Source organism: Armatimonadota bacterium (assembly GCA_035527535.1).
Taxonomy (GTDB): domain Bacteria; phylum Armatimonadota; class Hebobacteria.
Map to the genome: position 1 here is coordinate 1 of DATLAK010000139.1, position 57671 is coordinate 57671.

The 57671-nt window shown below is 68.7% G+C and carries 49 protein-coding genes and 1 tRNA gene (1 of these 50 running past the window's edge); 25 read left to right on the plus strand and 25 right to left on the minus strand.

Features of this window, described 5'->3' with window-relative positions; all coding sequences use genetic code 11:
• The 5 genes from VM221_09740 to VM221_09760 form a co-directional block, all read left to right on the plus strand.
• Positions 1 to 241, plus strand: a 241-nt coding sequence (locus VM221_09740) for a MotA/TolQ/ExbB proton channel family protein (protein ID HUT75096.1), incomplete at its 5' end; no start/stop codon positions are given.
• Between the two features lie 19 nt (positions 242 to 260).
• On the plus strand, positions 261 to 662 hold the full coding sequence (locus VM221_09745; protein ID HUT75097.1) for a biopolymer transporter ExbD: 402 nt from the start codon (positions 261 to 263) through the stop codon (positions 660 to 662).
• Between the two features lie 554 nt (positions 663 to 1216).
• Entirely contained in the window at positions 1217 to 1717 is a 501-nt protein-coding gene (locus VM221_09750) for an energy transducer TonB (protein ID HUT75098.1), read from the plus strand.
• Between the two features lie 116 nt (positions 1718 to 1833).
• The gene (locus VM221_09755; protein ID HUT75099.1) at positions 1834 to 4374 is read left to right on the plus strand and encodes a TonB-dependent receptor; all 2541 of its coding nucleotides are present in this window, start codon (positions 1834 to 1836) and stop codon (positions 4372 to 4374) included.
• A gap of 542 nt (positions 4375 to 4916) precedes the next feature.
• A complete protein-coding gene (locus tag VM221_09760; protein ID HUT75100.1) occupies positions 4917 to 5741 on the plus strand; it encodes an AAC(3) family N-acetyltransferase in 825 nt (274 codons plus the stop codon).
• Between the two features lie 87 nt (positions 5742 to 5828).
• Here the strand turns inward: VM221_09760 and VM221_09765 are convergent, their stop codons facing one another.
• Positions 5829 to 6395, minus strand: coding sequence for a GNAT family N-acetyltransferase (locus tag VM221_09765; GenBank protein ID HUT75101.1), 567 nt, complete (start codon positions 6393 to 6395; stop codon positions 5829 to 5831).
• 356 nt (positions 6396 to 6751) lie between these two features.
• Between VM221_09765 and VM221_09770 the strand changes: the two genes are divergently transcribed.
• The 4 genes from VM221_09770 (at position 6752) to VM221_09785 (ending at position 11143) form a co-directional block, all read left to right on the plus strand.
• A complete protein-coding gene (locus VM221_09770) occupies positions 6752 to 7858 on the plus strand; it encodes a sigma-70 family RNA polymerase sigma factor (protein HUT75102.1) in 1107 nt (368 codons plus the stop codon).
• A gap of 657 nt (positions 7859 to 8515) precedes the next feature.
• Positions 8516 to 9505 carry an NADH:flavin oxidoreductase gene (locus tag VM221_09775; GenBank protein HUT75103.1) on the plus strand — a complete coding sequence of 330 codons (990 nt, stop codon included), beginning with the start codon at positions 8516 to 8518 and terminating at the stop codon, positions 9503 to 9505.
• 7 nt (positions 9506 to 9512) lie between these two features.
• Complete coding sequence (locus tag VM221_09780; protein HUT75104.1) at positions 9513 to 10583, plus strand: uroporphyrinogen decarboxylase family protein; 1071 nt, start codon at positions 9513 to 9515, stop codon at positions 10581 to 10583.
• Positions 10584 to 10711: 128 nt separating this feature from the next.
• Entirely contained in the window at positions 10712 to 11143 is a 432-nt protein-coding gene (locus tag VM221_09785; GenBank protein HUT75105.1) for a twin-arginine translocase subunit TatC, read from the plus strand.
• A 255-nt stretch (positions 11144 to 11398) separates the two neighbouring features.
• On the opposite strand, the gene VM221_09790 is transcribed toward VM221_09785, so the two are convergent.
• Both VM221_09790 and VM221_09795 read right to left on the minus strand, forming a co-directional pair.
• Positions 11399 to 12253 carry a TIM barrel protein gene (locus VM221_09790; GenBank protein ID HUT75106.1) on the minus strand — a complete coding sequence of 285 codons (855 nt, stop codon included), beginning with the start codon at positions 12251 to 12253 and terminating at the stop codon, positions 11399 to 11401.
• On the minus strand, positions 12250 to 13158 hold the full coding sequence (locus tag VM221_09795; protein ID HUT75107.1) for an MBL fold metallo-hydrolase: 909 nt from the start codon (positions 13156 to 13158) through the stop codon (positions 12250 to 12252). Before VM221_09795 ends, VM221_09790 begins: the two co-directional genes overlap by 4 nt.
• A 521-nt stretch (positions 13159 to 13679) precedes the next feature.
• Here VM221_09795 and VM221_09800 point away from each other — a divergent pair.
• From VM221_09800 to VM221_09810, 3 genes are all read left to right on the plus strand, one after another.
• Complete coding sequence (locus VM221_09800) at positions 13680 to 14021, plus strand: hypothetical protein (protein HUT75108.1); 342 nt, start codon at positions 13680 to 13682, stop codon at positions 14019 to 14021.
• A gap of 415 nt (positions 14022 to 14436) precedes the next feature.
• Positions 14437 to 16029, plus strand: coding sequence for a sialidase family protein (locus tag VM221_09805; GenBank protein HUT75109.1), 1593 nt, complete (start codon positions 14437 to 14439; stop codon positions 16027 to 16029).
• A gap of 216 nt (positions 16030 to 16245) precedes the next feature.
• Positions 16246 to 20127, plus strand: a complete 3882-nt coding sequence (locus tag VM221_09810) for a glycoside hydrolase family 38 C-terminal domain-containing protein (protein HUT75110.1) — start codon at positions 16246 to 16248, stop codon at positions 20125 to 20127.
• Between the two features lie 29 nt (positions 20128 to 20156).
• Here the strand turns inward: VM221_09810 and VM221_09815 are convergent, their stop codons facing one another.
• From VM221_09815 to VM221_09840, 6 genes are all read right to left on the minus strand, one after another.
• The gene (locus VM221_09815) at positions 20157 to 23630 is read right to left on the minus strand and encodes a HEAT repeat domain-containing protein (protein HUT75111.1); all 3474 of its coding nucleotides are present in this window, start codon (positions 23628 to 23630) and stop codon (positions 20157 to 20159) included.
• A gap of 187 nt (positions 23631 to 23817) precedes the next feature.
• Positions 23818 to 24720, minus strand: a complete 903-nt coding sequence (locus tag VM221_09820; protein HUT75112.1) for a PHP domain-containing protein — start codon at positions 24718 to 24720, stop codon at positions 23818 to 23820.
• 129 nt (positions 24721 to 24849) lie between these two features.
• Positions 24850 to 25551, minus strand: coding sequence for a hypothetical protein (locus VM221_09825; GenBank protein ID HUT75113.1), 702 nt, complete (start codon positions 25549 to 25551; stop codon positions 24850 to 24852).
• A gap of 28 nt (positions 25552 to 25579) precedes the next feature.
• Positions 25580 to 26332, minus strand: a complete 753-nt coding sequence (locus VM221_09830; protein ID HUT75114.1) for a nucleotidyltransferase family protein — start codon at positions 26330 to 26332, stop codon at positions 25580 to 25582.
• An 11-nt stretch (positions 26333 to 26343) separates the two neighbouring features.
• Positions 26344 to 27264, minus strand: a complete 921-nt coding sequence (gene ispE / locus VM221_09835) for a 4-(cytidine 5'-diphospho)-2-C-methyl-D-erythritol kinase (GenBank protein ID HUT75115.1) — start codon at positions 27262 to 27264, stop codon at positions 26344 to 26346.
• A 9-nt stretch (positions 27265 to 27273) separates the two neighbouring features.
• Positions 27274 to 28026 carry a hypothetical protein gene (locus tag VM221_09840; protein ID HUT75116.1) on the minus strand — a complete coding sequence of 251 codons (753 nt, stop codon included), beginning with the start codon at positions 28024 to 28026 and terminating at the stop codon, positions 27274 to 27276.
• A gap of 177 nt (positions 28027 to 28203) precedes the next feature.
• Between VM221_09840 and VM221_09845 the strand changes: the two genes are divergently transcribed.
• From VM221_09845 to VM221_09870, 6 genes are read left to right on the plus strand one after another with little or no spacing between them, the layout of a single operon-like run.
• Positions 28204 to 29559 carry a replication-associated recombination protein A gene (locus tag VM221_09845; protein ID HUT75117.1) on the plus strand — a complete coding sequence of 452 codons (1356 nt, stop codon included), beginning with the start codon at positions 28204 to 28206 and terminating at the stop codon, positions 29557 to 29559.
• Entirely contained in the window at positions 29556 to 30707 is a 1152-nt protein-coding gene (mnmA, locus tag VM221_09850; GenBank protein HUT75118.1) for a tRNA 2-thiouridine(34) synthase MnmA, read from the plus strand. The genes VM221_09845 and mnmA overlap by 4 nt, the downstream gene beginning before the upstream one ends.
• A 36-nt stretch (positions 30708 to 30743) precedes the next feature.
• Positions 30744 to 31049, plus strand: a complete 306-nt coding sequence (locus tag VM221_09855) for a YtxH domain-containing protein (protein ID HUT75119.1) — start codon at positions 30744 to 30746, stop codon at positions 31047 to 31049.
• Positions 31050 to 31054: 5 nt separating this feature from the next.
• Positions 31055 to 31429 (plus strand): STAS domain-containing protein, encoded by a 375-nt coding sequence (locus VM221_09860; GenBank protein ID HUT75120.1) that lies wholly within the window; start codon positions 31055 to 31057, stop codon positions 31427 to 31429.
• Positions 31402 to 31863: an ATP-binding protein gene (locus tag VM221_09865; protein ID HUT75121.1), complete on the plus strand. Its 462-nt coding sequence runs from the start codon at positions 31402 to 31404 to the stop codon at positions 31861 to 31863. Before VM221_09860 ends, VM221_09865 begins: the two co-directional genes overlap by 28 nt.
• Before the next feature lies 1 nt (position 31864).
• Positions 31865 to 32674: a SigB/SigF/SigG family RNA polymerase sigma factor gene (locus VM221_09870; GenBank protein ID HUT75122.1), complete on the plus strand. Its 810-nt coding sequence runs from the start codon at positions 31865 to 31867 to the stop codon at positions 32672 to 32674.
• Positions 32675 to 32794: 120 nt separating this feature from the next.
• On the opposite strand, the gene VM221_09875 is transcribed toward VM221_09870, so the two are convergent.
• Genes VM221_09875 through VM221_09885 form a run of 3 tightly spaced genes read right to left on the minus strand, consistent with a single transcriptional unit; the run spans position 32795 to position 35523 of the window.
• A complete protein-coding gene (locus VM221_09875; GenBank protein HUT75123.1) occupies positions 32795 to 34024 on the minus strand; it encodes an alpha-L-fucosidase in 1230 nt (409 codons plus the stop codon).
• Positions 34009 to 34266 (minus strand): hypothetical protein, encoded by a 258-nt coding sequence (locus VM221_09880; protein ID HUT75124.1) that lies wholly within the window; start codon positions 34264 to 34266, stop codon positions 34009 to 34011. Before VM221_09880 ends, VM221_09875 begins: the two co-directional genes overlap by 16 nt.
• Positions 34267 to 34293: 27 nt before the next feature.
• Positions 34294 to 35523: an alpha-L-fucosidase gene (locus VM221_09885; GenBank protein HUT75125.1), complete on the minus strand. Its 1230-nt coding sequence runs from the start codon at positions 35521 to 35523 to the stop codon at positions 34294 to 34296.
• A gap of 307 nt (positions 35524 to 35830) precedes the next feature.
• Between VM221_09885 and VM221_09890 the strand changes: the two genes are divergently transcribed.
• A complete protein-coding gene (locus tag VM221_09890) occupies positions 35831 to 36901 on the plus strand; it encodes a DUF4349 domain-containing protein (GenBank protein ID HUT75126.1) in 1071 nt (356 codons plus the stop codon).
• 81 nt (positions 36902 to 36982) lie between these two features.
• On the opposite strand, the gene VM221_09895 is transcribed toward VM221_09890, so the two are convergent.
• From VM221_09895 to VM221_09950, 12 genes are all read right to left on the minus strand, one after another.
• Complete coding sequence (locus VM221_09895; GenBank protein HUT75127.1) at positions 36983 to 38071, minus strand: uroporphyrinogen decarboxylase family protein; 1089 nt, start codon at positions 38069 to 38071, stop codon at positions 36983 to 36985.
• A 168-nt stretch (positions 38072 to 38239) separates the two neighbouring features.
• Entirely contained in the window at positions 38240 to 38446 is a 207-nt protein-coding gene (locus VM221_09900) for a hypothetical protein (GenBank protein ID HUT75128.1), read from the minus strand.
• 153 nt (positions 38447 to 38599) lie between these two features.
• Complete coding sequence (locus VM221_09905) at positions 38600 to 39763, minus strand: DUF4097 family beta strand repeat-containing protein (GenBank protein HUT75129.1); 1164 nt, start codon at positions 39761 to 39763, stop codon at positions 38600 to 38602.
• Positions 39760 to 40029 (minus strand): hypothetical protein, encoded by a 270-nt coding sequence (locus tag VM221_09910; protein HUT75130.1) that lies wholly within the window; start codon positions 40027 to 40029, stop codon positions 39760 to 39762. The genes VM221_09905 and VM221_09910 overlap by 4 nt, the downstream gene beginning before the upstream one ends.
• The gene (locus VM221_09915; GenBank protein ID HUT75131.1) at positions 40022 to 40768 is read right to left on the minus strand and encodes a DUF5668 domain-containing protein; all 747 of its coding nucleotides are present in this window, start codon (positions 40766 to 40768) and stop codon (positions 40022 to 40024) included. Before VM221_09915 ends, VM221_09910 begins: the two co-directional genes overlap by 8 nt.
• Complete coding sequence (locus tag VM221_09920) at positions 40755 to 41354, minus strand: zf-HC2 domain-containing protein (protein ID HUT75132.1); 600 nt, start codon at positions 41352 to 41354, stop codon at positions 40755 to 40757. The genes VM221_09915 and VM221_09920 overlap by 14 nt, the downstream gene beginning before the upstream one ends.
• Positions 41351 to 41986, minus strand: coding sequence for a sigma-70 family RNA polymerase sigma factor (locus VM221_09925; protein HUT75133.1), 636 nt, complete (start codon positions 41984 to 41986; stop codon positions 41351 to 41353). The genes VM221_09920 and VM221_09925 overlap by 4 nt, the downstream gene beginning before the upstream one ends.
• 339 nt (positions 41987 to 42325) lie before the next feature.
• Positions 42326 to 44929 (minus strand): heparinase II/III family protein, encoded by a 2604-nt coding sequence (locus VM221_09930; protein HUT75134.1) that lies wholly within the window; start codon positions 44927 to 44929, stop codon positions 42326 to 42328.
• A 366-nt stretch (positions 44930 to 45295) separates the two neighbouring features.
• The gene (gene hisF, locus VM221_09935) at positions 45296 to 46063 is read right to left on the minus strand and encodes an imidazole glycerol phosphate synthase subunit HisF (protein ID HUT75135.1); all 768 of its coding nucleotides are present in this window, start codon (positions 46061 to 46063) and stop codon (positions 45296 to 45298) included.
• Between the two features lie 147 nt (positions 46064 to 46210).
• On the minus strand, positions 46211 to 47008 hold the full coding sequence (locus tag VM221_09940; protein ID HUT75136.1) for a sugar phosphate isomerase/epimerase family protein: 798 nt from the start codon (positions 47006 to 47008) through the stop codon (positions 46211 to 46213).
• Position 47009: 1 nt separating this feature from the next.
• On the minus strand, positions 47010 to 47816 hold the full coding sequence (locus VM221_09945) for an RNA methyltransferase (GenBank protein ID HUT75137.1): 807 nt from the start codon (positions 47814 to 47816) through the stop codon (positions 47010 to 47012).
• 695 nt (positions 47817 to 48511) lie between these two features.
• Positions 48512 to 48778 (minus strand): FmdB family zinc ribbon protein, encoded by a 267-nt coding sequence (locus tag VM221_09950; protein ID HUT75138.1) that lies wholly within the window; start codon positions 48776 to 48778, stop codon positions 48512 to 48514.
• 246 nt (positions 48779 to 49024) lie between these two features.
• Here VM221_09950 and VM221_09955 point away from each other — a divergent pair.
• The 3 genes from VM221_09955 (at position 49025) to VM221_09965 (ending at position 52121) form a co-directional block, all read left to right on the plus strand.
• Positions 49025 to 49099 (plus strand) — tRNA-Arg (locus tag VM221_09955).
• 306 nt (positions 49100 to 49405) lie between these two features.
• Positions 49406 to 50659: a transglutaminase domain-containing protein gene (locus VM221_09960; protein ID HUT75139.1), complete on the plus strand. Its 1254-nt coding sequence runs from the start codon at positions 49406 to 49408 to the stop codon at positions 50657 to 50659.
• A 208-nt stretch (positions 50660 to 50867) separates the two neighbouring features.
• On the plus strand, positions 50868 to 52121 hold the full coding sequence (locus VM221_09965; GenBank protein ID HUT75140.1) for a hypothetical protein: 1254 nt from the start codon (positions 50868 to 50870) through the stop codon (positions 52119 to 52121).
• Positions 52122 to 52168: 47 nt separating this feature from the next.
• Here the strand turns inward: VM221_09965 and VM221_09970 are convergent, their stop codons facing one another.
• Positions 52169 to 52723 carry an FKBP-type peptidyl-prolyl cis-trans isomerase gene (locus VM221_09970; GenBank protein ID HUT75141.1) on the minus strand — a complete coding sequence of 185 codons (555 nt, stop codon included), beginning with the start codon at positions 52721 to 52723 and terminating at the stop codon, positions 52169 to 52171.
• Between the two features lie 272 nt (positions 52724 to 52995).
• Between VM221_09970 and VM221_09975 the strand changes: the two genes are divergently transcribed.
• The 3 genes from VM221_09975 to rpoD form a co-directional block, all read left to right on the plus strand.
• Positions 52996 to 53997: a Gfo/Idh/MocA family oxidoreductase gene (locus tag VM221_09975; protein ID HUT75142.1), complete on the plus strand. Its 1002-nt coding sequence runs from the start codon at positions 52996 to 52998 to the stop codon at positions 53995 to 53997.
• Positions 53998 to 54208: 211 nt separating this feature from the next.
• Positions 54209 to 55996 carry a DNA primase gene (gene dnaG, locus VM221_09980; protein ID HUT75143.1) on the plus strand — a complete coding sequence of 596 codons (1788 nt, stop codon included), beginning with the start codon at positions 54209 to 54211 and terminating at the stop codon, positions 55994 to 55996.
• Positions 55997 to 56074: 78 nt separating this feature from the next.
• A protein-coding gene (gene rpoD, locus VM221_09985; GenBank protein HUT75144.1) for an RNA polymerase sigma factor RpoD crosses the window boundary here: on the plus strand, positions 56075 to 57671 show its 5' portion. The gene runs 212 nt beyond the window's last position; the window shows 1597 of its 1809 coding nt (coding positions 1–1597); the start codon lies at positions 56075 to 56077; the stop codon falls past the right edge of the window.

Here is a 57671-nt window from a genome sequence, read left to right on the forward strand (position 1 = left end):
CCCCACCGGCATCACCGCGGGCATCGCCGAGGCCCTGATCGCCACCGCCACCGGCCTCGTGATCGCGATCTACAGCCTGGTCGCGTACAACTACTTCCTCGACCGCGTGAAGCACCTGGTCTCGGAGATGGAGGTGCGGGCAACCCAGCTCGCCAACACGCTCGCGGAACGTCGAGGGACGGTGGCACAGGCGGCGCGCGATCTCAGCGACGCCGAGAAGCTGGCGGCCATCGTTTCGTGAATGACCGCGGAGGACGGTTATGCGACTGCCTCGCCAAGACTATAGGCGCGCGCGCCTCGAGATCATCCCCATGATCGACACCGTCTTCTTCCTGCTGGTGTTCTTCATGGTGGCAAGCTTGAGCATGACCCTCGAGCGGGGCATGCGCGTGAACCTGCCGCGCGCGCGGGCGGCGCAACGAGAGGCCCTGACCAAGGTGACCGTCAGCCTCACCCGCGACGGCAAGTTCTACGTTGACCAGCAGCCGACGAGCCCCGGGGCGCTGGCGCCGGCACTGCGCCGGCGCATCGCGGACAACCCGCAAGTCGTGGTCGTCATCAACGCCGACGAGCGCGTCGAGCATGGCCGCGTGATAGCGGTGATGGACGCGGCAAAGCAGGCCGGCGCGGCGCGGATGGCTATCGCCACGCGCGGCGGCTGACAGCGGCTCCTGCCATGGCGGCGATCACCCTCGATAGTCCGGAGGCACGGACGACGCGCGAAGCGGCGGTCAGCCGGCGCGTGATGCGTTGGGCTCTCGGCGCCTCGCTGGTCGTTCATGCGGCAGCATTGTTCGTGATCTCGTTCATGCATTTCGCCCCACCGCTGCCGGCTGGCGGCCCCCGCCTGATCGAGGTCAAGCTCGTGCAGGCTGCGCCGGTGGTTGCACCACCGGCGACCGCGCGAGCGCCGGCGCGGGTAGTCGAACCGTCGCCGGCACCTTCGGCGTCACCCGAGCCGGAACCGGTATCGCGTCGTCCCCCTCGGGTTGCCGGCAGACCTGCGGTCACGGCAGGCACTGCGGGATCCGCGGCTCGCGCGGACCAGCCCCCGCGTAGGACGTCTCCTAGGGCGGCGGCAGGAACAGGCGCCGTTTCCCGCGCGCCGACAACTGCGGCGCGCGAGCCGGTCGCTGCCGCTGCCGTCGTCGCAGCGCCGCGGCCGCTCCCGTCGAGCGGCAGTGACGGACAGCCTGCTACCGCGGGCGGTGGAGACGTGGGGCTCGGCTCCGGCAGCCGGCAGGGAGACCTGCCGGGAGCGGGCGGCGGCGGGTCGGGAGAGGTCGCGGGTGCAGGGAGCGGCTCCGGAGCAGGCCCCGGGCCCGGTTCCGGCAGCGGCGGCGCCTCCGGCGGGGGCGATGGCGGAGCAGGGGCAACCGGGTCGAGCGCGAGCGGCGGCGGGGCGGCAAGCGGCGGCGGCGGCAGCCACGTGTCGCGCCTGGCGGATCGTACGCTGCCGGCGCTGGTGCGGCGCGTCAACCCGCTGTATCCGGTGGCGGCCCAGGTGGAGGGGGTACAGGGTTCGGTCAAGCTGCGAGTCACGGTCACCAAGGAGGGCAAGGTCAGTGCGGTGAAGGTCGTCACCTCGTCGGGGGACGCAAGGCTCGACGGCGCCGCGATAAGTGCGGTGAAGCAGTGGCGCTACCGGCCGGCGGTGCAGGATGGAATGCCGCGGGAGGTGGCTACCTACGCGACTCTCACCTTCTCCCTCGAGTAGGCATCGTGGTCGAGTTTGCGCCCATGGCGGCGCCATTTGCATATCACAAAGCAGCCCAAATGCGGTAGATACCTACGCTAACAACAAGTCCCATATCCAGCAATGAGGAGGCAGCTATGCTCCGCAGTCCATGGCCGACAGTGTTACTGGCGGCCTTCATCGTCGTCGGGTTGGCAGTAAGCGCAGGCGCGGTCGTCACCACCGGGATACTCGAGGGCCGCGTCAGCGACGGCGCTACGGGATCGCCGCTGGTCGGCGTCAACATCAGCATCGAGGGCAGCAGCCTGACCACCGTCACCGGCGCCGACGGCAAGTTTATCATCACCAACATCCCGCCGGGCACCTATGACGTGCGCGCCAGCCTGGTGGGCTATGTGGACGCCGTCAGCACCGGAGTGCTGATCCTGCAGGAGCAGACCGCGGGCTGCGATTTCGCCCTCGAAGCGACAGTGCTGGAGGTGCCTGGGGCCGAAGCCAAGGTCACCGCGGCGCAATTGCAGGTGCGCCCGGCGGTGACGGCAACCGCGTACACCGTATCGGCCGAGGACGAGCAATCAACCCGCGGGCAGCCCATGGATCTCTATCAGTTCCCGGGCCTGGTGTTCGGGCAGCCGGGCGCGGTGCCGGACGCCATCGGCTACCCGCGCATTCGCGGCGCGCGCGAGGACCAGATCGGATACATGCTGGAGGGCATCCCCATCGTCGAGCCCAACAACAACGTCTTCGCCACCAACATCGTCACCGTCGGCCTCGACCGCATGGAGCTGTTCACCGGCGGCTACCCGGCCTCCTATCCCGGCTATGTCGGCGGCGTCATCAACCAGGTTATCAAGCGCGGCGACCAGGTGCGGGGCGGATTTGTGGATACCAGTTTCGGCAGCCCGTGGGATTACCGCAACCTGATCCTGGAGAAAGGCCGCGTGGACGGGCCCTGGAACTGGTATTTCCAGAGCGTGATGTGGCGCAGTGAGTTCCCCGACAACAACTTCGTCAAGTCGTGCGAGGGCTCGTCCGACGCCATCCTCAAGGCCATCTACACCATCGGCGCCGACGACCAGTTGACGCTGGTGGCCAACCACGGCTACGCCCTTTACCGGTTCCCCTTCTCGCACACCGAGACGTTCAATCCCGACACCGGCCTCTTCGTCCCGGTGGCCGAAACCAGTGACTTCGGCCGCCAGGGGTACGGTCTGGAAGCGGTGACCTGGAGCCACACCCTCAGCCCCAAGGCATTCTACACCGTGCGCGGCTACCGGCTGGAGAACTGGCTGCGGGTTGATCTCAGCTCGCCCGAGCAGGGGTTCTGGCAGGACCGCCGGCAGCGCGCCTACGGCCTGCAGTTGAACTACACCGGCCAGGTCGCGCGCAACCACTTGCTCTACGGCGGCGCGTGGCACATCTGGGGCGACAACAACATGCTGGCCGCGGGCTTCATGCCGCCGATCTTCCCGCCGGTGCTGGAGTACGAGGCGCGCAACGACACGCGCAACCTCCAGGCCTACATCGGCGACCGCTGGCGGGCGAACGACAAGCTGACGCTGGACCTGGGCGTGCGTCACGATCGCATGACCTATGACCGCACCCCGGTCGCGCAGCTCGATCTCAGCCAGACCAGCCCGCGCGCGGGCCTGACCTACGCGCTGGCAGACTCGCTGCTGGTGCGGGGGTCGTGGGGCAAGTACGCGCAGATGCCTCCCGCCAAGTACACCCACTGGACCTTCATTGACCGCGGCCTGACCGCGCCCATACCCGACTACTTCGGCGATATGACCCAGGGGCAGATCTTCCCGCTGCTCTTGGCCGAGGCCAGCCCCCTGCGCCCGCAGGTTGACACCTCGTTCGATCTCGGCCTCGAGGCGCGGCTGTCCCCGAACGTGCTGCTCGACGCTACCTACTTCGAGCGCGACAGTGGGGATATGGTGCAGCGCTGGAATGGCGCGAGCGACGCCGCCTTCGATCCGCGCGAGCCCAAGCGCTACGCCTCCAACGGGCACGGCGTCGCCCGCGGCGTGGAGGCCAAGCTGCAGCGGCGCCTGGCTCATGATTGGGAGGGCTGGCTGAGCTATACCTACATGCGCGCGCGCGCGACCTCGCCCCAAGCCAACGCTTATCCGCTCGGCCTCGATTTCGGCGATCTCGACGCCGAGTACTACATGCCCTGGGATCAGCGCCATACCGCCGCGTTGGTGCTCAATCACAAGCGCGGCCGGTGGGAATTCAACCCGTGGCTGAGCTACGGCAGCGGCTACGCCTACGGGCAGAGCGGGCTCGACCTCGGAGGGCCGGACTACCAGCACGTGACCATGTTCACGTCGCAAGGCGTGCCCTACGACGTGCCTATTCTCGTCAGCGGCCAACTGCAGCCGGCCGACCCCGACGCCCTGCGTACCGGCAGCCATTGGCTGTTCAGCCTCAACCTGCGGTATCAGGTAACGGAGGACCAGGAGGTCTATGTGGCGCTGCAGAACCTGCTGGGCACGCACACCGCGACCAATCTGGCGTGGTACGACAAGAACACCGGCGAGGTACTGCCGGGCGCCTACGTCCCGCCCGCGGCGGGCGATCCGGGGCCGGGCAACACCGGCAACATCCAGTACGTGCCCTACACCACCACGCCGCCCTTCTTCGCCGCCATCGGCATCAGGCAGAAGTTCTGAGCCGCCGCGCACGCGGCGCGAATAAGACAGGACGAACTACGCGGCCCGCTTCTCCGAGCGGGCCGCGCGGCACCCCGGTCGCGCTTCACCGGCTTCAGGTCAGCCACAGGGCCTCGCGCATCACGGCAGTGGCGGCGCGAAGCACCGACCTGTGTAGCACAGCCGCCCCCGGCTGTGTCAGCGCCGCCGTCGCCGCGCCGAGGGAACAGGCGAGGCTGACTGAATTCTCCCCCTCATCAAGGGCTTGTGATTACCCACATCTTCTTTGCGGAAGGGGCCAGTGACGGCCAGGGTGGCCGTCCTCCAACGGTGGAGGCCGGCTCCACTGAGCCGGCTAGTGACCCGTCATGCCGGAGGCGAACCGGTCTGCATCTGGTCGCGCCCTGACAGGTCGGGACGCGAGGAACTCGCGACCCCGTGGGACTTATGGGGCCGCGCGCCCGAGGGCGATCCCTACTCTGCGCGAACACACCCGCTGCAGCCTGCCATTTGACGTCCGGCGCGGCTGGCCGTAAACTGCCCTCTGCGTGAGGAGGGAAGCCGTGGTGACCGTGCAGGACATCACCAGTGCCGTGCAGCGGATGGGCCTCTCTGGGCTCCCGCTCTGCGTGCACGCGTCTCTGCGCTCGTTCGGCCGGGTAGATGGAGGCGCGTCGGCTGTCGTCGCCGGTCTCCTCGGCAAGGGCTGCACCGTCCTGGTCCCCACCTTCTCGTGGACTTTCGCTGTGCCGCCTCCCGCCAGGTTCCGGCGACCGCGGAATGCGTGGGACTATGATGACAAGTTCGAACCCTCCTCTGCGGGAGAGGGACGCATCTTCACGCCTGACTCCAATGAGATCGACGTTGAGGACATGGGTGCGATACCCGCGAGTGTCATCGCCATGCCGGAGCGCGTCCGTGGGTGCCATCCTCTCTGCTCCTTCTCGGCCATCGGCCCGCTGGCGGCGCGGTTGGTGTCGGGACAAACACCGCTGCACGTCTGGGCGCCCCTGGAGGCCTTGGCAGAAGCTGGAGGTTCTGTCGTGCTCATGGGGGTGGGCTTGGAGAAGATGACTCTCCTGCACCTTGCCGAACAGACGGCGGGGCGCAATCCATTCCGCCGGTGGGCCAACGGTACCGACGGCGACCCAATTGAGGTCGAGGCAGGCGGCTGTTCTGACGGGTTCGGAAACTTGCTCCCGGTGCTCCGACCTCTGCAGAGTGAATGCAAAGTGGGCACCAGCCGCTGGCTGATCTTCCCTGTCTCGGCGACATTGGAGGCGGTCACCGCAGCGATTCGCGCCGATCCGATGATCACCCACTGTCCCAAGCCGGACTGCGGGCGCTGCAACGACGCTGCGCAGGGCGGCCCGGTACTCGATGATTGAGCACCCTGGGCGAAGGGCGGCGCAGACCCCGCCGCGGCTGAGCGGGGCCTGTCACGCAGATGCTATCCGAGCGAGCGCGATGCCCGACTACTCGCTGCCCAGATTCTTTCGCAGATACACGGCCTCCTCTGCGTGGCGCGTACCGTGCTGGTCAGGCAGAAGCCAATACGCCTCCACGACGCCATGTCCCCAGTCTCGGTAGCCCAGCCGCTTGTAGAGGGAGCGCGCCCGCGTATTTTCGGGGTCCACCCCCACGCACACTTCCCGGAACCCGCGCTCGCGAGCCTTCTGCTCGGCGGCAGCGATCAGTCGCGTCCCAATGCCCCGGGATTGGTACTGGGGCAGGACGGCAATGCCGTTCAACTCAGGACACCCGGCGAGGTGCTGCTGCGCGCTCGGAGAATCCTCCGCCGCCTGCCACCAGAGATCCAGGTGTCCCACAGGAGCTTCTGCCAGCCAGGCGATTAGATAGACGCTGTGCCCATCCTGCTGCCTCGCGTAGCGAAAGGCGTGAACGTGAGAGTCGCCTGATGAGAATTGGCGAGCCAGTGGGACTATATCCCGTTCGCGACAAGTCCGAATGCGTAGGTCATCGTGCATGGTGCGACTCCGGTCAAGTGATTCGTCTCGTTTGCGCTCTCGACCTGCCGCCATGCCGTGGCGCAGGCCCCGCCGCGGCTGAGCGGGGGGTGTCCTCCTGATTCTGCCGCGGCTGCCCTACTTGGTGAGCGCGTCCAGCCACCAGGCGAACACGGGCCCCGATGGAATCGGGGCTCCTTTGGTGAGAGCTGACCCGAGGGTCTCTGTCCACAGCGACCTCTCGTTCAGCTGTCTCAGCCCCAGTGACCCCGGCCTCGACTCCTTGCCTCCGTCTCGCCGCAAATGGACGTCACATCTGCGTAGTGCTACCCTGGATGGGGTTCTCCCCCGCCTTGCGGGGGCTGCCCACAATTTTCGGCTCCGTGTCGAGTGCGGAATGTAACCTTTCATGGCAGATCTTCGGCTATCTAATGGAGAATGAGATCGTGCCAGCCCAGCGATCAGACGGCGAACTAGTGGACGCAACCCTGTCGGGCGATCACGACGCTTTCGGCGAACTGGTCGCCCGCTACCAGGACGCTGTCTTTGGGGTTGCCTTCCACCTAGTGGGGGACTTCGAGGAGGCAAGAGACATCGCCCAGGAGGCGTTTATCAATGCCTACGTGCAGCTTCCCACGCTACGGAGCCCGGACCGGTTCGGGCGCTGGCTTTTCCGGATTGCCAGCGCGAGAGCTATCGATACCTTGCGCCGACGTGAGCATGAACTGGTCGTCGCCGACGTTCAGCCCCGAACGGACCAGCGACTCACCCAGGAAGCCCCAGTTCAGCTCGATCTTGCGTGTCAGCTACGCCAAGCGTTGGCAGTTCTGAGCAAGCCGACCCGGCTGGCGGTCATTCTCCACTACGTCGATGGCTACTCGCACAACGAGGTTGCGCAGTTTATCGGCATCTCGGCAGGTGCAGTCAAGGTGCGCCTGAGCAGAGCGAGAGCTCGCATGCGAAAGGAGATCACAGAGATGGTTGCAGAAGGACTGCAGGGCGGCTCACCAGGACCTGAGTTCGCGAAGATGACTGTGGAGCGGCTCAGGACGAAAGCATGGGGTCTCTTCAAAGGGAGCGACCGGGAGAGCAAGGATTACCGGCGAGCGTACGCGGCATACACCCAACTTCGGTCGAAGGCCTCCGACCCGCAGACTGCTGCGGAAGCCCAGATGATGGCAGGTATCTGCCTGCTGAACTCCGGACGCTTCCAAGAGGCAATCGACGCGTTCTGGGACGCGATTCGCTCATACCCGGAGCACGTGGATTCGCCCTTGCTGGCTTACCTGGCGGACGCCTATGAGCAAGCCGGCGAGCACGAGAAATCGCTCTGCTGGCGCGGCACGATTCTGGCCCACGAGGAAGGCGATCCCTATCGTTGGCCTGCGGAGAGTGCGCACTTCTGGATGGCCCGCTGCCTGGAAGAACTGAAGCTGCGGTCACTGGCACAGAAAGGGTACGAGGGTTACCTCTCGCGGTACCCAGACGGCCGGTGGGCGGCTGAGTCTCACGCTGGTTTGCAGCGCACTGCCGAATGAGCTGGTGCCAAGTCGACCGCGGAGATTGAGTGAGAGCGTGGCGGCTTCGCGTTCATGGCGCTCACTTGGTGCGAACACGTTCTTGCGAGGCCGCCACGCGCGCTCATACGGGCGACAGTTGGTCTGGAAATCACTCCGTCAGCGCGTCCAGCCCCCAGACGAAGACTGGCCCCGATGGAATCGGGGCTCCTCCGCGGAGAGCCGGCTCAGTTTCACCCGCTCGCCAGAGGCGAGCAACCCTCAGGCGGGCAAGCTTCTGCACTCCGAGATCGCCCAGGACCGTGGCTGCCACCGGCTGGTAGGACTCGCTGGTGGTCGAAGCATCCCTCGCGCAAACAGGTGTGAACGCAAGAAGTGGGGAGCACCCTTGGGCGCGCCCCGACTCGTCGGGGCGCGAATCGCGACTTCAATAGGAAGTCGCGCCCGGTGCGTCGCCCAACCATCCCCACTAGAGTCGATCACACCCACGCCAACGGGTGTCAGGTTGTCCGACAGAGTGTCGGACGGGATGGTCAGATCGTGGAGCAATACGCTCACCGCTCGCCGGGGGTGAGCAAGTCTCCAGCGGGGAAGCGCCGCCACCGAGCGCAGCAAGGGTTTCCGGGTCCACGCCTCGAATTCAGTCCCAGCGTGTTGCAGCTCCGGGAGGTCCGTGCCATGGCGAGGCTGTTCGACCCGATTGACCTGCACCCGTCCCTGCGCTTGAAAAACCGCGTCGTCATGCCGCCCATGCTGCGCAACCACGCCGGCGCGGACGGCGTGGTGACCCAGGAGGTTATCCAGCACTATGTTGCGCGCGCGGACGGCGGCGTCGGCCTCATCATCGTCGAGGCCACTTACGTACGCGAGGACGGCAAGCTATCACCCAGGCAGCTTGGCATATCGAAGGACACGCATATCGAGCCGTTGTCGCGGCTGGCGGGGGCGATCAGGGAGCACGGGGCGGCGGCGGCCATTCAGATTCACCACGCGGGTGGGGTCGCCGATCCCAAGACCATCGGCGGCCACGGGGTAGCGCCCTCCGCCGACGCATTCCCCGGTCCTGATGGGCCGCGGGAGCTGACCACGGCCGAGGCGCACCAGCTGGCCGCGCTCTTCGGGGCGGCGGCAGGGCGCGCGAGGGCCGCCGGCTTCGACGCGGTGGAGCTCCACGGCGCGCACGGTTTCCTGGTCAACCAGTTCCTCTCGCCCGCGACCAACCATCGCCACGACCAATACGGCGGAGGCCCCGACGGGCGGCTGCGCTTCGCGTTGGAGTGCGTGCAGGCGATGCGCGAGGCTGCGGGCAACGACTATCCCATTATCGTCCGCATCAGCGCCATCGAGGAGCGCCCCAACGGCCTGACGCTCGAGGATAGCTGTCAGATCGCGCGCGCCTTGGAGTCGGCCGGCGCGTGTGCGATTCACGTTTCGGCGAGCTTGAGCAGCCCCCGGGACTACGAGCCCGGCCACCTGGTGCCGCTGGCCGCGGGCATCAAGCAGGCGGTCTCGGTGCCCATCATCGCGGTGGGCAAGCTGCACGACCCGGAGCTGGCCAACCGCGTAATCGAGGAGGGCCGCGCCGACCTCGTCGCCGTGGGATCGCAACTGCTCAAGCAGCCCGACTGGCCGCAGCGCGCCGCGGCGGTCCTGGACCAGGAGGTGTGATAGCCCGATGACTTCACCGGACCGCGTGCTGGCGGCTTGCGCGTTCAGGCGCCCCGATCGTATCCCGCGCTGGGAGGGCAGCTTCCTCGAGTACCCTGACTCGTGGTTCCAGCGCCTGGGGCCGCTCCAGGACCTCTCGGACATCTCCATCTGGGCGCCGGACGAGACGCCCTTCCCCACCCGCGCGCGTCGCCTCAAGGAGGAGAGCGGCTGGATCTACGAGATGAACGGCTGGGGCACCACCATCCGTCGCCGCGCTGACGCCTATTTCAACCAGACGCTCGAGGTCGCCATGCCGGAGGGCGCCGACCCCGACGCGGTCGAGTTCGAGCCGCCTCAGCTCGACTTGCGTTACGATCCTGAGCGCATGTGGCCGCCCGAGTACGAGCGCGACATCGAGCGCGCCAAGCGCAAGCACTGCGTCTTCGCCAAGACCGGAGGCCCCTACCTGCGGACGACGCTGGTGCGCGGCGAGGCCCAGTTCCTGCTGGACATCGCCGGCGATCCCGGGCTGGCCAAGGCCCTGGCCGACAAGGTTGGCGATCACCTGACCGCGGTCGGGGTGGAGGCCGTTCGGCGCTGGTCGCTCCAGGACAGCGGCATCTGGATCTTCGACGACATGGCCTGTAACAGCGGCCCCATGTTCAGCCCCGCCGCGTTCGAGCGCATCTTCCTGCCCGCCTACCGGCGCATGATCGGGGCCTACAAGCAAGCGGGGGCGAAGTATGTGGGGCTGCACTGCGACGGCGATCCGCGCGCGCTGCTGGACATGCTGATTGACGCCGGGATTCAGGCGCTCAACCCGGTGGAGCCGCGGGCCAACATGGACGTCGTGCGCCTGCGGGAGCTCTATCCCAGGCTCATCCTGACCGGGGGCATGTGCAACACCGCCACCATGGTCAAGGGGCCCATCGAGAAGATCGAGGCCGAGGCGCGCCGCATCATTGATGTCGGGCGCGACGGGGGTGTCATCATCGGCCACCATTCGATCAGCCCCGAGGTGCCGCTGGAGCACTTCCTCGCCTACCAGCAGACGTGCCTGACCTACGGCGATTTCACCGCGACGGACGCGGGCTGACCCGAATGGCGCGCTGGCGGAACAGGACTGTGACGCGGCGGGACGAATCACCGCGGTGCGAAACCCGAAGTCCGACCTGTCGGTGATCTCGGCCTGGGCACATCATAGAAGCGAAGAGGAGTGCTCGAATGGCGAACGGTGAGCTGAAGGCCGTGCAACGCAGGCCTGCGAATAGGACCCGCAGGGAGTGGCTTCTGGACGCGATCGCCTTCGCCTCGATGTTCGCCTCTGTTATCGGCCTCATGTCCGTGACCTATGTGATGTCAGTCAATACCGCGTACACCTTTCTCGCGGACCCTGCCGGAAGAGAGAGGTTCTCGTCGATGTACCGGTCCTTCTTGCCAGCACTCGCGGCATACATGGGCATCGCCGTAGTCCTCGCCGTCGTACTGTGGATAACCATGTTGTTGGACTGCGTGCGGGCAATCTCGCTGGGCAAAGGGCGTCGCTACGTCATATGGATGGTGATTCTGGTCCTGCTGCACGTCAGCGCGGCATGGCTTTACTACCTGATCGAACGCAGGCCGCGCCGTCTCGCGCGCGCCGACTTCGCATCGTAACAGGAGTTCCCGGAGGAGGCGAAAGCGAGAAGCGCGCCGCCAAGACCAGGAAACAAGGCCATTTCCATTTCGGGGGACATATGACTTAATCAAGGAAGAGCTGCCTGCTGGTTAGGAGATTATGGTGTGTGTCCCCCGAATCCCCCCGAATTCCCCCTTCGGTCTCGAACCGTCTCTCTCCGGTGTTCCACGGCCGTACGGGGAGATTTCCGCGCAGCCAGCGACGGGAGGCGAAATAGCGACTGTGACAGTGGCTCACAGCGGGGTGTGTTTCAGCGTCGTCAACACGTCAACGAGGCAGGCGATACTGGCAAAGAGTCCGGTGCGCACACCCGCGGGACGGTCCTGGCGGCGTCCGCCCAGTTCCAGGTTGAGGATGCCGCCATAGCCGGCGGAGCGTAGCGCCCGCAGCACAGACGCGAGCGGCACCCGTCCCTCAGTCAGCGGGGCATGAGTCGCGCCGTCGGCGTCCAGGTCGTGGATATGCGTGTGGATGACCCGGCGGAGGAACGCATCGGGGGGGACAAGCATCATCACGCCCTGGCGGACATTGGAAAAGGCGTGGCCGAAATCCCAGCAGAACCCGACGTGCGGGTGGCCAATGCGAGCGTGCATGGAGAGCAGGCGCCGGTAGCTGACGCTGGGATCGTTGCCGCCTTTCGCTCGGTTCAGCTCCACGGCCACCCGCAGTGGCAGCCCCTGCTCCCCAGCATCGTGCAGCAGCTCGCGGACGGCGCGGATGGTCCGCGCAGCTAGGGCGTCCGTCGGCTCCTCCAGCGACTTGTAACTGTGCATGGTGACGATCGCATCTCGGCCCTGCTGCGCCATCTCCCGGCAGAGCGCCACCAGCGCGGGGTAGAGTGCCGCGGGCGTGGACGCGGGCAGCTCGCCATGAATGGTGAGGATACCCCCGGCATGCCACACTTGACGCGCGGCGGCCAACGCCAGCGCGGGGTCCGTGTGCGGGCCGACGGCGCGCAGCTCGATGGCTGTCACCCCCGCCTGCCGCAGTGCGGCAAGGGCGGTCGCGGGGTCGCCCAGCGCGCCGGTGAGCAGTTCGTCGGGTTCCCCGGCGACATAGGCGGGCGGCAGCGACACCCCGATTCTCACAGCCCCATCTCTTCTCCCACCTCGGGCGCGCGCAACGGCACGTTGGGCGCGAGAGCGCCCCAGCACGATCGCACCAACGCGACATGGCGCCGATGCCAGAGGTCGTCGGTCGCGCGGGAGAATTCGTACAGGTGCGCCAGCACCACCGCCCGCGGGGCGCACGCGCGCAGGTAATCACAGAAGGCGTCAAGCAGCGGCGGGACCGAGTCCCCCGCACATCCGCGCCCCAGCCAGAGATGGGCGAAGAGGAGATCCACGGGGCCAAGTTGCCGGATCTCCGGCACGCCATAGTCACGCACGTCGCCGGGGAAGAGCCAACGCTGGCCGTCCACCTCCACCAGGTAGCCGGTGGCGTCCAGGCCGCAGAGTTGTCCGTCCGCCTGCCGGTACCAATGCCACCCGGGAAAGGGGAGCACGCCGATACCATCGAGCTCAAGGCGCTGGCCGTGCTGGGCGACGATTAGTTGTTTCTCATGCGGGTTGGCGTGGGCCCGCACGGTGGCAAGCATATGCTCGGGCACAACGAAGCGCACTCCGCTGCTGCGCAAGGCGGCCAGCAGGCGATAGTCTACGTGATCGTCATGGTCGTGGGTCAAGAGCAGGAACGACAGGTCCGCCAGTACCTCCATCGGCAACTCGCCAGGCAGGTCGGGCAGCAGCCGGGACGCGGGTATCACCGGATCGAGCGCCCACCGCACCCCGTGGGTGGTGAACAGATAGCTGGCGGCATACATCAGCCACCCCATCATCGCGCGCGGCGGCTGCCGCCATGTCGCCAACATGCGCTGCCAGCGCGTGGGATACTCGCGGAAGAAACGGACCCTGGCCTCCGCGATCAGGCGCGCATCTTCCTGCGCGGGCGTCAGCGCAACCGTCTCGCCCGGCAATAGGGCGTTGTCATACATGGCAGACCCCTTCTCCCGCACCGAGCTCACCTCCTTCAGGATGCGTCCGTCGCATTCTGCATTCCGGGTGCATTCTGGGGACCCACGACTCAGAGCCTGTTTCAAGACTGCTTCCCCCTTGGGGTGTCATTCCGAGCGAAGCGAGGAATCTGCCTCCCAGAGGAGACCCTTCGCTGCCGCTCAGGGTGACAGTCAGCCCGGGTTTTGAAACAGCCTCTTGATCATTGACAGGGAGCACTGATAGTAGTACAAGTGGGCCATGCTCCGCATCGCCCGTATCGTCGCGCCAGGGGTGGCGCATCACGTCACTCAGCGCGGCAAACCGGGGCCGAGAAGGAAGTAAGACCTGCCTGCCGGTTAGGAGATTACGGTATGTGCCCCGGGATTGAAGCAGGGGGAATGGGGGACGTGCAGGAGGTGCTGCACCTGCATGATCTTGCAGAGGTGACGGAATGGCGGGCCACGTTCACGACCGGGTCGGGTCCTCGCGCCAGTTGCGACGAGACAGGCGAATCACGTTGTTGCTCATCATCGCGTGCGTCCTGGTCGTGGGGCTTCTCTATCTGGGCGTCTGGATCGCCGATGCGATCGTCAAGCGGGTTACCGCCTACCCGAAGGAATTCGATCGTGTTCACGTGGGCATGAAAGTGGACGAGGTCGCACGGGCTGTTGGTCAGCCCGAGGAGACCTATGGCCACGACGATTGGCCGACCAGATACATCACGCGCGACCGCCTGAGGACTCTTTTCGCACGCCGTGACATTGAGCGGGTATGCTTGTATGCGACGCCCAATTGGGGAATGTACGTGTTTTTCGACGCCGGCGGCATTGCTCGGGAAGTCATCATATTCAGTCCAGACTAAAGGCGGTTTCTGAGGTAGCATCGCAAGATGCGTTTCGACGTGCTGTTGGCTATAGCAGTCCTGGGTGGCATCGCATTCGTCGTTCTGCTGCCCCTGGTCTATGCTGTCAGCGTGTTTCGTCGGATGGCACGACAGCCAGGAAGACTTCTGATGAAGCTATTGCTCGCCGCGGCAATAGTTGCGTGGAGCGTATGGCTCGGCTCCAGCGTGGGCGCTTTCATCGCAAGGATCTACACGGAGGAGACCATTACGCGGCCACCGACTCGCCAGAGCGCGGTTCCTGCGCTAGACCATCGCTGATATGGAGATGGCCCTAGCGGTCGCGCAGTACACCCTGGCGCCGGAAACATACGGGGCGCGCGTCCCGCAACTGCGAGCCTATTGACGACAAGTGCACCATGGGAGACCGCTGGCGATGAACCTGAGAATCCGCGATGGTCGCGACTGGGCGTTTATCAACGGCGCGTGGAGCGAAGACGCCTGGGGGTGCATCTCTCCGCCGGACACGCCGGACCATCACGCCCTGGCGTTCTATCTGCCGCAGGCGTTCGCGGACGCGACCGTGGAGTTCGAGTTCCTGGCGAGCTATCGCGAGACCGGCGCCGGCGATGTCGGGGTCATCCTGCGCGCCCAAGCTGCCAATCACTACTATTGGGTCAGCTTCCCGTGGTGCGGCCAGCAGACGCGCGCGCGCCACTTCTGGGCGGCGATCTCCCGGGTTGACGAATCGGGCTACATCCGCAACCTCAAGCTGGCGCTGATCCCCGGCGTGCTCAGCGAGACCGAGCGCTGGTACCGGGCGCGAGTAGAATGCGTGGGCGGCGCCATCCGCCTGTGGGTTGACGACCGCCCCGGGCCGGTGGTGACCGACCTCGCCGCCGCCCCCGGGCGCATCGGCTTCGCCGGGTATGGGGGCTTCGCGCTGCGCAACCTGCGCGTCAGCGGCGATGCGGCGCCGGCACCTGCATGGGACGAGACCGCCCCGGCCGGTCGGGGCAACTGGTTTCACCCGGCGCCGGGCATCGGCGGCGAACAAACCCTGCCTTCGCTTTGTCGGGCGCCGAGGGGCGACCTGCTGTTGGCGATCCCGGCCACCCGCGCCGAGCGCACGTTCATCGTGCGGTCACGCGATAACGGGCATTCCTGGGGCGAACCGGTGGAGCTGCCGGCCGCGCTGCACTGGGGCGTCGTGCACGCAACCAAGAGCGGTCGGCTGCTGCTGCAGGCGGTCCACGCCGAGCCCCGCCGCATCCTGATGGCGGAATCGCACGATGACGGGCGCACGTGGTCTGAACCCACGGCCGCCAAGCTGAGCGGCGACTGGCCCGCCGACCCGCCGCAGCTTCATGCCTACGGTGCGCTGCTGGAGCTGCCGGACGGCGCCCTGGTGCGGCTCCTGACCGGCAGGCTGGCGCGCGCCGCGGACCGGGAGGTGATGCAGTGGGGAGCCATGGAGGCGCAGGCGTTCGCCATTCGCTCGACCGACGGCGGCGCCACGTGGTCCGCGCCCGCGAACCTCGATCGCTTCGTCTGGCGGGGACAGGCGGGCGCGGCGGAGAGTTGCCTCGACCTCTCGGAACCGGTGGGAGCGGTGCTTGATGACGGGCGCATCATCTGCTACATCCGCCCCATCTACTCCCCGTGGATGTGGGAGACCCACTCCGATGACGGCGGGCAGACCTGGTCCTCGGCGCGGCGCGCACCCTTTCCCGGGTACGCCGCCTGCATGACGCGCACCAAGTCCGGGGCCGCGCTGGTGGCACACCGCTTCCCCGGCCACACCATCCATCTCAGCCACGACGGCGGCCGCACCTGGGATGAGGGGACGACGGTGGACTTCCCGGTATGGGCGATGGGGGCGCTGCTGGAGGTCGAGCCGGAGGTGGTGCTGTTCGTCTACATGGACGCGAAACCGGAGCGGCTGCGCGCGCAGCGCATCCGCGTCACCGCGCAGGGGCTCGAGCCGCTCCCGGTCGAGGGGCAAGCCGCACCTGACCGTACTTACTGAAAGATCAACTGCTCCACCTGCGGCGGCAGTTGCGAGGAGAAGTCCAGCAGGTGCCGGCGTTACATCGGCGCTTGCGCGCGAAGAGGTTTGGTCTTCGCACCGCCGAAATGTGTTTGCAGCCACGCGCGCGCCGCGGCCCAGCCGCGGCGCGCGGCATGATCCGGAGCTTGCGGAGCGCGTTGCCCGGCAGGCCGGCAACCGAAAGGAGTCACCCAGTTGTCCGACGCGAGAGAAACGCAGAAGCCAGGTCCCGATGTCGTGTACTTGGTGCCTGGTTTTCACAGCGACGCAGTGTGGCTTGAAGATCAACGCGACTACGCCGTGTCGCTGTTGGGAGACGTACGACAGAATCTTGAGATCTGCCGCGTCGATCCCCACTACGGCGTGTTCCTGCACGAGCTGTCGTACTTGAAGCCCTACTATGACACTCACCCCGAGGAGCGCGGGCTCATCCGCGATCTGGTGCGTCAGGGGCGCATTGGCACGGGCGGTTCCTACAACCAGCCCGCCGAGAAGCTGATCAGCGCCGAGGGCATCATCCGCAATATCATCTACGGGCGCCTCTATCACGAGCGCGTCCTCGGCGACGAGCCGCTGGTGTACGCCCCGTGGGACGTCTTCGGCCACTGCGCGCAGCTATCGCAGATCCTGGCGCAATCGCGCTTTCTCGGCTGCTGCTGGTCGAAGCCCATCTCTGGGTTTTACCCGTTATTCTGGCACCGCGCGCCGGACGGCACCCGGCTGCTGATGCGGCGCCTGGGCTACGGCTACCGGACGCAGGGGCAGGATGACCTGCGGGATCGCATCAGCAAGCAGTGCACCGAACTCACAGCGTACGGGCTCAATTGCGACGTGCGGCTCGACGCCAACGACTTCAAGCCCCCCACCGCGTGGATGGCGGGGTTGACGGGGGGTCTGCGCGAAGGCACGCCCAGCATCCGGGTGAGCGGCTCGGGGCAGAGCAAGTTCATGCTCGACGCCCACCGGCGCATCCGCGAGCAGGGCCTGCGCATACCGGAGACAGCGCGGGACATGGAGTACCATCATCAGGGCACCGCCATCACGCGCGTCCAGTTCAAGATCGGCAACCGCATGGCCGAGAACGCGATCGTCAATGCGGAGAAATTCGGCGCTTTCGCCGCCGCCCTCGGCGCGACCTATCCCGAACTCGCGCTGGACAAGGCGTGGCGGCAGCTCCTGTTCAACCAGCACCACGACGCGATCACCGGTCCCTGCTGTGACCGCGCATACCTCGACCTCATGGCCGCCTACCGCGAGTCGCTGGAGCTGGCCGCGGAAGCGCTCGACTCGGCGCTGAGGTACATCGGCTCGCTGGTGGACACCGCCGCGCCCGCACCGGCGGCCGACGCGCTGCCGCTGGCGGTGTTCAACCCGCTCAACTGGGCCCGAACCGATGTCTGCCGGGTGACGGTGGAGCTGCCGGCGGGGTGGAAGGGCTTCGCGCTGCGCACCGCCGAGGGCCGGGAGGTGGCGGTCGAACTGCTGGCGACCGCGAAGCGGCGGCGACGCCTGCAGGCCGACCTCCGTTTCATCGCGGCTGACATCCCGTCCCTAGGCTACCGCCTGTTCTACGTGACGCCGGCGCCGGAGATGCCGCCGCCGCCGGTGACGAAGCGGGGCGCGATGATCGAGAACGAGTTCTTCCGCGTGCGCGTGGATGCCGATCACGGCGGCATCGTCAGTCTCTACGACAAGCAGGCGCGTCGCGAGGTGCTGGATACGTCGCGCGGCCCCGGCAACGAGATCGTGGCCCTGGCTGAAGATCCGGCGCGCCGCGAACCCCCGTGGGAGGTGTGGACCACCGGCCCCCGGTGGTGCTCGCGCGACTACGAGGCGCAGGTGGAGCTGCGCGCGGGCGCGGTGAGCAGTGCGCTGGTCATCAAGGGGGCGATGAAGGACTGCCGGCGCGAGCAGGAGATCACCCTCTACCCGGGCCTGGCGCGCATTGACTGCGTCACGCGGCTGGTGGACTATCGCGGCCAGCATGACCTGTTCGTGGTGACCTTCCCCTCGGGGCTGCAAGGGGTGGAACCGATATTCGAGGAGCGCTGCGCGGTGGTGACCCGCAAGGCGAGCAAAAGCGTCTTCGATTTTCGCACCCAGGCGCAGAACAACCTGTCGGAGTGCGGACTGCGCGCGGCCTACCAGTGGTTCGCTCACGGCTCCTGCGCGCGCCTGCGCATGGGAACCAAGGGCACTGCCAACTCCGCGTCATTCACCCTGGGCATGGTCGCGCTGGTCATCCCCCACGGGGACGCGGTCGAGGACCAGGCATACGCCCTGGCGGGAAAGCTCATCAGCAAGGGCGTGTTCTGCACGCCGCTGTTCGATGACGGCGACCGCCAGCACCGCGGCGTCTCCGTCCCCCAGGACCTGACCGTGCAGGAGGAGCTCAACGCCGACCTGCCGTGGGGGACGAGCTTCCGCGTCGCGCTCGACATCAAGGGCGACAATCACTACGCGAGGGGGCTGATCAACCGGCTCTCCGATCACGCGAAGGGCGGCTTCCGCAAGCGGCGCGACCAGGCGGGCCACGCGTTCGTGTTCGTGCTCGACGACGAGGTCCCGGAAGGGTGGCCGGCGCTGCCGGTGCTGATCCTGTCGGCGCAGGGTGCGGATGATCTGCGCCGCGGCCTCGATTACATGATGCGCGATTTCGCGGCGACGGCGGATATCAACCTGCCGGCGAACGTCAACGCCTCGGGCTCCCGCCAGCAGGTGGACGACTACACCCTGGCCATCGCCAACCTCGGTAACATCATGACCAGCATCGAGGCCGACAACACCATGGTGCTGGGGCTGATGCACACTTCGCCATGGGGCGCGACGCCGTGGGGTCGCGACCGCCTGCCGTTCTTCATCGTACCGGAGCACAAGACTCACGTTTACCCGTATGCGCTTTGTCCCTCCGCGGGCGACTGGCGGGCGGCGCGCGCCTACCGCGTCGGCTATGAGTTCAACAACCCGTTGCTGGCGGTGGCGCTGGCGCAGCACGGCGGAGCGCTGCCCGCCGCCATGAGCTTCCTTACGGTCGAGGGCGATAACCTGATCGTGACCGCGGTGAAGCGCCACGGCAACCCCGCGGGCGCGTTCGAGGGCAGGGCCCCGGTGGAAGACCCGGGCGTCACCGTACGCCTGTACGAGGCCACCGGCAGTCCCGTCTCCCTGCGCCTGGGTTGGTTCGCGCCCCTGGGCGAGGCGTGGCAGACCAACCTCTTGGAGGAACGCGAGCGCCCGCTGGCCCCGTGCGGGGAACGCGGCACCTGCGTAGGCGATGACGCCGGCCCCTTTTCGATCAAGACCTACAACCTGCGCGGCGGCGCGCCCGTAGTACGCGGCGAGGCTTGCTCCCTGGGGCGCGAGACCGAGCCGGTGCAGCCGCTGCACATCCGCTACTGGGATCACAACCTGGGCGAGGCGCCGCTTGGCAACGCGCCGGTATCGGTGGTGTTGGAGGGCGCGGTCAAGACGGGAATCCACATCCGTCAAGGCGGCGTCACCATCAATACGCTCAAAGTCGCGGTCTGCAATAACTACCTCGACCAGCGCATCAGCGGACGCGTGGAGCTGGTTGTGCCGGAGGGATGGAAGACCGTGCCGGCTCATGTGGACTATGACCTCGGTGCCAATGAGCACATGACCCAGGAGGTGGTGCTGTGCTTCACGAGCGACAGACGCTCGGGCCTGGTCAAGGCGCGGCTGGCGCACCGCGGGCAAGTCTATCAGGATGTGATCGAGGTCGGCGAGGCCCCGCGCATCGAGTGGGAGGTCAGCCGCCGCGGCGGGCGCGTGGAGGCGCGCCTGAAGAACGTCGGCGCGGATGCGGTCGAAGGCGGCGTCGTCCTCATCGGGCCGATGGAGACCTGGGGGCGGGCGGCGGCGCCCCTGGCGCTGGCGGAGTCATCGCCACCCGTGCAGGGGTTCGCGTTGGGGCCGGGCGAGGAGGCAAGCTACCGGTTTGCTCTCGCGCCCGTGCTCGGTCAGCCCAAGCTCCCGGACTACTGGGCGGTGGTCAAGATCTTCTACCACGGACATGTTGACTACAAGTGCGTGTCAGGTGCGCATGTCGAAGCCTGATGATGCCGCCGCGCGGCGACGATTGTCGCTCACGTGCTGCGCACCTCGGCGGCGCAGCGGGCGACGGCAGGCAGCGGCTGGTGCCGCTCGATCCAGGCGCCGAAGATGCCCATGCTCAACTTGTGGCGTGGCACCACCTGCCCGGTCTGGGTCACCAGGTCCTTCTCGACCAGCCCTTCGAGGGCGAGGGTGACGGCAGCGGAGGAGAGCTCGCATCCGTGGGCCCGCAGCGAATCCGCGATCAGCGCTGACGTGGCGCCGCCGCGGCCGCAGTGGGCAATCGCCGCCAGCAGCGCCCGCTCGACCGCGTCCGGCTGCTCCCACAGGTAGCGCAGGTGCGTCTCGCCCCACTCGATGATTCCATCCACGCAGCCCTCGATCACGTCGTATGTCAAGTACGGCCGGTTGAGTCGCTGGCAGCGACTGACCAGGTAATGTCCCATGAGCTGCAGGAAGTAGGGATGTCCGCCGCTGAGCTCCCATATGCGATAGGCGGCGAGGCCGTCGCAGGCGATCCCCGCTTGCGCCATGGGCTGCACCACGCCCTCGTGGGCGGCGGATGAGTCTATGCGTCCCACCTTGCGATAGATCGCCAGATTGAACAGGAACGACCAGTAGTCCTCGCCCAGCTCCTCCAGCCGGTTGGTGCCGGACAGCAGGAAGGCGATGCGCGGCGAGTGCTGGATGAGGTGGCGAAGATAGGTGAATACGCTGTCCGCCAGCAGGCCGCTGCGCACCTTATGCTCCAGGTCGTCGAACTCGTCGAGCATGACCAGCAGGCGCTTGTCGCCGGTGCGGATGAGTCGCTCCAGGAACCGCGGCAGCACCCCCAAGTCGGCGGCGAGTTCCTCCGGCGACGGCAGCCATGCCGCCGGCGCGCCCACGGCCTCCCGGCAGCGGTCGGCAATGGCGCGCCACAGGTGCCCGAGGTCACGCATCAGTACGCCCTGGACGTCAACGAACACCGGCCAATAGGCGTCGCCGAAGCGCGCCTCCACCTGGCGCAGGATACTGGTCTTGCCGATCCGCCGCGGACCGATGAGGCCGACCACGTTCTCCTGGTAGGCCCCGTGCAGCGCCTCGCGCAGGAAGCTCAGGAGGTCCTCGCGCCCGATGAACATCGGCGAGTCACAGGCCAGCGGCTTGCCCGGCACGTAGGGGTTCTCCCGCGGGCGGGCGTCGGCGCACGGAGGCGCCGGTTCGAGCTGCAGGTCACAGCGGAAATCGGCGTGGTAATCGGTGCCGGCGGCGTCATCGTAGGCGACGGTGGCCGAGATGTCCACCGTCCCCGCCTGCGGTTGCGGGTGCTGGCCGCTCAGACGCAGGGGTAACAACATCTCCTCGCCGGGGGCCAGCTCTGCCAGCGGCCGTTGGTCGTGCGCGGAGACAATGTAGGGCGCTGGCGCCTCCGCGCAAACCCAGACGTTGGTGGCGGGAGCGTTACCCCGATTGCGCAGGTACAGGCCCAGCGTCATCTCGGAATCGAGGCGCGGACGCTCCGGCAGCAGGGCGACCACTATCTCCGGATGGTCGGACAGGAAAGGTAGGACCGCCGAGACTGCTTCGGCGGCGGTGCCGAGCAGATGCGTGACCACCCGCCGATAGATGAGCGCGGGCGACCTGGCAGCTAGGGCTTGCCGCGACCGCAGCAACTGCAGCGCTTCCCTGAGGTGCGAAACCTGGTCCAGGCGCGACGACGCCTCGCACGCCGCGCGCAGGGGCTGAGCCGCGCACAATAATGCGTTAGTGTCTTCAATCCCGGGCACCAATGCCAGCACGTCCGCGAGCTCGCGCATCGAGGGGAAGCCTTGGCACGCCTGCACCAGTTGTTCGAGGGTGGGCGCGCGCAGCACCGCGCAGACGCCCTTGGCTGCGGCGCTCAACGCGGCGATAGCCGCGCCCTGGGGCTGTGCCTCCACCAGCGCGGCAAGGCGGTCAACGTGATCTTCCATGGGGTCGCGGCGAGCAAGGTCCACGAGTATGCCCATGAGGTCGGCGGTGACGAAATCGCGCGCCGCCTGGGCCAGTTCCTGCAGCACCCCCTCGCTGCCCGCCGCCACTCCGATGCGCACCCCGGCGCACAAGCGGGCCGCTTCGTCATGCGCCGCCAGCGCTGTCGCCAGCGCCTGCGCCAGTTGCGGTTCGGGAACGTCGGCCAGGTGCTCACCCAACATCGCGACCGCGCGCCGGGGATCGTAGGTCCCCATCTCGCCGATGGCCCGGATGGCGTTGTGGCGCACCTCCGCGTGGTCGTCGCGGCGCAGCACGTCCAGCGCCTCCCACACGTCAGTTGCCACCTGCGGATCGTCGGCGGCCACCGCGAGGCTGCGGGCCGCCGCCGCTCGCACCGCGGGATGCGAATCTTTCGCCAGGTCGAGCAGCGACTGTCGCGCCTGAGGCGAGGACGCCCATACGCACTTGAGGGCCAACGCAGCGCGCGTCCGCACGACCGCCCACTTGTCATGCGCCAGCTCCGACAGAAGTAGGAGCACGGCGTGCCGTGCTCCTACGCCGCCCACGGCGGTCGCGTACTCGAGCCCGGCCGCCGCTCCCAGGCGTACATTGTGGTCGGCCGCTCCGGCAAACCGACGCAGCGCCCTGATCGCCCACTCCGGGCGCGCCGGGGCTGCGCGGCCGGTGGCCTCTGCGGCGGCGCCGCGAACGAAGGAGTCGTGGTCGCCCGCCAGTAGCTGCAGCATCGCGCAGGCCGCGTCGGCATCGGCGGCGGCGAAAGAGGCGGCGCTCATCGCCAGCTCCGCGCGCACCATGGGGCTGGGGTCCCGCGCGAGCGAAGTGAGCAAGCGCACGGCGGCGTCGGAATCGGGGTTGCTCGTTCCCGCCAGGGCGTGCGCCGCGCACCAGCGCCGGGAATCGTGGGCATCACCGGCGAGCCGCGCCGTCAGCTTGAGGGCGCCCGGAGCGGCCGCCGCCACGAGCTGTGCGAGGCCCGACGCAGCGCCCTGGTTGATGTACTCGTCTGGTTTGGCGCTGGAGAACAGCAGGTCCGACAGCGCACGTACCGCCCGCACCGGGTGACCACGGCCTGCGCGGCCAATGGCTTCCGTCGCCGTCGCGCGCACCTGGCCGTCCATGTCACACGCGAGCGCCACCAGTAGATCGAAGGCGCTGTCGCTTTTCGCCGCGTGCTCCGCCAGCCCGGCGGCGACACCGACGCGAACCTCGGCTTCGCCCGCCAGTTCCTCGCGGATCGCGGCCAGCACGCGTCCGTCCACCACGCAAGCACGGGATAACCAGTAGGCCCCGGCTTCGCGCACCTCGGGGATGGGGTCGGCGCACATGCGCCTGAGGTCATCAATCGCGTCGCTCTGGGTCGCTGCCAGCGCGTAGAGGGCTGGTGCGGCACGGGCGCGGAGTTCGCAGGAGGGGCTGCGGAGCAGTCGTTCGATGGTTGCACGCGCCCAGCGATAGCGCTGAGCGTAGCGCCCCAAGCGGAGAGCATTGTGGGTCGAAGGGTCCGCTTCTCGCACCGAAGTCTGAAGCATACTTGCATGTCCCCGCGGTCCACGCCTTGGTGCATCGCGGCTGCGCTTCAGCCTCTAGACTATTCCCCCCAGTTGTTCCCACCCGTAGAATGCCCCCCGGTTGCTGCGGCTCCTGATACCGCTTCGGCGGCTCCACCCCCCGCGAAAGGCAGGGAACCCGGCTGTGCACTCCCCGCCCCGGTCCGCTTCAGTCCGCCGTTCGCTCCCCCGTCGGGATTCCCCATCTTACGGCTGATACATGATTCGAGGCACATGCCGCCAGTTCCTGCCATACCCAGCGTGGCACTCTCACCGCCCCGATTGCTACCGGGCGCTCGGAGCGCGGGCCATGGGAATCCGTTCCCCCCGTAATCAGCAGGCCCAGTTGGCGCGCCATCGCGACGTAGTGCCGCGCGTGGGCCGCGCTGTGGTCGCAGTGAAAAGCCTCGAGGCCGGCCAGCCCTTGTTGGAGAAGCGCCTGGACGAGGATGTCGTCGCGCACCTTCGCCGGATGCGCCAGCACTGGGATGCCGCCGGCGGCACGGATGGCGCGCGCCGCCGCCTCGGGTGTCAGCCGGTAGCGCGGCACATACGCCGGCTGCCCGCGCCCGATGTACCGCGCGAAGGCCTCGGCGCCGGTCTTGACATGCCCCGCCTCCACCAGCGCCCGCGCCACGTGGGGCCGCCCCACCGAACCACTGCCCGCGATCGCCGCCACGCGCGCCGCCTCCACCGGCAGGCCCAGGCCGGCCAGGCGTGCAACCATTTCCCGCATTCGCTCGACGCGGCGGCGCCGGATGTCCGCGAGCACGGCGTCCAGGGTGGGGGAGGTGTGATCTATGAAATAGCCGAGCACGTGCGCCTCGGTCGCGCCGCAATCGGTGTTGATCTCCACGCCCGGCACCACGGTGACGCCGAGGCGCTGCCCGGCCGCCAGGGCGGGCGCGATACCGTCGAGGGTATCGTGGTCGGCGATGCCCAAGACCTCGACCCCGGACTCCGCCGCGGCGGCGACCGCCTCCTCGGAGGTGAAGGTGCCGTCCGACGCGCTCGTGTGCACGTGCAGGTCTATGGGGCTCACGGCGCGGTCAAGGCTGCGGGATGGCGTCATTCCGGCTCACTTCCCTGGAGGGTGCGCCCGGTCGCGGGGCGCTGCGGTAGAGGTAGGCCCAGGCCTGCTCCGCATCCATGAACGGCGCCTGCTCCGGCTGGGTGGCAGCGGAAGCTGGAGTGGGGCCGGTCACGAAGCTATGTCCAGGCTCGTCTTGACCCGCTCGCGCCGCCCGCTGCCCGGAGCCATGATTTCCGCCGCGAGTCGGCACGTGCCCGCTCGCACCGGCGTGACGTGAAGCTGCAGATCCAGCACGCCTCCCGCGGCGAGCGCCGGGAACCACATGCGGCGCGTCCGGTCCGTGCGTCGCTGCCGGGAGGGTTTGGGCATGATCCGGTCCAGCCGCAGGTGTCGCTCGCAGGAGCGATCGAGTGCCACCACGACCTGCTCCACGCGCCCGGGGCCGGGGTTCCAGATCTGGATGGAGATGATCGCGGGTTCGCGCACTGAGACCACCTCCGTCGGGGCGATCCTGGCGTGCAGCACCACCGCCGGCGCCGGGGGCGGCGCATAGTGGCGGGCGAGCAGCACCACCGCCAGCGCCGCCACGACGGCGAGGATGAGCGTCGTCACCCATACCCGGGATCGCACGAGCGCTTGCCTGGCTAGGTCCAGGGTTGACTTGTGGAAGGGGCATGCGAGATACCGGTCCGGGTCGCTGATGTGGAAATCATCAGGGCGCGAGATGGAGACGCAGTCGAGCATCTGCGCGTCGTAGTCCGCGCAGTAGCGGCACTTCAGCAGTTGCTCGTGGCAGCGCCCGCACCGCGGGAAGGGCACGATGCCCTCGCGGCACAACTTGCCGCATTGCGGGCATTTGAGGGTTACCATCGAAGCACCCGACGCCGCCTCGTCTCGCTCACTCAGCGATGATCGCGCGTACGGTTTCCAGATCCGCCGGTTTGTCCACGTCAAATGCCAGCTCGGGATAGTGCGAGATGACGGCGCGCGCGCGGCCGCCCAGCACCTCCCCCAGGCGCTGTTCGAGGTGGGCGATGGTCAGGCGCCCCGTCAGCAGGCGCAAGATGAACCCGGCGCCCAACATCCCCGCCAGGCGCAGCGGGTGCTTGCGGTGGCGGTAGAACTGGCGCACCAGCTCGCGGTGGCGCGTGATGAACTCCGCGTTAACCAGCACCGCATTGCTGCCGGTGAAGGTGCCCTCCCGCACGTGCGCGTAGGTGCGATGCCCGTGCGGGAACCGCCGCTCGACGTCCTCCTTGGGCACGATCGCGTAGGCCAGGTCCGCGCCCAGCGGCTGCGCCTGGCCGAGGAAGTCGTCGAACGCCTCCGCGGTCACCAGCGGCGCGTCCGCGTGGGCGAACATCGCCATCCCGGAGTTGCCGAGCGCCGCGAGCGCCAGCTCCACGTTGTCAAGCAGCGTCTCGCCCGGCGCCACCATCAGGTCCGCCAGCCCCGGCGCAATTCGCTGCTGCACCTCGGGCGGCGCCACGACGACGATGCGCTGCGCCCGCGTCGTGCCCCGGAGCGCCGCCAGCACGCGCTCCACCATCGGGCGCCCGCCGACCTCGATCAGCGCGCGGAACGGGGTCCCGCTCATCTGCGCGAGCCGACCGTGCTCTATACCAGCCGCTAGAACGAGTGCGTCCGCCATTGGTCACGCAGTCACAAGGTGGCACCCCGACCCGTCGGGGTGTCCGCAGCCTCGACCACGACCCCGCGGCCGATGCTGTGCACCGCCCGCGCCCATATCCCATTCTTGGACATGCGCGCCGCCGACTCCTGCGCGGCTCTGTGCGTGGGGAAGATGCCGAAGACGGCGGCCCCGCTGCCCGCCATCAACGCCCCCAGCGCGCCCTCGCTCAGCAGGTGCGCCTTGAGGTCGGCGATATCAGGGCGCTCGGGGAGAACCGCCGCCTCGAGGTCGTTATGCAGAAGCCCCGCGATCGCCGTCGGCGACGCGCCTCCCGCGGCGCGCGCCATCGCCTGGCACGCACCCTTGGGGCTCCGCGGCAGGCGCTTGGCGTACGCCCACGCCGTGGACACCCCGGGCCCCTGCCGGACGAGCACGAAATGCAAGCGCGGCCCCGCACCGACGCGCTCGACGCTGTCGCCCCGGCCGGTCGCCAGCGCGCAGCCACCCTCGACGAAAAAGGGACCGTCGGCGCTCAGCCGCGCGGCCAGCTCCTGGAGCTGAGCGCGATGCAGCCGCAGGCCCCACAGGCGCTTGAGCCCCACCAGCGTCGCCGCCGCATCGCTGCTGCCGCCGCCCAGTCCCGCCTGCATCGGGATGTGCTTGCGCAGGCCGATGGCCACGCCCCGCCGCGGCGCCGGCGGCAGGAACTCGCTGAGCAGCGCCGCCGCTTGATAGCAGAGGTTGGTTTCGTCGGTGGGGACCCCGGGCTCGCGGCAGGCGATGGTGATGCCGCGCGGACGGGCGGTGAGCGTGACCTCGTCCCACAGCGAGACGGTTTGGAGTACGGTCTCGACGCGATGATAGCCGTCGGGCAGATGGCCCAACACCGCCAGCGCCAGGTTGACTTTGGCCGGCGCGCGCAGCTTGAGGCACGAGGAAGGTAGCGCCACGGTCTGGCCTTAGAACGTCAGCTCATTGCTGCGAATCTTCCAGCGGCCCTCCTCGCGCATGGCGAAGAGGGTGCCGCTCAGGGTCTTGGGCAGCACGCGGTAGAGGATGACCTTGGCGGTGAAGGTGAGCTTGATCTCGGCGCCCGGCGCAGGCGTGGAGTCGAATTCGATGTCGCGGATCGTGGCCGGTTGTCGGTCGCGGAGGCGGGCGAGCCAGTCGAAGGCCAGCTTGTCCATCGTCCGGTAGTCGCCCTTGAGCCAGGCCGCCAGATAGCGCCGCGCCGCCTCCGTCGCGGCCGGCTCCTGCGCTTCGTCCCGGCGGGTGACGCTGCGCGGGGGAATGCGCGCGCCCAGCGGCGGCTCGGTGAAAAACGCGACCTGGCGCACGCGCCAGGGATTGCCCTTGACGTCGTCGAGCATGGTCAGGACCAACGCGCCTTCGTCGGGCAGCTCCCCGTCGCGCACCGCGCCGCTGAAGCTGACGGCGGCGCGATGCGCATCCACCCGCGCCTGCTCCAGCCGCGGCATTCGCGCGAAGGGACACGGGCCGAACTTGTCGGCCGGCCGGGTCGGGCTCAAGCTGCGCGCGGTCGCCCCGTCGCCGGCGAGCAGCGCCCGCAGATAGGTTTCGGCGGCCCTCTCCGCGCCGGGGTCCGCGGCCGCCGGGGAGCGCCCGTGCACGAGGGCAGCGAGCATCACCGCGACCATCAGCGCCGCGGTCAGGCTTTGTGTCAGCCGATGGCCGAATGGTGCGTTCTTCATGCTATCGCCGACGCTCGGCCGCCGCTGCGGGTTGCTTGGCGGCCGGCGACTACCTACTATATTCCCCATTCCCGCCGCCGCGCCCTGCCCGTCGTTGACCCTGCTCGGCGGCGCGTGCTACAATCCGCCCGCAGCGCCGGCGACGCGTGCTTCGCAGACTGGCAGGTGAGCCCTGACGTGACTTTGTTCGACGAGCCGCAGGCGGCGGCGCACGGGGCGGCGCCGCTGGCCGCGCGCATGCGCCCCCGCGATCTGACCGAGTTCGTCGGCCAGGAGCACATTCTGGGCGCGGGGACCTGGCTGCGCTCCGCCATCGAGCGCGACCAGCTATCATCGGTCATCTTCCACGGCCCGGCCGGCACCGGCAAGAGCACGGTCGCCCGCATCATCGCCTCCCGCACCGCCTCCCATTTCCAGGAGTTCAGCGCCGTTACCACCGGCATCGCCGACGTGCGCAAGGTGATGACCCAGGCCGGGCAGCGCCTCGCCGCCCAGGGGCGCAAGACGATCCTCTTCATAGACGAGATTCATCGCTTCAACAAGGCCCAGCAGGACGCGTTCCTGCCCTTCGTCGAGAACGGCACCATCACCCTCATCGGCGCCACCACCGAGAACCCCTTCTTCGAGATCAACTCGCCGCTGCTGTCGCGCTCGCGGGTGCTGCGCTTCGAGCCGCTGACGCCCGAGCAGATCGGGGCGATCGTGGAGCGCGCGCTGGCCGACGGCGACCGCGGCCTGGGGCGCCTGCAAGTCGCGCTCGAACCGGCGGCGCGGGCTCACCTGCTCGAGGTCGCGCGGGGCGACGCGCGGGTGGCGCTCAACGCTCTCGAAGTCGCGGCCTCCCTGGCCGCGCCCGGCGCTGAGGGCAGGCGCGCGATCGGCCTCGACCTGATCGAGCAGGCTTTGCAGCAGCCGCTGCTGCAATACGACAAGGACGGGGACGCGCACTACGACATCATCTCCGCCTTCATCAAGAGCATGCGCGGCGGCGACCCCGACGCCGCTCTGCACTGGCTGGCGCGCATGATCAAGGCGGGCGAGGACCCACGGTTCATCGCCCGCCGCCTGGTGATCCACGCCGCCGAAGATGTCGGCAACGCGGATCCGATGGCGCTGGTGGTCGCCACCAGCGCCGCTCACGCGGTGGAGTACGTCGGCCTCCCCGAGGCGCAGATCCCGCTGGCGCAGGCCGCAATCTACATCGCCACCGCGCCCAAGAGCAACGCCTCGATGCTGGGCATCGCCCGCGCGATGGAGGACGTCGAGCGGCGGGTGCCGCCGCCGGTGCCCGGGCCGCTGCGCGACGCCTCCTACCCCGGCGCGGCGCGCTTGGGTCACGGCCAGGGGTATCTCTATCCGCACGATTTCCCAGGGCGGGTCGTGGACCAGGACTACCTGCCGCCGGACTTCAAGCACCGGCCCTATTACGAGCCGAGCGAGCTCGGCTACGAGCGCAAGATCGCCGAGCGCATGCGGGCATGGGAGCAGGCGCGGCGGGCACAGCGGGAACGGCGCGACCAGGGTGAGCGATGACGCGGCGTCGGGGCGCGGTCGTGATCGCGATGAGCGGCGGCGTGGACAGCTCGGTGGCGGCGGCGGTGCTCAAGCAGGAGGGCTGGGAGGTCATCGGCGTGACGATGCAGATCTGGCCCTCCGATGATCTGGCGCGCCAGGCCGACGCGGCGCGCGGCTGCTGCAGCCTGGCGGCAATCGGCGATGCGCGGCGCGTGGCGGAGCGCCTCGGGATCCCCCACTATGTGTTCAATCTGCGCGAGGTCTTTCAGCGCGAGGTGATTGACCCCTTCTGCGCGGAATACGCGGCCGGCCGCACGCCCAATCCCTGCATTCGCTGCAACCACTACCTGAAGTTCGGGGCCCTCGCCGAGCGCGCGCGGCAACTGGGGGCTGGCCACGTCGCCACCGGTCACTATGCCCGGGTTGGGCGCGACCAGCGATCGGGGCGGTGGGTCATCCGCGCCGGCGCCGATCGCGCCAAGGATCAGTCGTACGCGCTGTACAGCTTGCGCCAGGAGCAACTGGCGCAGGCGCTGATGCCGCTGGGGGGGCTGGTCAAAGCCGAGGTGCGCTCGCGGGCGCAGGAGTTGGGGCTGGCCGTGGCCGACAAGCTGGAGAGCCAGGAGCTGTGCTTCATCGTCAATAACGACTATCCAGCCTACCTGCGCCGCTTGCTGCCTGCCACCGCGACCCCGGGGCCGATTGTTGATTCCTGCGGCAGGCGTCTCGGGGATCACCGCGGAATCGCCTCCTACACTGTGGGCCAGCGCCACGGGCTCGGTCTGTGCGGGACGCGCGAGGCGCTGTACGTGGTTGACATTGACCCGCAGGCCAACACCCTAGTGGTGGGGCCGGAGCGGGAGCTGTACCGCAAGGAGGTGCGGGTGGGCGGCGCGAATCTGGTCGCGCGGACCGACTTCAAGCAACCGGTGCGCCTGCGCGGCAAGCTGCGCTACCGCATGAGCGCCCAGGCGTGCGTGGTGCGCGGTGAAGGGGAGGGGCTGGATGCCGAGTTTGACGCGCCGCAGCGGGCGGTGACGCCGGGGCAGGCGGCGGTGTTCTACGACGGCGACACGGTGGCATGCGGAGGTGTGATCGAACGGCAGGCGTCAACAGTTGGCGCCCACCCCGGGGAAAGGGATGAGGGCGAACGCGCCGAAGGATAGCGGCGGGCGCGAGCGGCGATCCATGGGAGGACGCGCATGAGCAACGAAGACCGGGACAGCGGGATGCTGAGTTTTCTGGTGGGGATGGGCATCGGCGCCGCCGCGGCGGCGATCGCCGCCCTGCTGTACGCGCCACGGCGGGGGACGGATACCCGGCGCGGAGTGACCGATGCCGTGCGCACGCTGCGCGGGCGCGCTGAGGAGCTGGCGGAGCGCGTGCGCGGCGCGTCGCAGGAGGTAACCGAGCGGCTCAAGCAGGACCTCGATGCGGCGGTCACCGCCGGTAAGGAGGCGGTGGAAGCCCGGCGTGCGGAGCTTGGCCGCACCACCCACAGCGAGTGACGACCATGGGCAATCCCGTAGGGATGGAGCTGAGTTCCCGCCGCCTGGGCGCGACCACGGCGGTGCTGACCATCGGCGGCGAGGTGGATCTCTACACCACGCCGCAGGTCAAGGAAGAGATCGTGGGGCTGATAGATGCGGGGGTGCGCCGGCTGGTGGTGGACCTGTCAGCCGCCGAGTACTTGGACAGCACGGCCCTGGGCACGCTGGTGGGCGCGCTCAAGCGCCTGCGCGAACATGACGGCGAACTGCGCCTGGCCAACCCTGCGCCGCGCATCCGCAAGCTGCTGGAGATCACGCGGTTGCTCAAGGTGTTCGAGGTGCGCGACAGCGTCGCCCAGGCGTTGGAGGGATGGCACGAGCAAGGGGCGACAGCGTGATGAGCACCATGGCGGCTTCCCGCATCGAGCTCAAGATCCCCGGGCGCCCCGAGTTCATCAGCGTGGCGCGCCTCGCCGTCGCCGCCGTCGCCGCCCGCATGGGCTTCGATTATGACGACATCGAGGATCTCAAGGTCGCCACCGGGGAGGCGCTGACCAACGCCATCCAGGACGCGCAGACCCGCGGTCGCGAGGGGGGTGAGGACATCCTCGTCATGTGCTCGGTGGAAGCGCAGGCGCTGGTGATCGAGGTCTGCGACCAGGGGTCAGGCTTCGATCCCGAGAGACGGCGCTGTGCGCTCGAGCAGGAGGAACTCCCCGAGGGAGGGCTGGGCCTGCTGCTGATCGAGGCGCTGTGCGACGAAGTGAGGTTCGAAACCAAACCCGGCAGCGGGACGCTGGTGCGCATGACCAAGCACCTCGTCCGCTTTTAACATGCGTTCGCCAGGCAAGTCCAAGGGCAAGGCCGCCGCGCTCAAGGGCACGGCCAAGGCCAAGCAGACCGACCACCAGGGGATTGAAGGCCTGTTCCGCCAGCTGCGGGCGACGGGCGACCCGCGGCTGCGGGAGCGCCTCATCAGTGCGCATCTGAACCTGGTGCGGTTTCTCGCCCGCAAGTTCGCCAATCGCGGCGAGCCCGTGGACGACCTCATCCAGGTTGGCACCATCGGCCTCATCAACGCGGTGGACCGCTTCGACCCCGAACGCGGCATCCGCTTCGCCACCTACGCCACCCCCACCATCGCCGGCGAGATCAAGCGCCACTTCCGCGACCGCGGCTGGGCGATTAAGGTGCCGCGGCGGCTGCAGGAGCTCAACCTCGCCGCCAGCAAGGCGGTTGACGCCCTGGCGCAACGCCTCGACCGCTCCCCCACCGTCAAGGAGATCGCCCAGGCGATCGGCGCCACCGAGGAGGACGCCCTGGAGGCCCTCGAGCTCGGCCAGATGTACGAGTTGGTCAGCCTCGACAGCGAGACCGGACGGGCGGACGACGATTCCCATACCGTGCTTGCCGACTACGTCGGCAACGATGACGTCGTGCTGGAGGAGATCGGGGCGCGCTCGAGCCTGGTGGACAGCCTCAAGCGGCTGCCCGAGCGCGAGCGCAAGATCATCGAGCTGCGCTTCTTCCGCAACCTGTCGCAGACCGATGTCGCCCGCCGCCTGGGCATCTCCCAGATGCACGTCTCGCGCCTCCAGCAGAAGGCGCTCACTCGCCTGCGCGAGCTGGCGCGCGGGCAGTAGACGGCAGGAGGCAGGTCCCTCGGGCGTGCGATCCTCGCCCGCCAGGTGAATGCCACCCGGTCTTCGCGCATAATCACGGTGGCGGGTTCTTACGGTCGCCCCGGCTCTGCGGCAGCGCCTCTACTTCAGCACGACGCATCCCCCGCCCAGCACATGGCGCGGCGCGCCGCCGGCGATCGTCAGCTCGATGACGGTGGCCAGCGCATCCGGCGCCCGCGGCGGTAGCCCCCGCAGCACCAGGCGATCCTTGACCTGCGTGAACTTAACCGCCGGCCCGCCGTAGAGCCGCGCTTTGACCACCTTGTTGCACAGGCCGCCGATCGCCAGCTCCTCCCCCGGCCAGCGGTTGCAGTGGAAGTAGAGCTGCTTGCCGCGGCGGGTGAAGGCGCCGGTGATCAGCCGTTCCTGCGCCATCGGGTCGGAAGCCTCGTACACCGTCGGGCCGTACTTGTCGAGCCACGCGCCGACCTTGCGCAGCTCGCGCACGCACACCGGCGGCGCCGCCCCGCGCGGCGTCGGGCCGATGTTGAGCAGCAGGTTGCCGCCGCCCGCCGCCACCTCGCGCAGCATGCTGACGACGTGCCACGCGCTCTTCCAGTTGGTGTCAATCGGCGTGTAACCCCAGCTATCGTTGAAGGTCATGCACGATTCCCACGCGCGCCCGCCCGGCTCGGGGGTGATGTGTCGCTCCGGCGTGCCGAAGTCCTCGGGCAGCCCCGTGCGATTGTTGATGATGATGTCGGGCTGCAGGCGGCGCACCATGCGGTTCAGCTTGGCCGCCTCCCAGCCCTCGGCGTCCAGCGGCCACTGCCCGTCATACCACATGATGTCCAACTTGCCGTAATTGGTGCACAGCTCGCGCACCTGGCCGTGGAGGTAATCCACGAAGCGCCGCCGCGCCCGCTCGTCGGTCGCGCAGCGGGCGCCGTCGGGGTGATGCCAGTCCTTCAGCGAATAGTAGAAGCCCACGCGCAAGTCCTCCGCGCGCGCCGCTTCGACATACTCCGCCACCAGGTCGCGCCCCGGGCTGCGCTTGACGGCGGTATAGTCGGTGAGCTGGGAATCGAACAGGCAGAAACCCTCGTGGTGCTTGGTCGTCATCACAATGTAGCGCATGCCGCTTTCGCGCGCCAGGCGCGCCCAGGTGCGGGCGGGGGTTGGCGCCGGCTTCCAGGTGTCGGCCAGCTTCTCGTATTCGGACCGCGGGATGCGCTCGCGGTTCATCACCCATTCGTGGCGCCCGAGCTGTGAGTACAGCCCCCAGTGAATGAACATCCCGAAGCGCGCCTTGCGAAACCATTGCAGACGGCGCTCTCGGTCCTTCTCGGCGGCGGTCAGCTTCTTAGCCATGGTCGCTCCTTGTGATTGGCGGCTGGGCGCGCAGGCGCGCGCCCAGCGTGAATGACTAGATGCGCCCGCTCCAGCCACTCCGCTTGCTTGCGCAACCGCGCCATCCTTTCCTTGGGCTCCAGCTTCCACCACGCCCGCAGCGCCGCCGCCGCCCGCTGCTGCAGATGCTTGGGCAGATACCCCAGCACGTTGCGCAGCTTGTGCGCTTGACAGCGCTGGACGGGGTGCTCCCGGCCATACACGTCGTCAATGGCCCTGCGGCAGCGCCTCTACTTCAGCACGACGCATCCCGCGCCCAGCACCTGGCGCGGCACGCCGCCGGCGATCGTCAGCTCGATGACGGTGGCCAGCGCATCCGGCGCCCGCGGCGGCAGCCCCCGCAGCACCAGGCGATCCTTGACCTGCGTGAACTCGACCGCCGGCCCGCCGTAGAGCCGCGCTTTGACCACCTTGTTGCTCAGCCCGCCGATCGCCAGCTCCTCCCCCGGCCAGCGGTTGCAGTGGAAGTAGAGCTGCTTGCCGCGGCGGGTGAACGCGCCGGTGATCATCCAGTCCTGCGCCATCGGGTCGGAAGCTTCGTACACCGTCGGGCCGTACTTGTCGAGCCACGCGCCGACCTTGCGCAGCTCGCGCACGCACACCGGCGGCACCGCCCCGCGCGGCGTCGGGCCGATGTTGAGCAGCAGGTTGCCGCCGCCCGCCGCTACCTCGCGCAGCATGCTCACAACCCGCCACGCGCTCTTCCAGTTGGTGTCAATCGGCGTGTAGCCCCAGCTATCGTTGAAGGTCATGCACGATTCCCACGCGCGCCCACCCGCCTCGGGGGTGATGCGGTTCTCCGGCGTGCCGAAGTCCTCGGGCAGCCCCGAGCGATTGTTGATGATGATGTCGGGCTGCAAGCGGCGCACCATGCGGTTCAGCTTGGCCGCCTCCCAGCCCTCGGCGTCCAGCGGCCACTTCACGTCATACCACATGATGTCCACCTTGCCGTAGTTGGTGCAAAGCTCGCGCACCTGGCCGTGGATGTAATCCACGAAGCGCCGCCGCGCCCGCTCGTCGGTCGCGCAGCGGGCGCCGTCGGGGTGATGCCAGTCCATCTGCGAATAGTAGAAGCCCACGCGCAAGTCCTCCGCGCGCGCCGCCTCGACATACTCCGCCACCAGGTCGCGCCCCGGGCCGCGCTTGGCGGCGGTATAGTCGGTGAGCCGGGAGTCGAAGAGGCAGAAACCCTCGTGGTGCTTGGTGGTCATCACCATGTAGCGCATGCCGCTTTCGCGCGCCAGGCGCGCCCAGGTGCGGGCGGGGGTTGGCGCCGGCTTCCAGGTGTCGGCCAGCTTCTCGTATTCGGACCGCGGGATGCGCTCGCGGTTCATCACCCATTCGTGGCGCCCAAGCTGTGAGTACAGCCCCCAGTGAACGAACATCCCGAAGCGCGCCTGGCGAAACCATTCCAGGCGGCGCTCTCGGTCCTTCTCCGCAGCAGTCAGTTTCTTAGCCATTGGTCGCTCCTTGTGATTGGCGGCTGGGCGCGCAGGCGCGCGCCAGCGTAACGTAAACAACTAGATTCGCCCGCTCCCCGCGATTCTCCTACCGCGGCCTGCGGGTTTGGTGCGGTGTCCTGAGCCCCGCCGTCTGCTTGCCAGCCGCAGGGGCGGGAGTGAATGTCCCGGTGCGATGACAATCGGCGGTGAAATCTCTCCGTCAGCGCTTGACAGCCGGCGGCGCCGCCGCGCGCCCGCCTGCGCCCGGAACATTCCGCCCCGCTGCCCAGTCCAATCCGACGGAATAGCCAACAGGAGGCGGATCATGGAAACCGGTCAGGATTCGAACGCGCGAGGCGCGCGCACATGGTTCCGGCGTTTGACGCTGGCGCAGAGGGCAGGGCTCGTGCTCGCGGCCTTCGTGGTCGGCGTGTTCGTGCTGGCGTTCGCGGGGGCCACGCTGGAGCGCTCCCGCGAGAGCGCGCGCACGGCGTCGCCGTTGAGGATGGCCGTGGGCTCCCCGCCGGACGCGCCGCTGGCTGGGCGCGTGGCCGATCAGACCGGGCCCCCAGGGCGGCAGGGCGCGCTGCCCGCAGCGCGCGAGGCATCGGCCGACTTCGCGGCGGGTGCGCCCGAGTCGCTGCCATCCCTGGAAACCTGGGCGCGGCAGTTGATATTGACCGCCGCCATCACGCTGGAGGTCGAGGACGTGCGCGCCGCCTACGATCGCATCCAGGTGGTGGCGGCGAGTGAGGGGGCGCTGGTGACGGCGGCGTCCTTGCAGGCGGCGCCCGCGCGCGTGGTGGATGACCGGCAGCAGCCCGGCTACGGCCACGCCAGCGTCGTCCTGCGGGTGCCGCAGAGCCGCTTCCATGCCGTGCGCCAGCGTCTGCTGGGGCTGGCGCCGGACCTCGGCGGCAAAGTGGCGCATGATGAGGTCACCAGCCAGGATGTGACCGAGGAATACGTGGACTTGCAGGCGCGCCTGCGCAACTGGCGCGCGCAGGAGGCGCAGTTGTTGGAGGTCATGCGGCAGGCGCGCAAGATCCCCGACATCCTCGCGGTGCGCAACCAGTTGGCCCAGGTGCAGCAGGAGATCGAGCGCCTGTCCGGGCGGCTGCGGTTCCTGGAGAACCGCGTCGAGCTATCCACCATCACCATCGAGGTCAACCAGACGGGCGCGGGCCCGGCGCCGGTCACCATCGCCTCAACCTGGAAGAACGCGGGGCGGTGGGTGACGGCGGCGGTGCTGAAGTCGGTCAAGGATGTCGTCTATGTGCTGGGCCTGATGGCGGTGGCGGTGGTCTATCTGTTCCCGTTCGCGGTGATCGCGGGCATCATCTGGGCGGGTGTGCGGGCGGTGCGAAAGCGCGTGGGCTCCCGGCCCGTCGCGTGAGTGGCGGGGGGCGCAGCCCGGCCTGCTCCGCGAGCGGCACGTGGAAGCGAACCCGGCCGGTCGGCGCGGTGCCGGCGGCTGTCACAACTCCTCCACCCCCAGCGCCTCCTGGTAGAGCGCGAGGACGTTCTCCAGCGCCGTGTCGGGCTGGATGGCGTGAGCGGGGCTGAGGAGGTAGCCCCCGCCGCGGCCGATGACTTCCTTGCGGTGGCGCACCTCGGCGCGCACCTCCTCGGTCGTCCCGTGGGGCAGCGTCTCCTGGGTGCTGATGAGACCGCAAAAGGTCAGGCGGTCGCCGAAGTCGCGCTTGATCGTCTCCGGGTCCATGCCCGCGGGTTCGGGCTGCATGGCGTCGAGGATGTCCAGTCCCATCTCGATGAAGGTGGGCATGATCTCGTGCGTGTCCCCGCACGAGTGCAGCATTGCCAGCGCCCCGTGCTCGTGCGCCAGGTCAATGAAGCGCTGCATCCGCGGCACGAAGAATGACTCGAAAACGGCGGGGGAAACCAGCCGGCCCTTCTGCGTGCCGCAGTCCTCGCCCAGGCACAGGATGTCAATCTTCCCCTTTCCCGCCTCCAGCCCCCGCCGGCACCGCTCGTAGAGGAAATCCACGCGGCGGTCTATGATGGCGACGCCCACCTCATCGCCGGTCGCGATGTCCATCAGCACCTGCTCCATGCCCCGCCCGCGCGACACCCCGTTGACGATGTCGGGGATGCCGGCGCTACCAAAGCACACGGCATACTCGGCGATCGCGTCACCCGCCGCCTCCACGCCTGAGAAGTCGTAGTCGTCAATGTCCGGCCACGGGTAGGCGCGCACGTCGCCCATGGTCTTCAGGCGTGCCAGCGCAAGGTCCGAGGCCTCGTCATAGGTGCCGAACTCGTTGGCGATGCGGCGGTAGCCGACCCCCCACATGTCGTAGCTGTCAGCCACCCCGGGCACGGGCGGCTTGAGCGGAGCGCCCCCGGTCACCGCGTCGCTGGCGCTGCGCAGGTCCAGGTGCAGGACCTCGCGCACGTCGCGGCCAGGGAAATGCGCCTGCAGTCGCGCCATGATCTCCGGGGTGAAGTACCCCTGCAGCGGAATCCGATCCGGCTCCCGATGCGCGCAGGCGAGCTTCACCCGCTCCTTCGATGTCAACTCCTCCGTCGCCAGTCTGTGCCCCACAAGTGTATCCCTCCGGTGGTAGTCGCAGTGTGCCTACTATTCGACCCGGCGGTAGGGCGCAACCTTCCACCCATACCGCCCGGCGATACATCAGAGGACCTGTCGGCGGGGACTGGTTCCGGCCCGCCACCGAAAGCGGGCGGCGGGCCGGGGCGCACGGACCGGCGGCTACTTCTTCGGCTTCAGCTTGGCCTTCGGTTTGGCGGCAGCCTTGGACTTGGCGGCGCGGGCAACCTTCCTCATCGGCTGCGCGCAGCAGATGAGCTCATGCACCTCCGCGCACCCGCACGCTTCGTCCACCACCACCGACAGTCCGCACAGCTCGCACTCGAGCTGGTCGCCCTTCTGGGGCGACTTGGTCCTGGTCGCGGGCATCTCCGGTCACCTCCCGACAATGAGTTGAGCGCGACCGATGTTCCGATGCTCCGGCGCCGACTCCTGTCGTGTCGGTCCCACAAGGCTGCGGGGCGGGCGGCGTCAACGCAGGCGGCTCGTGGCGCGGGCAGGGCGGAGATGGGGGAGGGCCGCTCAGAAGGCGCGCGGCGGCTGGGGAATCCACTCTCCCACCAGCGCATAGCACCGGGGGATGATGTCCAATCGCCAAAGAGCGCGCGGCGGCTGGGGAATCCACTCTCCTACGAGCGAGACGGTGCCGGTCACGGAGCGCAGCTCCAGGCGGCCGCGCCCGGTGCCGACTACCCCCACCAGATGGTCCGGCGCGCTGCGACCGCTGGTTTGATGGAAGTCCCTCGTGCTGATCCGCCGTGCCTCTGACGAGATGTCGAAGGCGTAGTCGGATCCGGGGGGCAGCTTGACCGTGACGTTGCCGGACACCGACTTGGCCGAGAGATGCCCGGTCAGCGGGTTCGCGAGCGAGGCATATGCATCCCCGCTGGTGGTATTGAGGCTGGCATTCGCGCCGGCGTAGAGATCAAGAGTGATTGTGCCGCTGACGGTCCTGGCGGTGACCGGTCCCTTCAGATTCAGGGCCTGAATGTCGCCGGCGGCGGTTTCGGCGTTCACTTCGCCGTCAATGTCCGCCAGCTTGATGAGACCGGCGAGGATCTTGGCATCAACCGGGCCGCGGATTTCTCGCAGCTCGGTGCGCCCGCTGCCGCCGGCGACTGCCACTCGCGCGGCCCCGGTGACCGTCACGTCGCCCGCCATCCTCTCCACCTTGACTCCGCCGGACATGTCATGGACGCTGACCGGCCCCGCCAGCGCCTTGATCTCGAGGTCGAGACCGGATGGCGCGGTGACGCTGAGGTGGAGATGCACTCTTTGCCTCACCGTGTCTTCGCCCGCGACCTTGACGATAATGGCGTCGCCCGCGCGCGAGGTGACCAGTCCCGCCCGTGGAGCGGTTGCCCTGGCCTCCTCGGGCTCGTTCCCTGCGCCCCATCGAACTGCCTCGATTCCGACAAAGCTCTGACTGCCGCCGACGACGCTGACTTCGCCATAGGGGTTTTCGATGACGAGGGAGGCAGCTCCGTCAGCCGGCAATCTGCGCGAGGAGCGCTCCAGTTCGTGCCATCGCATGGTCGGCCCCGACGATGCGACGAGGCGCGCGGCGAGGTCGGCGGCGCGGCTGATTCTTCGCGACAAGTCCGCGAACACGCCGCGGCGGGAGGCGGTGATGGTCATGCCGGCCGCGATGATGACCAGCGCCAGCAGGACGTTTCTGGCCCTCATGGCTGCCGCCCCGGCGTCTTTGCGACCGGCTGCGGGGCCCCTCGAGCGGGGTCGAGAGGGGGCGACGGGCGCGCCGTATAGTGATCAATCAGCACCTTCACGCCCATCACGATCAGCAGCAGCGGCCACAACTGCCACAGGTAATCCCAGACGTCCAGGCCGGTTATGCGCTGGATCAACAGGCCGGCGCCGAGGATGGTGAAGATGATGCCGAAGACCAGCGTCCCGGTGCCGTCGGGGACCGGTCGCTTACGGGGTCTAGTCATGGCGGGCCTCCTGCGGTGCTGGTTCGGAGGTGGGAGCGGGCTGCGGCGAAACCGACTCCGGGGCGGCCGCCGCACGGCGCGACAGCCAGAAGCTGACCAGCAGCCAGATGCCAAGCGCTAGCATGGCGGCGGGCCACATGCGGTCCCAGGTCAGCCATCTGACGCCGAAGTTGTTGAGCAGAAAGAGAACCCCCAGCACGATGAGCAGCATCCCCCAGGCCGGCGAGACGGGCGACGGTGCCCAGTCCTGCGCGGTGGATGCGAGCGGGGGCGGGACATCGGACCTTGGCGGAGCCGGCGAGGGTGCAGTCGGCAGGCGGGGCTGGGCGTCCGCCCCCGCGGCCCAATAGGCATCGAAGAGATTCCAGAAGTAAAGGGGCACCACCAGCAGCGGAATCGTGGACGCGAGGGCGAAGAAGGCGACCATGACTATCACGCCCCTCCCCATCTGCCCGCAGTACATCTGCCCCAGGCCGGGCAGCAGCGACAGCACGACCGCCAACCTCGGGTTGCGAAGTCCAGGTTGGTTTAGCCTCGCCACGTCGTCGAGAGCGCGGCCGGCCCGATGGACCAGTGCCGGCAGGTCGAGGCGCTTACCAGTTGGGCGCTCCCCGTTGAGCGCGCGGCCGACGCAGTTCGTGCAGTAGATCGCTCCGCGGTGTTCTACCCGCGACGCCTCCGTGACCGGGGCCTGGCAGCGGGCGCATATCGGCGGCGGAGCGGTGTCAGGCGATGACATTGCCGGCTCCCTCCTGGCGGCTGCAGACAACCGCCGTGTTCGACGGAATGCTGGATGGCCGCGCCGGTTCGGATCGTCCGTCTCGAACACGCGGGCGCTTCGGTTCCCGACGAGAGGACTCGGCGACCGCGCGGTCGAGGACTTCCTGCACGCGGTCGAGGCCGGCCGACAGGTAGGCCGTCCCCGTGCTCGCCGCGCCTGCGACGCGCACCGGCCAGTCGAGGATCGCGGCTTCCACGACGTGCCCCCGCCCTGCGGCTAGCGCGAACAGCGCGACGATCGCCGCCGCCCGGCCAAACTCCTGAGCGAAAAACCTGCCTGCGGGCGCCGCCACGTCGCGCACTGCCGCCCACCTCTCTCCCCACGAAACGGCCGCGGCGCGCGCGACGACATAGGAGGCAAGATCGCCGCGCACGCGCGCGGCCGGCAGCGATGCCGTCAAGCGCGAGGTGAACCGAAGGGCGGCCAGCTGCTCCCGGCAGGCGGCGCAGGTCTGCAAGTGAGCCGCAGCGCGCTCGACATCGGCGGCGGGCAGCTCTCCGTCCATGAATGGCGACAACAGCTTGCGGGTTTCAGAGCACGTCATAGTCCTCCGCCTTGTGGGTAGAGCGGTGATACGCGGTCATCGGCCAGCAGCGCCGCCCGCAGCAGTTGGCGGCCGCGGTTGAGCCGGGAACGCACGGTGCCCACGGGAACGCGAAGCACCTGCGCGATTTCATCGTACGACAGGGACTCCAGTTCGCGCAGCACCACCACCGCGCGAAACGCCGACGGCAGCCGCCCCAGGCACTCTCGGACCGCCCCCTGAACCTCGCGGCTGACGGCCGTGAGCTGCGGATCGGATCCCAGGCCGAGACGCTCCGGCAATTCCGCAGGCAGGTCCACGATCAGGCGCGTGCGCACGGTCCGGCGTCGTCGCTCCATCAGGCAGACATTGGTGGTCAGGCGGTAAACCCAGGTTCGCAGCTCCGCCTGGCCGCGGAAGGTGCGCAAGGAACGGAGCATCGCGATGAGCGCGTCCTGGGTGGCGTCGCGGGCGTCCTCTGGGTCCCCCAGCAGGTTGAAGGCGAGGTGATAGACCTGGTCCTGATACCGCCGAACCAGGCTTTCCTGGGCGGAGCGGTCGCCGGCGCGGCTGCGAGCGATCAACCGGGCTTCGTCGGTCTCCCCCAGCACGCGCGTGGCCGCCTCCTTGCACACAGCTACCGCGGGGCTCATGGCTGTCCCTCTCGTGGCCCTTTTCATCATTAGTTGCGCCAGACCCTGCGCAGGTTCCCGCGTCTTGCCGCCGGCCAGCCTCCGCATACCCCCGCCAGGAAGTACGGCTGCCGGCGGCGTAGTTCCTTTGCGATGTCAACCCATAGGAGGTGCGGGGGTGGCTGCCGGAGCATAGGCGCCCTCGCCTGTGAGCTCCCGGCCGAGGGCGGCCAGGCTCCGCGACTCAACGGGGCGGGCACGACGGGCACAACTGCGTGGGGCTGGATACGGTCAAGATCCACGCGCCGGCGATGAAGTGCGCGGAGGCCAACGGCGGCCTGGCGCCTCCCGCCGCAGCGGCTACCTCGTGCCCCAGGTGATGGTGTGGGAACCCGGCCGCAGACGGATACGCAGGGCGGGCGCAGTCGGGTCGTAGCGCACGCCGCGTGCCAACGACGCCGGGATATCCGGTCGGCGCGGCTGCTCGCTCAGGTGAAGCACGACGTCGGCGGCATCGTCCGCTTGCAGCGTCAGGCTCCAGGTCTCACCCGGCACGAGCGCGAAGCTGATCGGCGCCGACGCCTGCATCAACTCGCGACCTGCGACCTCAAACCGCGTCGCGCGATAGGCCGCCACTTGCGGCTCCCTTTTCGCCCCCTCGACCACCAGCGCCGCCTCGGCGTCGGTGTGCAGGTCCTTGTCGGCGATATCATCGGCGCCGGTCAGGCGGAAGTAGGCGCGGCAGCGCTCGCCGCCCACCATGCACGCCAGGCCCACCCAGCCCTCGGCGCCCAGTCGTCGCAGCCGTGTCGGCCCCGGGGGCGACGGCGGGGCCGCGGCCGCCACCGGCTTGAGCTCGATATCGTCCACCCCCACCAGGCAGCCGCTCGACAGCTCGTGCTTGCCGGTGACCTCGAAGACGAACTCGTGGCGCCCTCGCGCCAGCTCCAGCCGGCCCAGCTCCCACGCCTCGCGCGTACGCACGTCGGGAGCGTACCCGCGGTAGGTGGAGCCCACGGGCTGCCCGTCAACGAACACCTGCCAATCGGCGTAGGCGGGCGACTTTAGGAAATGCGCGGTCAAGTCGTAGGTGCCTTCAACCGGCACCAACGCGTTTACGATCAGGCGGTCGCCGGGATCCCGGGCGCGAAATAGCAGGGCGCCGTAGGAGTCCAGGCGCACCAGGGAGTCGCGCGCCCCGGCCTGCTCATCCAGCTCGATGGTGACCGGCGCCGGCGGCAGGCGGGTCGGCATCAGTGTGGTCAGGAACCGCTGGCTCTCGCGCGGACGCGAATCGCGCACCGTGACGTAAGGCGGATAGTCATCAGCCGCCCCGGGGACCTGACCAAGGCTGACCTGCGCGGCGGTCGGCTCCAGGAAACGCACGTCGAGCCGCGCCCCTCGCTTCACCAGCGACACCTGCTGCGCGGCGCGTGTCTCGCCCGCTTTCGCGGGTTTGCCGTTGATCTCGTAGCGCCCGGTGGCGTCGGTATGGAGAACGAACTCGAAACGCTTCGGCCCCGGCGCCTCCAGCTCGTCGAGCATCACCAATAGGCTCGGCTTGACGTAGATCACCCGCCGCAGAAAGCGCCACAGGATCTGCGGGTCGTAGGCGCGCGAGGCGTCGCCGACCACATAATCGAAGCCCGGCGAGGCGAAAAAATCGGTGACCGCCGCGGCCCCTTCCCTCTGCCCCGCCCCGCCGACCAGGACCGAGTTGTGCTCCGCCGTGCCCGCGCCGAGATCCATCGCAGCTCCGTCCTTGCGCGAGCGGCCCCCGCTGTCGGTCGCCAGCCATTCCCCGGCGCAGTTGAGCACGAAGTGGTTGGCGTCCCCATGGCGATGCTCTGCCGGCGACGACGAGCTGATGAAGGCGAACAGGGTGTCGTCGTCACCCCATCCCGAGCGCAAGGCCGCCCATCCGATATGGGCGAAACGCGCCGACGCGGGCCAGGGCGGCGGCCACGCCACCAGCGGCCGGGGGTCATGTAGGATGAGGGCGTTGAAGTCCCGGCGTTCCAGGCGGCCCGCCTGCTGCAGGTAATAGCCCGCGTAGGGGTCGCGCAGGTGCTTGTTGGCGACGCGCATGGTGACTTCGCCGGGATCGTCCGCGTGGGCGTCGCCGAAGTTGACCAACCCGCTGCCCGCGGGACCCTGGAAGTAGAGCGCCCAGCGCACCGCCTGGGCGACGTAAGGGTGGTGGATGAGTCCGTGATCGCCCTCCGCCTGCGCCAAGGCGGCGGCGAACAGCAGGCAGTAATCCAGGCCGGTCAGCGTGTGGAGCAGCCCTTCGGTGTTAGGTGAGACCGCGCGCCGGTCCAGCCACTGGCGCAGGCAGTCCTTGGCCAGGCGCACGTAGTCCCACGCCGGGGGGTACTCCGGCAGCAAGGCCAGTCCGCCCAGGCCCAGCGCGGCCCCGCGCAGCGGGTGCGGGGGGCCTTCGACCCGCGCGAGGAGCGCCTGCGCCAGCTCGGTCAGCCCCCGCCGAAGCAGCGCCTCGCGCACTCGCTGGCGCTCCGGCCCCGACATCGCCTCCCAGCACGCGTCGTAAGCGAACGCTGCGCCCATGGTCAGGAAGCAGGTGTCCGGGCGCGTGTGGTCGCTGCCATCGGGGCCGCTCCAGGTCGGCCAGTCGGCCAGGGCCAGCATGTATTCCGCCGCCCGCTGAGCGTAGCGGCGGTCGCCCGTGACGGCGTATGACAGCCCCAGCGATTCCAGGCGCGACCGGATCCGGGCCGCCATCACCGTCCAGCAGCCCGAGGGCCCCAGCTTCGGGTCGAAGCCCGACTCGTCCAGGAGCTTCGGTGCTGCGTAGCCGAGCTTGGCCAGGCGCGGCAGATCGCGCGGCCCGAAGTAGAGGCGCGGATGGGCCGGCTGCTCCTCCTCCGCGCGGAGCGTCATCAGCGCCAGGAGCATGACCAACCCCGCCGCCAGCCCCAGCGCCAAGCGGAAATCGAAGCCCATGCCTGCTCCTTCGCGTGGCTGCCCATCGGCGCCGGAGCCTGCGGTCAACCGCGGGTTGGAGGGCGGCCGCTCCCTGACTGGTCGGGGCTGAAGCAGCCGGCCTCCGCAGCGCCGCGCACTCACCGCCTATTTCACCGTCGCCGGTCCAAGTCCTTGGCCCGGGTAGGGTGGGCTTTCGGCCCGCCAAGGGAGCCAGGTTGACGCGTGGGCCGGGGCGGGGGCGCATGACCTACCGAGGACTGCACACCTATGTTTGAATGGAGGGGCGCCAGGACCGCCGTGAAGAGGGACTACGCGACCGGCGCGAGCGGTCGCGGGCGGCAGCCGTCAGGGCCGTTGGGCGCGAGGGCGGTGATACGTGTCAGATCACAGCCGCACCGGGATGCCGCGGCCGGCGAGGTACTCCTTGACCTCGCGGATCCCGATCTCGGCGAAGTGGAACACCGACGCCGCCAGCACCGCGTCGGCTTGGCCGTCAACGATGGCGTCGTAGAAGTGCTCGAGCTTGCCCGCACCGCCGGAGGCGATAATGGGCAGCCCCGTGGCCTCGGCCAGCAGGCGGTTGAGGGTGTTGTCATAGCCGGCTTTGGTGCCGTCGGTATCCATGCTGGTGGGCAGGATCTGGCCGGCGCCGAGGTCACGCACGCGCCGCCCCCACTCCACGGCGTCCAGCCCCTCGGGCTGAGTGCCGCCGCGGGTGACGACCTCGTAACCCGAGTCCATCTGCTGGTCGCGGCGCACGTCAATAGCGACGATCAGGCGGTCGGACCCGAAGCGCTTGGCGATGTCGCCCACCAGCGCCGGGTTGCGCACGACCGCGGTGTTGATGGAAACCGCGGAGACGCCGCCGTCGAACAGCTCCTGGGCGTCCTCGACCGTACGGATGCCCCCACCGACGACCAGCGGCACCGATACCGCCTGGGCGGTGCGCCGCAGCACGTCGCGCGCGGTCGCGCGCCCCTCGACGGTAGCGGAAATATCGAGAAAGGCGATCTCGTCCGCGCCCGCGTCGCTGTAGGCGCGGCCGGCCGCGACCGGGTCGCCCGCGTCGCGCAGGTTGACGAAATGGACGCCCTTGACCACGCGTCCGTCCTTCATGTCGAGACAGGGGATGATACGACGATAGTCTGCCATGAAAACGCCTCCGTCACTCGGTCATGTGATTTGACAACCGCGGCCGATGTCATTATTAGGCGAAGCCGCGAAACCCCTCACCTCGGCGCGCCGCCACGCGAATAATGGCCTGATGAGATGCTTCGCCGCGCTCAGCATCACGGCCACTCAGCCGAACCACCGCAGCATGCCATCGAAGCAGCGCTGCGCCGCCTCCTGCGGGTCGTCGCCCAGGTCGAACAGGTCCACCGTGTAGGCGCCGCCGTAGCCGGCGGCCTCGAACGCGCGCCGCAGCACCGCGAAGTCCAGCTCCCCGTCACCTATTACCAGGTGGTGGTGCACCTTGCCTGCAATGTCCTCGACGTGCGTGTGCGCGATTGCCGACCCCAGCGTCGCGATCGCGTGCATGGCGCTCCGTTCGGTGATGTGCGCGTGCCCGACGTCCAGATTGACGCGCACGCGCGGCGAGCCCACCCGCCGCATGAACTCGACCACCTGCGCCGTGCCGCCGATGACCAGGCCCGGCTCCGGCTCGTAGGCAAGCAGCACCTCCCGCCGGCCGCGCTCGAGCAGGCGCCGCGCCAGGGCGACCGCCTCCCCCATCTGCTCCGCCTCCCGCCCCGGCTCGCGGCGCATGGTGTTGAGCACGAGCACCGGGCATTGCAGCCGTTCCGCCACCTCCTCCGCTTGCAGGTGGCTCTCCGCCTGCTCCTGCGCGGGGCGGCGGTCGCCGTGGTAGCTGACCGAGGACAGCCGCAGCCCCAGGTCGCGCAGCAGAGCCGCGACCTCCCGGCAGCGCGCCGGAGTCATGTCGCCGGGCCGCGTCTCGGGGTGCTCCAGGCACAGCTCGACTGAGCCGTACCCGATGTCGGCCAGCGCCCGCAGCGCCCGCTCAATGGGCCACGACGCAAACCCGGCGGTGCGAAAGCCGATGCGCGATCCCTGCGAGTGACTCACGCCAGGCATGTCAGTCCTCCGTTGCGGCGCCGCGGAGGCATTCGTGGAGCAGGATGCCCGCGGCGACGGTGACATTGAGCGAACTCGCACCCCCGGCCACGGGGATGGCGACGGTGTCGTCGGCCAGTCGCCGCGTCTCGAGAGAGAGCCCTTCGCTCTCGTTGCCGACGATGATCGCGCAGTCGCGATCGAGGTGGGCCAGAGCGATCGGGGTGCGCCCGCGCGCCGAGGTCGCGATGATGCGCAGACCGGCCTCACGCAAGCGTCCGAGGTCGGTCGCCAGGTCGCGGCTGATGGCGAAGGGCAAACGCAGGATGGAGCCGGTGGTGGAGCGCACCGCCGCGCGCGAGAAGGGATCGGCGCCGTCCGCGCTCAGCACCGCGCCGTGCGCGCCGCCGGCCTCGGCGGTGCGCAGCAGGACGCCGACGTTGCGCGGGTCCTGGACGCGCTCGCATACCAGCAGCGGGCCGCCGCCGGCCGCCAGCGCCTCGATCGGTGCCGGTCGCATCGGCACCACCGCCGCCGCCGTGATCGCGGTGTCGTAGCCGGTGCCCAGGATCTTGGTCATCAGGCTGCGGGGCAGGACATAGCACCGCGCCTGCGTCAGAGCTTCGACCAGGGAGGTTTCGACCTCCGCGTCCGCGAGGAGGAATGCGTCCGTGACGCCGACCTTCGCCGCCAGCGCCTGGCGCAGCATGCTTTCGCCCTCAATCAGGAAGTGCTGGGCTCGGGCGCGGCCGGCCGGGGTGGCGAGGGCGCGGGCGCGCCGCAGGGCCGGATGTTTGACGCCACTAATGGGCTCGAAGGAGGCGATCATGGGTCAAGCTGACCGGCGGTCACTCGCGCAGGGTACGGTTTCGGGCGCGGTCCCGCTCGTACAGCACGAAGCGATCGCGCAGGATGAGGATCACGTGAGCCTGCTCGCCACTCGCACTTACTGTCATCCCGAGCGGCAGCGAGGGATCTCGTTCCGAACCGAGATTCCTCACTTCGTTCGGAATGACATGCCCGTGGAGTGTGAATTCTAAGATAGGCACTTAGCCCGGATTATGCATTGTCAACGTGAGGCGCTCACCCAACGGGTGCGTCATCCCGAGTGGCTAAGCCCGGAGGGCCGCTGGCTAGGCGGCTAGGTCTGCTCTGCAGACCGCCGTGGCGGTGGCGGAGCCACCTAGCCACCTTGGGCCGCCATCCCGGTCTCTGACCTAGGGACACGGCGGTCGCTCCGCGACCTAGCCGCAACGCGAGGGATCCCCTACCGGGTGGCTCTGTCATCCCGAGGCTCTGCCTTCCCGAGGCTCTGCCTTCCCGTTGGGGAGGCAACGCCTTCCCCAGAGGGATTGGGGAGGCAACGCCTTCCCAGAGGGAGTTGCTCGCGGCTGGAATGGTTGCCCTTGGGCATCCCTGGTAGGGGATTCCCGCCTTCGGCGCGCAAGCCCTCCGTAGGCGGGCAAGCCTCGGTCGCGTCGCTTCCTCGGAATGACATCCCCGAAGCCGCACGCATAATCCGGGTTAGGTCTTCGTCGCCGTGGACGGCTGGTCCTTGGAGTCGAGCTTGGTATCCTTCTTGCCGTTGCCGTCGTCGTCCCGGCTGGCTCCCTTGCGGGCGTAATCGGTGGTATAAAACCCCGAGCCCTTGTAGATGACCCCAACCGGGAACACTAGCTTGCGCACCTGCCCGCCGCACTTGCCGCACTTCTTCAGCGGCGGGTCGCTCACCCGCTGCTGCAATTCAGTGCGCTCTCCGCAGCGGTTGCATTCATATTCGTACGTGGGCATGCTCGAGCAGCCTCCTGATTCATCCACGGCGGCACCCCTGGCGCCGCTCAAGGCAGCGCAGCCGAACCGCTGATGTCCGGCTGCGCAACCACTGCAATTATAGCACCCAGCGCCCGCCTTGGCAATCAGCGCCGCGCATTCCCCCGGCGCGGTTCGCGTTGACACCTCGGCGGGTGGCGCCTATAATCCTAGTGCGCGTCGGCAGCGACTTGGCCAGCGGAGTCGAATGGGCCGGCGCATCTGGGCGCCCCTGTGGCCAAGAGGATAAGGCGCAGGCCTCCGGAGCCTGAATCGCAGGTTCGAATCCTGTCAGGGGTACCACCTCCGCGCAGCTACCGCTCTCCCGCCTCGTCAGTCGTGCTCCTGCCGCTTGCGGTCTCCGCCTCCCGACCGCGCGTCGCCTCTGCGCGCACCCGGTGATGCTACTACCCAGGCGCGTGCGGCTGCTGCAATCGCACCTTGGCCGCCGAAACGTCTTCCAGCGCAGTTCCAAGTCTCCAGCCGTCTTTGCGCGCCTGGGGCGCACTGCTCCGCCCGCCACACTGCCAACAGGCAAGCCCTCTCAGCCGGATACGCGTGGTGGCATTCCCCGTGCACATGGAAGAATTGAATGGGAGTGGCGCGTTGATGCAGCGATGGGTCGTTGGGGCGCTGTTGGCGCTGGGGACGGTGTGCGCGGTGTCGCCGGCCAGGGCCGAGGAGACGGCGGATGAGTTCGCCGCCATTGACGCCCACGCGCTGGCGGCTCCGGCGTCGGTCACCGGCGATGTCGCATGGCTTTCCGCCTATCTGGTCGAACCGGCTCGCACCGACCGGGAGAAAGCCCGGGCCATCTTCCGCTGGATCACCCGCAATATCGCCTACGACGTCTCGCTGGAGGCCAGCAGTCGCGATCCGGAAGTCGTGCTCACTCGCCGCAGCGACATCTGCCTGGGCTATGCGGTCCTGTTCAAAGCCCTCGCGGAGGCGGCGGGGATGAAAGCGGAGATCATCTTCGGGCACTCCAGCAAGTTCAGGCCCGGGCTCCCCGACGAATCGGGCCCGTGGGTGAACCACGCCTGGAACGCGGTGGAGGTGGAAGGCCGGTGGCAGTTGGTGGACTGCTCGTGGGGCGCCGGTCATCGTGACCAGCAAGGCGCATTCGCGTGGAAGTTCTGCCCCCACTACTTCCTGACTCCGCCGGAGATCTTTGTCTACGATCACTTCCCGGAAAACCCGAGCTGGCAGTTGCTGGCTTGGCCCATCTCGAAGGACGAGTATCTCCAACGCGTCCGCGTGCGACCAGCGTTCTTCGAGTGCGGCCTGCGGCTGGTGAGCCACGACTCAGCGACCATTGAGACGGATGGCCCCCTGACCGTCACTATCGGCGCTCCTGCGGAAACCGTGTTAGTGGCGGCCCTCTATCGAGACGGACGGGAAGTGGAGGACGGCTACACCTTCACGCAGCGGGAGGCGGAAAGCTTCGTCATTCACGCACGGTTTCCGTCCGCAGGCGCCTATGTTCTGCGGGTCTTCGCGCGCCGGCAAGACGACCCCGGCGATGACTACGCATGGGCATTGGACTACACCGTCCAAGCCCGCTCTGGCAGCGCAAGCGACGGCGGGTTTCCCAAAGCCTACGGCTCCTTCCTGACGCGCAGCTGCCGGCTTGAGCAGGCGCTTTCACAGACGCTTCCGGCAGGCAACGCGGTTGAGTTTTCGCTCACCGTTCCCAGGGCCGAGGAAGTAGTGGTCGCGAGCGGCGGCTCGTTTTCGCGTCTGCCCGCCGAGGGGGCGCGCTTCACCGGCAAGGTAGCGGTGTCGCCCGGGCCGGTGCTGGTCTTTGCCAGATTCGCCGGGCAGCCTCTATACGAAGGCCTCTTGCAGTACACCGCGCGCTGAGGGAGACCCGCCCGCCGGCAGGGTGGCGGGTCTGATCTACCCACCGGGCCAGCGCGCGGTACCGCCAGCTCCTTCATGCGCCTGCGGCGCGTTGACCCGGTCCGCCCCGCGTGCTAGAATCGCCGCCGACATGAGGCGCGCCGAACCCGCATCTCCGCGTCACCCGGTTGCACCCATGCGCGCAAGTCGCTTCACCCCGGAGGGTGTCATGGTGAGGCTGCTGGCGACGCTGCTGGCGATGCTCGGTCTGACGGCAGTGTTGGGCTTCCGCGGCGGCGGCGTGGCGGGCGCAGACGCCGTGCCCCGCTTCGAGCCTGCGGGTTTGCCCGCCGGCAGGGTGGCGGGATCGAAGCCGCCTGGCCGGTGGCTGCCCACCGTCGGCCACGGCAACGGCCACTGGGAGCTCAGCGTCGGCGCGCGCGTCTGGGACGATCACTTCACCCCCCGCAACCTCATCGCCGAAGGGGAAGTGGACCTCGGCCCCGGTCTGCGCGCGCACCTGCTCGCCCGCCACAACCGTGAGCTGGACCGCCTCGACGGCTGGGCGCCCAACCTCGATGAGGCCTACATCGAGGGCTATGGCTTCTACACCCGACCCCACTCCGCGCTCGCCGCGAGTCTGCGCATCGGCAAGGTGCGCTATCTGCGCTTCCCCTATCCCGACGCCATCGCCGTTTTCGACCAGGTGCCGGGGGTGGCGGACTTGCAGGGGCGTTTTCGCACCGGCTACAGCGGGGCCGTGCTCGCGCTCGAATACGCGCACGACCGCGGTCTGGGCGCGCATTTCACCGGCATCGCCTGGGGCTTCGACGGGTGCCGTCCCAACGGCGCCGCTAATGCCATCGAGGACTACGCGTTCTACCGGCGCGACCTTGGCGACCTGCGCTTCGAGGCGCGGGCGGGAGGGATCGCCTCTCGCCAGGCGCCCCTGGGTGGCCCGGCGCGCGAGGGCTGCGATATCTACCTGGGCCTGACCCACGCCGGCTACACCGCGGGCGCGCTCTACGAGAAACGCCGGGGCGAACCGGCCTACACCGGCGTCATGATCGCCTTCCCCAGCGACACCATCACCCGCACCCTGGGCCGGGTCGGCTTCGACTACACCCGCACCCCCGAGGGGCTGGCGGTGCAGGCGCCTGTTGCTCGCGGGCGCTTTGGGTTCGCCCGCTGCGCGGAGCCGGCCGCATCCGCCGAACCGGTGGGCGAGGTGGTGGCGGTGAGAACGCGCACCTACTGGCAAGCGGGGCTCCAGCGCAACTTCTACGAGCACCGCATCTCTGCCCGCGGCGAAACCGCTGATCCCCGGCTCGTCGTGACCGTCGAGGAGCACCCCTACTACCTGTGGGCGGAGGCGCTGGTCAGCCCCCACACCAGCCTCGACGCACAGTGGTTCCACGACCGCCAGGGGCCGGCCCACAACTCGCGCCTGGTGATCTATCGCTTCTACCGGCCGGGGCGGTAGGGAGGCGCTTCCCGGTGGTGCGACCTTGCGCGCTCGACATCGAGGCGCTACAGCACTCGGCGGGCGATGACCTCGAAAATGAGGGTGGCGCCGGGTGGAATGCTGGGCGTGCCCCGGTCCCCATATCCGAGCTCGGCGGGGATGATCAGCTTGCGGATGCCTCCCGCCTTCATGCCGACCAGCCCCTCGTCCCAGCCTTTGATCACGTTGCCGGCGCCGACCTTGAAGCTGAAGGACTCTCGGCGCTGAAGGGAGCTATCGAACACGAAGCCGGTCACCAGCCATCCGGTGTAGTCCACATCAACTACGCTGCCCTTCTGGACCTGCTTGCCGCTGCCCTCGACCACTTCAATGTACTGCAGGCCCGAGCTGGTGGTCACCAGCGGCTGTTCGGTCCCGGTGCCGAGCTTGCGCGCCTGTTCGACGGCCTTGGCCTTGTCGGCGAGGCCCGACCCGGGCCCGGTCCCGGCTGGCGCTGGGGTGGCGGTGCGGCGCACGGGCGGCGAGGCTTGCTCGCCCTTCGGTTTTCCGCATCCGGGCGCAAGCACCGTTACCACTAGCGCGCCGATGAACGAGCAGCGGATCAACCACACGAGGGACATGTTAAGCACCTCCTGGGACGTACCTGGCAGTCGGCGGCACAGCGCGCTGCCGCCGACTGCCAGGATGATAGCATAGCCGCCGGGCAGGCGACAAGCGGGGCCCGATCATGCCACGGCGGGGCATCGCGAGGGCGGGGAATGTCCATTGGTCGGGGTCGTCCGCGCGGCAGGTGCCAGGGGCGCGGCCATTGAATGATACCCCCGACGGCGAGTGTGCACAGGCGGCGCTGACCAGGCGAGGCAGCGCACTCCGGGGGAGGGAACGAAGTCCCATGCCAGCCAAGATGCGAGTCGGTTTCGTCGGCGCCGGCGGAATGGCGCGGGCCCATGCCGAGGCGCTGAGCAAGCTGCGTGACGTGAGCGTGGCGGCGTTCTGCGATGCCGACCCCGTGCGCACCGGCGCCGTCGCCGAGCACTACCGCGCGCCCATCTTCAAATCGGCGCGGGAGATGCTGGAGCGCGTCGAGCTCGACGCCGCCTACGTGTGCCTGCCGCCGTTCGCCCATGGCGCCGAGTTCGAACTGATCGAACGCGGCCTTCCCTTCTTCGTCGAGAAGCCGATCAATCTCGATCTCGCCCAGGCCCGGGAGATCGCGGCGGGGGCGGAAGCCAAGCACCTCATCACCTGCGCCGGCTACATGAATCGCTACCGCCGCGGCGTGCTCACGGTGCGGCGGCTGCTGGAGCGGGATCCCCCGGTCCTCGTCACCGGCGGCTGGATCGGCGGCGTCCCCCGCCCGCGCCCGGACATCGGCATCTGGACCTGGTGGGTGCAGAAACGCAAGAGCGGCGGCCAGTTCCTGGAGCAAGTGACGCACACGGTGGACCTGGCACGGTTCCTGTGCGGCGACGCGGTGGAGGTACATGCCTACGGGGCGACCGGCTTCAATACCGGCACGCCCGACACCTATGATATCGAGGACGCGAGCGTCGTCAACATCAAGTTCGCGGGGGGCGCGATCGCCAACCTGTGGGCGTCGTGCTCGTCGAATGCGGCGGGCGGGGTGTCGCTCAACGTGTACGCCAACGACGTGGCGGCGCAGTTCACGGGCTGGGAGCACACGGTGCGCGTGATGCGCGTGGGCAAGGACACGGTCGAGATCAAGGGCGAGGGAGATATCTTTGCGGCCGAGGACATGGCCTTCATCAAAGCCGTGCGCGGCGGCAACCCCGCCGGCATCATGTCGCCCTACGGTGACGCGGTCAAGACCCTCGCCGTCACCGTCGCCGCCAACCGATCGCTGAAACGGGGCAAGCCGGTTGCGGTGGATTGAGGCGCGGGCGGGGGGATCGGCGGCGCCCCGAGCCGGGGCTGGTGAAGCAGCGCCCTTGTGCGCAAGAGCGCACACGGGTGGCACGGCGAGCGTGCGTAGGCGCGAAAACGCCGCCCCCCACAAGAGGGAACGGCGGCAGCCCGCCGAACTCTAGTCTGCACGGGCGGCCCCTCCGCCCGTTCATCGTCCAAGCGCCGCGCAGGCTATACCAATGGCCGACTCCCGGGCAGCCCATAGCGTAGACGATATACGGGAGCGGACGAACATCGTCGAGATCATCGCGCCGCATGTCCGGCTCCGCAAACAAGGCAAGCGCCTGGCCGGCTTGTGCCCTTTTCACCCGGACCAGGCGCCGTCGTTCACGGTTGATGCGGACAAGGGGCTGTGGCACTGCTTCGGGTGCGGCGCCGGGGGGAATGTCTTTCATTTCTTGATGCGCGCGGAGAATCTCACTTTCCCCGAGGCGGCGCAGCGCCTGGCGCAGCGGCTGGGGGTGGAGCTCAAGGGTCACCGCGAGAGCGACCGCGCCCGCGGGATCAGGGACCTCTTGGAGCGGATCAACGCGGATACGGCTGAGTTCTTCCGCCGGCGGCTCGAGGAGAGCCCGCACGCGCTCGAGTACCTGCGGAAGCGCGGGATTACGGATGACTTGATCGCCCGCTTTGGGATCGGCTGGGCGCCGCCCGAATGGGACCGTCTGTACCGTCACCTGCGCCAAATGGGCTGCCGGGATGCCGATGTGGAGAAGGCCGGCCTGTGCGTAGCGCGGCCGCGCGGGGACGGCTGCTACGATCGCTTCCGCGGGCGGGTGATGTTCCCGATCCTAGACGGTCAGGAGCGTATCGTCGGCTTTGGCGGGCGCCTGCTCGAGGGCGACGAGGCCAAGTACATCAACTCGCCCGAGACGGCGCTGTTCCGCAAGGGGCGGACGCTCTATGGCTTCCCCCAGGCGCGCAAGGCCATGGGCGAGCGCGAGCGAGCGATCGTGGTCGAGGGGTATTTCGACGCCATCGCCTGCCACGCCGCGGGGTATGCGGAAACGGTGGCGACGTTGGGCACGGCGCTGACGGCCGAACACCTGGAGCTGCTGCGCCGTCATACCGGGCGGGTGTACGCGGCGTTTGACAGCGACTCGGCCGGGATGAAGGCGATGCTGCGCAGCCACGAGCTGTTCGAGGCGGCGCGGCTGGAGGTGCGAGTGGTGCGCCTGCCAGAGGACCAGGACCCCGATTCCTTCCTGGCCGAGGGCGGTGCTGAGGCCTTCGCCCGGGAACTGGAGCAGGCGCTGGCGGCCGTGGATTATCGCCTGGCGGTGATTGCGGAGAGCCACCCGGACACCGAGGAGGGACGCCTGGGGGTGATGCAGGAGGCGGTACAGGTGCTGGCGAGGGTGAGGGACGCGGTGGCGCAGGCGCACTACGTGCGGCGGCTGGCGGAGCGGTGCTGCCAGCCGAATCTCGAGCGTGTCAAGTTGATGGAGCAGGCGATGCACCGCGAACTGCGAAAGCTCACCTCCGGGGCCAGGTCCCCGGACCCTCCGGCGGCGGCTCCGCTGGGCGCGCCGACGCGCGTCGAGCGCCAGGTGCTGGCGGCGATGCTGCACAGCGAGGCCGCCGGCAGGTGGCTGGCAGCGGAGGTGTCGGGGTCCGATTTCGGCGACGGCCTCCACCGCCAGATCTTCGAACTGATGAAGGAGAGAATCGAGATCGCGGGCGCTCCGGACATCGAGGCCATGCTCGCGCAGGAGCAGCGGGAAGAAGCGTGCGCGTTGCTGTCGGAGCTGGCGCTGGCGGATGACGGCGCCGCCGAACCGGAGGCCGATCTGAGGCAGGCGGTCGAGCGCCTGTGCGAGTGGCGTGACGCGCGGCGCTGTCGGCAGTTGCTGGACAAATCCGAGACCGCGGAATTGAGCCGGGAGGAACTGCAGGAGCTGACGGAGCTCAGGCGGCGGCGGTCCCAGGTCACGGGCCGGCGCAGCCTGGGCGAGGCGGTGGGCTGACACGCGAGCCCCGCCTTGCGGCGTCGCCGCCCGGCGGGCGCGAAGCGCCGGTGCACGGGTGGCTGAGGGTGATGACTGATGGCTGAAGTGGACCTGCGAGAAACGGAAGAGGTCCAGAGACTGCTGGAGCAGGGCCGCAAGCGCGGCGGCGTGCTCACCTATGCAGAAATCAACGACACGCTGACCGACGACGTGGATCCCGACCACATAGACTTGATCCTGCAGGCGGTGGCCGACGAGGGCATCCAGGTCATCGAGCGGGTGCAAGACATCCCCTCACCCGAGGAGCCTCCATCGCGGAGTCGCGAGACCACGCGCGAGGACGAGCCGTCCGAGGGCATACCGCCGGACGACTCGGTGCGCATGTACCTGCGCGAGATCGGGCGGGTGCCCCTGCTGTCGTCGAAGGAAGAGATCGCGCTCGCCAAGAAACTAGAATGCGCGACCCTGCTGGGACGGGCGCAGCGCGTCTGGGACTACACCGTCCAGCACCTGGGCAGAGAAACCAAGCTGCGGGAGATCTATGGCGCCATCGCCCAGGTCACGGACCGGGCCATGCGCCAGCGGGTGGAGCTGTTGGAGGAGGCGCTCAAGCGTCTCGGTGCGCGCCAGGCGGCGGAGGAGCCGACGCCGGAACAGGCGCTCGACGCGTTCAAGGCGATGCTGCAGCAGCGGCTGCGCGACATCGGCGCCCGGCAGGCGGTGCTGCTGCGCGAGTACGCGCGCAGCGAGGATGGCGGCGGGCGCCTGACCCGTGCGGAAGTCCAGCGCGGACTCACCGAGAGCCGCAAGCGGCGCGTCACCTACGAGAAGATTCTGCGCGAGCTCACCCTCAAGAAGGTGCGCGATGCGCTGTTTGCCCGCAAGGTATGGGACGAGTTCCGCGTGGGGGCGCGCACCGAGGACGAAGTGGGCAGGGATGAGCTCGACCCCCATCGCTACGACATGGAGGTCATCCTCGGCAAGTCGGAACGCCACCTGCGCAAGGCGCTGCGCGTGATCGGCGGGCGGCGTCGGCTGCGCCGCCAGCTCGGCGCCGAACCCACCGTCGAACTCGTGGCCGAGGCCGCCGACGCCTGCGCGAACGAAGTCGTTTCCATGTCGGCGTGGGCGGGCGCCATCATGACCGAGGGCGAAGCCGCCAAGCAGCGCCTGATCGAGGCCAACCGCCGCCTGGTGGTCAGCATCGCCAAGAAGTACAGCGGCCGCGGCATGTCCTTCCTCGATCTCATCCAGGAGGGCAACATCGGCCTCATCCGCGCGGTCGAGAAGTTCGACTACCGCAAGCGCTTCAAGTTCTCGACCTACGCCACCTGGTGGATTCGCCAGGCTATCACCCGCGCCATCGCCGACCAGGGGCGCACCATCCGCATCCCGGTGCACATGGTCGAGACCATCAACAAGCTCATCAAGGTCTCCCGCCAGTTGCTCCAGGAGCTCGGTCGCGAGCCCACCCTGGAGGAGATCGCCGAGCACATGGAGGGGCCCTTCGCCACCCGCGGGGACAAGGAGAAAGCGGTCATGCGCGTGGGCGACATCATCCGCATCGCCCCCGAGCCGCTGTCCCTGGAAACCCCCATCGGCGAGGAAGAGAACAGTCACCTCGGGGACTTCATCGAGGACTCCGACGCCGTCTCCCCCGACGACGCCGCCAGCACCCTGGTGCTGCGCGAGC

What these genes read in the sequence shown, in the direction of transcription:
- VM221_09745 (HUT75097.1), top strand. Translation starts at nt 261, where the DNA reads ATGCGACTGCCTCGCCAAGACTATAGGCGCGCGCGCCTCGAGATCATC.
- VM221_09755 (HUT75099.1), top strand. Translation starts at nt 1,834, where the DNA reads ATGCTCCGCAGTCCATGGCCGACAGTGTTACTGGCGGCCTTCATCGTC.
- VM221_09765 (HUT75101.1), bottom strand. Translation starts at nt 6,395, where the DNA reads ATGGCGGCAGGTCGAGAGCGCAAACGAGACGAATCACTTGACCGGAGT.
- VM221_09770 (HUT75102.1), top strand. Translation starts at nt 6,752, where the DNA reads ATGGAGAATGAGATCGTGCCAGCCCAGCGATCAGACGGCGAACTAGTG.
- VM221_09775 (HUT75103.1), top strand. Translation starts at nt 8,516, where the DNA reads ATGGCGAGGCTGTTCGACCCGATTGACCTGCACCCGTCCCTGCGCTTG.
- VM221_09780 (HUT75104.1), top strand. Translation starts at nt 9,513, where the DNA reads ATGACTTCACCGGACCGCGTGCTGGCGGCTTGCGCGTTCAGGCGCCCC.
- VM221_09785 (HUT75105.1), top strand. Translation starts at nt 10,712, where the DNA reads ATGGCGAACGGTGAGCTGAAGGCCGTGCAACGCAGGCCTGCGAATAGG.
- VM221_09795 (HUT75107.1), bottom strand. Translation starts at nt 13,158, where the DNA reads ATGTATGACAACGCCCTATTGCCGGGCGAGACGGTTGCGCTGACGCCC.
- VM221_09805 (HUT75109.1), top strand. Translation starts at nt 14,437, where the DNA reads ATGAACCTGAGAATCCGCGATGGTCGCGACTGGGCGTTTATCAACGGC.
- VM221_09815 (HUT75111.1), bottom strand. Translation starts at nt 23,630, where the DNA reads ATGCTTCAGACTTCGGTGCGAGAAGCGGACCCTTCGACCCACAATGCT.
- VM221_09820 (HUT75112.1), bottom strand. Translation starts at nt 24,720, where the DNA reads ATGACGCCATCCCGCAGCCTTGACCGCGCCGTGAGCCCCATAGACCTG.
- VM221_09825 (HUT75113.1), bottom strand. Translation starts at nt 25,551, where the DNA reads ATGGTAACCCTCAAATGCCCGCAATGCGGCAAGTTGTGCCGCGAGGGC.
- VM221_09830 (HUT75114.1), bottom strand. Translation starts at nt 26,332, where the DNA reads ATGGCGGACGCACTCGTTCTAGCGGCTGGTATAGAGCACGGTCGGCTC.
- VM221_09840 (HUT75116.1), bottom strand. Translation starts at nt 28,026, where the DNA reads ATGAAGAACGCACCATTCGGCCATCGGCTGACACAAAGCCTGACCGCG.
- mnmA (HUT75118.1), top strand. Translation starts at nt 29,556, where the DNA reads ATGACGCGGCGTCGGGGCGCGGTCGTGATCGCGATGAGCGGCGGCGTG.
- VM221_09855 (HUT75119.1), top strand. Translation starts at nt 30,744, where the DNA reads ATGAGCAACGAAGACCGGGACAGCGGGATGCTGAGTTTTCTGGTGGGG.
- VM221_09860 (HUT75120.1), top strand. Translation starts at nt 31,055, where the DNA reads ATGGGCAATCCCGTAGGGATGGAGCTGAGTTCCCGCCGCCTGGGCGCG.
- VM221_09865 (HUT75121.1), top strand. Translation starts at nt 31,402, where the DNA reads ATGGCACGAGCAAGGGGCGACAGCGTGATGAGCACCATGGCGGCTTCC.
- VM221_09870 (HUT75122.1), top strand. Translation starts at nt 31,865, where the DNA reads ATGCGTTCGCCAGGCAAGTCCAAGGGCAAGGCCGCCGCGCTCAAGGGC.
- VM221_09875 (HUT75123.1), bottom strand. Translation starts at nt 34,024, where the DNA reads ATGGCTAAGAAGCTGACCGCCGCCGAGAAGGACCGAGAGCGCCGTCTG.
- VM221_09885 (HUT75125.1), bottom strand. Translation starts at nt 35,523, where the DNA reads ATGGCTAAGAAACTGACTGCTGCGGAGAAGGACCGAGAGCGCCGCCTG.
- VM221_09890 (HUT75126.1), top strand. Translation starts at nt 35,831, where the DNA reads ATGGAAACCGGTCAGGATTCGAACGCGCGAGGCGCGCGCACATGGTTC.
- VM221_09900 (HUT75128.1), bottom strand. Translation starts at nt 38,446, where the DNA reads ATGCCCGCGACCAGGACCAAGTCGCCCCAGAAGGGCGACCAGCTCGAG.
- VM221_09905 (HUT75129.1), bottom strand. Translation starts at nt 39,763, where the DNA reads ATGAGGGCCAGAAACGTCCTGCTGGCGCTGGTCATCATCGCGGCCGGC.
- VM221_09910 (HUT75130.1), bottom strand. Translation starts at nt 40,029, where the DNA reads ATGACTAGACCCCGTAAGCGACCGGTCCCCGACGGCACCGGGACGCTG.
- VM221_09915 (HUT75131.1), bottom strand. Translation starts at nt 40,768, where the DNA reads ATGTCATCGCCTGACACCGCTCCGCCGCCGATATGCGCCCGCTGCCAG.
- VM221_09920 (HUT75132.1), bottom strand. Translation starts at nt 41,354, where the DNA reads ATGACGTGCTCTGAAACCCGCAAGCTGTTGTCGCCATTCATGGACGGA.
- VM221_09925 (HUT75133.1), bottom strand. Translation starts at nt 41,986, where the DNA reads ATGAGCCCCGCGGTAGCTGTGTGCAAGGAGGCGGCCACGCGCGTGCTG.
- VM221_09930 (HUT75134.1), bottom strand. Translation starts at nt 44,929, where the DNA reads ATGGGCTTCGATTTCCGCTTGGCGCTGGGGCTGGCGGCGGGGTTGGTC.
- hisF (HUT75135.1), bottom strand. Translation starts at nt 46,063, where the DNA reads ATGGCAGACTATCGTCGTATCATCCCCTGTCTCGACATGAAGGACGGA.
- VM221_09940 (HUT75136.1), bottom strand. Translation starts at nt 47,008, where the DNA reads ATGCCTGGCGTGAGTCACTCGCAGGGATCGCGCATCGGCTTTCGCACC.
- VM221_09945 (HUT75137.1), bottom strand. Translation starts at nt 47,816, where the DNA reads ATGATCGCCTCCTTCGAGCCCATTAGTGGCGTCAAACATCCGGCCCTG.
- VM221_09950 (HUT75138.1), bottom strand. Translation starts at nt 48,778, where the DNA reads ATGCCCACGTACGAATATGAATGCAACCGCTGCGGAGAGCGCACTGAA.
- VM221_09960 (HUT75139.1), top strand. Translation starts at nt 49,406, where the DNA reads ATGCAGCGATGGGTCGTTGGGGCGCTGTTGGCGCTGGGGACGGTGTGC.
- VM221_09965 (HUT75140.1), top strand. Translation starts at nt 50,868, where the DNA reads ATGGTGAGGCTGCTGGCGACGCTGCTGGCGATGCTCGGTCTGACGGCA.
- VM221_09970 (HUT75141.1), bottom strand. Translation starts at nt 52,723, where the DNA reads ATGTCCCTCGTGTGGTTGATCCGCTGCTCGTTCATCGGCGCGCTAGTG.
- VM221_09975 (HUT75142.1), top strand. Translation starts at nt 52,996, where the DNA reads ATGCCAGCCAAGATGCGAGTCGGTTTCGTCGGCGCCGGCGGAATGGCG.
- dnaG (HUT75143.1), top strand. Translation starts at nt 54,209, where the DNA reads ATGGCCGACTCCCGGGCAGCCCATAGCGTAGACGATATACGGGAGCGG.